This is a genomic window from Streptomyces sp. NPDC037100, assembly GCF_055606225.1.
Genome location: NZ_JBVJSX010000001.1, coordinates 84914 through 128335 on the forward strand (window position 1 = coordinate 84914; position 43422 = coordinate 128335).

General features: G+C 69.0%; 34 protein-coding genes and 2 pseudogenes. 22 read left to right on the forward strand and 14 right to left on the reverse strand.

From position 1 onward, the window contains the following. Positions 1-8: 8 nt before the first annotated feature. Positions 9-1277, reverse strand: a complete 1269-nt coding sequence (locus tag ACZ7EG_RS00375) for an extracellular solute-binding protein (RefSeq protein ID WP_471070170.1) — start codon at positions 1275-1277, stop codon at positions 9-11. Between the two features lie 392 nt (positions 1278-1669). On the opposite strand from ACZ7EG_RS00375, the gene ACZ7EG_RS00380 reads away from it, so the two are divergent. Both ACZ7EG_RS00380 and ACZ7EG_RS00385 read left to right on the forward strand, forming a co-directional pair. Next, positions 1670-2704, forward strand: coding sequence for a LacI family DNA-binding transcriptional regulator (locus ACZ7EG_RS00380; RefSeq protein WP_471070172.1), 1035 nt, complete (start codon positions 1670-1672; stop codon positions 2702-2704). A gap of 93 nt (positions 2705-2797) precedes the next feature. Continuing rightward, on the forward strand, positions 2798-3658 hold the full coding sequence (locus ACZ7EG_RS00385; protein WP_471070174.1) for a phosphatase PAP2 family protein: 861 nt from the start codon (positions 2798-2800) through the stop codon (positions 3656-3658). 27 nt (positions 3659-3685) lie between these two features. Here the strand turns inward: ACZ7EG_RS00385 and ACZ7EG_RS00390 are convergent, their stop codons facing one another. After that, positions 3686-6691: a bifunctional [glutamine synthetase] adenylyltransferase/[glutamine synthetase]-adenylyl-L-tyrosine phosphorylase gene (locus tag ACZ7EG_RS00390; protein WP_471070176.1), complete on the reverse strand. Its 3006-nt coding sequence runs from the start codon at positions 6689-6691 to the stop codon at positions 3686-3688. Positions 6692-7277: 586 nt separating this feature from the next. Here ACZ7EG_RS00390 and ACZ7EG_RS00395 point away from each other — a divergent pair. The 4 genes from ACZ7EG_RS00395 to ACZ7EG_RS00410 all read left to right on the forward strand — a co-directional run bounded on the left by ACZ7EG_RS00395 (position 7278) and on the right by ACZ7EG_RS00410 (position 10985). After that, positions 7278-7724: a VOC family protein gene (locus ACZ7EG_RS00395; RefSeq protein WP_471070178.1), complete on the forward strand. Its 447-nt coding sequence runs from the start codon at positions 7278-7280 to the stop codon at positions 7722-7724. Between the two features lie 105 nt (positions 7725-7829). Further along, complete coding sequence (locus ACZ7EG_RS00400) at positions 7830-8453, forward strand: glyoxalase (RefSeq protein WP_471070181.1); 624 nt, start codon at positions 7830-7832, stop codon at positions 8451-8453. A 602-nt stretch (positions 8454-9055) separates the two neighbouring features. Further along, positions 9056-10738 carry a hypothetical protein gene (locus ACZ7EG_RS00405; RefSeq protein WP_471070183.1) on the forward strand — a complete coding sequence of 561 codons (1683 nt, stop codon included), beginning with the start codon at positions 9056-9058 and terminating at the stop codon, positions 10736-10738. A gap of 49 nt (positions 10739-10787) precedes the next feature. Next, a complete protein-coding gene (locus tag ACZ7EG_RS00410) occupies positions 10788-10985 on the forward strand; it encodes a DUF397 domain-containing protein (protein ID WP_471072388.1) in 198 nt (65 codons plus the stop codon). 134 nt (positions 10986-11119) lie between these two features. Here the strand turns inward: ACZ7EG_RS00410 and ACZ7EG_RS00415 are convergent. Continuing rightward, positions 11120-11206: pseudogene (locus ACZ7EG_RS00415) on the reverse strand (glutamine synthetase); the annotation flags it as partial. 179 nt (positions 11207-11385) lie between these two features. Between ACZ7EG_RS00415 and ACZ7EG_RS00420 the strand changes: the two are divergent. From ACZ7EG_RS00420 to ACZ7EG_RS00430, 3 genes are all read left to right on the forward strand, one after another. Then, positions 11386-12498 carry a tyrosine-type recombinase/integrase gene (locus tag ACZ7EG_RS00420; protein WP_471070185.1) on the forward strand — a complete coding sequence of 371 codons (1113 nt, stop codon included), beginning with the start codon at positions 11386-11388 and terminating at the stop codon, positions 12496-12498. Next, positions 12495-12818, forward strand: coding sequence for a helix-turn-helix domain-containing protein (locus ACZ7EG_RS00425; protein WP_031116469.1), 324 nt, complete (start codon positions 12495-12497; stop codon positions 12816-12818). The genes ACZ7EG_RS00420 and ACZ7EG_RS00425 overlap by 4 nt, the downstream gene beginning before the upstream one ends. Positions 12819-13999: 1181 nt before the next feature. Then, the gene (locus ACZ7EG_RS00430; protein WP_471070188.1) at positions 14000-15070 is read left to right on the forward strand and encodes a hypothetical protein; all 1071 of its coding nucleotides are present in this window, start codon (positions 14000-14002) and stop codon (positions 15068-15070) included. A gap of 55 nt (positions 15071-15125) precedes the next feature. Here the strand turns inward: ACZ7EG_RS00430 and ACZ7EG_RS00435 are convergent, their stop codons facing one another. Then, on the reverse strand, positions 15126-15743 hold the full coding sequence (locus tag ACZ7EG_RS00435; protein ID WP_471072391.1) for a DUF6000 family protein: 618 nt from the start codon (positions 15741-15743) through the stop codon (positions 15126-15128). Positions 15744-15973: 230 nt separating this feature from the next. Between ACZ7EG_RS00435 and ACZ7EG_RS00440 the strand changes: the two genes are divergently transcribed. After that, positions 15974-16543: a DUF3885 domain-containing protein gene (locus ACZ7EG_RS00440; RefSeq protein WP_471070190.1), complete on the forward strand. Its 570-nt coding sequence runs from the start codon at positions 15974-15976 to the stop codon at positions 16541-16543. Here the strand turns inward: ACZ7EG_RS00440 and ACZ7EG_RS00445 are convergent. Together ACZ7EG_RS00445 and ACZ7EG_RS00450 are read right to left on the reverse strand one after the other, a co-directional pair. Beyond that, the gene (locus tag ACZ7EG_RS00445; protein ID WP_471070192.1) at positions 16525-17109 is read right to left on the reverse strand and encodes a YrhB domain-containing protein; all 585 of its coding nucleotides are present in this window, start codon (positions 17107-17109) and stop codon (positions 16525-16527) included. The two genes, ACZ7EG_RS00440 and ACZ7EG_RS00445, sit on opposite strands and share 19 nt — an antisense overlap. A 427-nt stretch (positions 17110-17536) precedes the next feature. Next, on the reverse strand, positions 17537-18997 hold the full coding sequence (locus ACZ7EG_RS00450; protein ID WP_471070194.1) for a PIN-like domain-containing protein: 1461 nt from the start codon (positions 18995-18997) through the stop codon (positions 17537-17539). 289 nt (positions 18998-19286) lie between these two features. Between ACZ7EG_RS00450 and ACZ7EG_RS00455 the strand changes: the two are divergent. After that, positions 19287-19436: pseudogene (locus tag ACZ7EG_RS00455) on the forward strand (tyrosine-type recombinase/integrase); the annotation flags it as partial. A 206-nt stretch (positions 19437-19642) separates the two neighbouring features. Next, complete coding sequence (locus ACZ7EG_RS00460; protein ID WP_471070196.1) at positions 19643-20146, forward strand: hypothetical protein; 504 nt, start codon at positions 19643-19645, stop codon at positions 20144-20146. A gap of 322 nt (positions 20147-20468) precedes the next feature. Here the strand turns inward: ACZ7EG_RS00460 and ACZ7EG_RS00465 are convergent, their stop codons facing one another. Together ACZ7EG_RS00465 and glnA are read right to left on the reverse strand one after the other, a co-directional pair. Beyond that, on the reverse strand, positions 20469-21425 hold the full coding sequence (locus tag ACZ7EG_RS00465; RefSeq protein WP_471070198.1) for a PIN domain-containing protein: 957 nt from the start codon (positions 21423-21425) through the stop codon (positions 20469-20471). 428 nt (positions 21426-21853) lie between these two features. After that, positions 21854-23215 carry a type I glutamate--ammonia ligase gene (glnA, locus tag ACZ7EG_RS00470; RefSeq protein ID WP_471070200.1) on the reverse strand — a complete coding sequence of 454 codons (1362 nt, stop codon included), beginning with the start codon at positions 23213-23215 and terminating at the stop codon, positions 21854-21856. A 294-nt stretch (positions 23216-23509) separates the two neighbouring features. On the opposite strand from glnA, the gene ACZ7EG_RS00475 reads away from it, so the two are divergent. Further along, the gene (locus ACZ7EG_RS00475; RefSeq protein WP_471070202.1) at positions 23510-24697 is read left to right on the forward strand and encodes a globin domain-containing protein; all 1188 of its coding nucleotides are present in this window, start codon (positions 23510-23512) and stop codon (positions 24695-24697) included. Here ACZ7EG_RS00475 and ACZ7EG_RS00480 read toward each other — a convergent pair. Beyond that, on the reverse strand, positions 24694-25143 hold the full coding sequence (locus tag ACZ7EG_RS00480; RefSeq protein WP_471070205.1) for an RrF2 family transcriptional regulator: 450 nt from the start codon (positions 25141-25143) through the stop codon (positions 24694-24696). The genes ACZ7EG_RS00475 and ACZ7EG_RS00480 overlap by 4 nt on opposite strands. A 237-nt stretch (positions 25144-25380) precedes the next feature. Here ACZ7EG_RS00480 and ACZ7EG_RS00485 point away from each other — a divergent pair, with 237 nt between their 5' ends. From ACZ7EG_RS00485 to ACZ7EG_RS00510, 6 genes are all read left to right on the forward strand, one after another. Next, the gene (locus tag ACZ7EG_RS00485) at positions 25381-26046 is read left to right on the forward strand and encodes a DUF3105 domain-containing protein (protein ID WP_471070207.1); all 666 of its coding nucleotides are present in this window, start codon (positions 25381-25383) and stop codon (positions 26044-26046) included. After that, positions 26043-26663, forward strand: coding sequence for a DUF305 domain-containing protein (locus ACZ7EG_RS00490; RefSeq protein ID WP_471070209.1), 621 nt, complete (start codon positions 26043-26045; stop codon positions 26661-26663). The genes ACZ7EG_RS00485 and ACZ7EG_RS00490 overlap by 4 nt, the downstream gene beginning before the upstream one ends. Before the next feature lie 169 nt (positions 26664-26832). After that, positions 26833-28773, forward strand: coding sequence for a S53 family peptidase (locus tag ACZ7EG_RS00495; RefSeq protein ID WP_471070211.1), 1941 nt, complete (start codon positions 26833-26835; stop codon positions 28771-28773). An 89-nt stretch (positions 28774-28862) separates the two neighbouring features. Further along, entirely contained in the window at positions 28863-30617 is a 1755-nt protein-coding gene (locus ACZ7EG_RS00500; protein WP_471070213.1) for an NAD+ synthase, read from the forward strand. A gap of 130 nt (positions 30618-30747) precedes the next feature. After that, entirely contained in the window at positions 30748-31143 is a 396-nt protein-coding gene (locus ACZ7EG_RS00505) for a VOC family protein (RefSeq protein WP_471070215.1), read from the forward strand. Positions 31144-31243: 100 nt separating this feature from the next. Continuing rightward, positions 31244-31819, forward strand: coding sequence for an O-methyltransferase (locus ACZ7EG_RS00510; RefSeq protein WP_471070217.1), 576 nt, complete (start codon positions 31244-31246; stop codon positions 31817-31819). Positions 31820-31876: 57 nt separating this feature from the next. On the opposite strand, the gene ACZ7EG_RS00515 is transcribed toward ACZ7EG_RS00510, so the two are convergent. The 4 genes from ACZ7EG_RS00515 to ACZ7EG_RS00530 all read right to left on the reverse strand — a co-directional run bounded on the left by ACZ7EG_RS00515 (position 31877) and on the right by ACZ7EG_RS00530 (position 36781). Continuing rightward, entirely contained in the window at positions 31877-33094 is a 1218-nt protein-coding gene (locus ACZ7EG_RS00515) for an MFS transporter (RefSeq protein WP_471070220.1), read from the reverse strand. Between the two features lie 136 nt (positions 33095-33230). Next, positions 33231-34283, reverse strand: a complete 1053-nt coding sequence (locus ACZ7EG_RS00520) for an endonuclease/exonuclease/phosphatase family protein (protein WP_471070222.1) — start codon at positions 34281-34283, stop codon at positions 33231-33233. Positions 34284-34461: 178 nt separating this feature from the next. Next, entirely contained in the window at positions 34462-35112 is a 651-nt protein-coding gene (locus tag ACZ7EG_RS00525) for a TetR/AcrR family transcriptional regulator (RefSeq protein ID WP_471070224.1), read from the reverse strand. A 67-nt stretch (positions 35113-35179) separates the two neighbouring features. Continuing rightward, a complete protein-coding gene (locus ACZ7EG_RS00530) occupies positions 35180-36781 on the reverse strand; it encodes an MFS transporter (RefSeq protein WP_471070226.1) in 1602 nt (533 codons plus the stop codon). 204 nt (positions 36782-36985) lie between these two features. On the opposite strand from ACZ7EG_RS00530, the gene panB reads away from it, so the two are divergent. From panB to ACZ7EG_RS00545, 3 genes are all read left to right on the forward strand, one after another. Then, the gene (gene panB, locus ACZ7EG_RS00535) at positions 36986-37861 is read left to right on the forward strand and encodes a 3-methyl-2-oxobutanoate hydroxymethyltransferase (protein ID WP_471070228.1); all 876 of its coding nucleotides are present in this window, start codon (positions 36986-36988) and stop codon (positions 37859-37861) included. A 181-nt stretch (positions 37862-38042) separates the two neighbouring features. Then, the gene (locus tag ACZ7EG_RS00540; protein WP_471070230.1) at positions 38043-39062 is read left to right on the forward strand and encodes an ATP-binding cassette domain-containing protein; all 1020 of its coding nucleotides are present in this window, start codon (positions 38043-38045) and stop codon (positions 39060-39062) included. After that, a complete protein-coding gene (locus tag ACZ7EG_RS00545; protein WP_471070232.1) occupies positions 39059-39874 on the forward strand; it encodes an ABC transporter permease in 816 nt (271 codons plus the stop codon). The genes ACZ7EG_RS00540 and ACZ7EG_RS00545 overlap by 4 nt, the downstream gene beginning before the upstream one ends. Before the next feature lie 19 nt (positions 39875-39893). Here ACZ7EG_RS00545 and ACZ7EG_RS00550 read toward each other — a convergent pair whose 3' ends face one another. Then, the gene (locus tag ACZ7EG_RS00550; protein WP_471070234.1) at positions 39894-43172 is read right to left on the reverse strand and encodes a BTAD domain-containing putative transcriptional regulator; all 3279 of its coding nucleotides are present in this window, start codon (positions 43170-43172) and stop codon (positions 39894-39896) included. Between the last annotated feature and the right edge of the window lie 250 nt (positions 43173-43422).

Below are 43422 nucleotides of genomic sequence, written 5' to 3' on the forward strand. Positions count from 1 at the left end.
CCCGGCGGTCACTTGGAGAAGTCCGGCACCAGCTTGGCGATGGCGGTCTCGGCGTTGCCGAGGCCCTTGTCCAAGGACTCCTTGCCGCTCGCGATCTTGAGCAGCTCGTCGTCGAGCGGGGTCCACAGGGAGCTGTACTCCGGCAGCGCCGGGCGCGGCTGGGCGGCGGACAGCACGCCCTGGTAGCCGGCGATACCGGGGTCGGCCTTGACCTTGTCGGTGTAGGCGTCCTCGCGCGTGGGGAGCGTGGAGTTCTTCAGCGCGATGGTCTCCTGGGCCTTGGCCGAGGTCATGAACTTCACGAACTTCAGCGAGGCCTCCTGGTGGGCCTTGTCCGAGCCCGCGTACACGGAGAGGTTGTGGCCGCCGGTCGGGGCGCCCGCCTTGCCGGTGGAGCCGGCCGGGACGGTGGCGATGCCGAGGTTGCCCTTGTCCTTGAAGGCCGAGCCCTTGTAGAAGTTCGTGATCTCCCACGGGCCCTGGACGATCGAGGCGACCTTGCCGTTGACGAACGCGTCCTGGATGTGGGCGTAGGCGTCGGCGGTCGTGTCGGCCTTGTGCAGGCCCTTGCCCTTGAAGAGGCTCTGCCAGGTGCCGTAGGCCTTCTTGGCCTCGGGCGAGGTGATGGTGATCTTCTTGGCGTCGACGTCGACGGTGTCGGCGCCCTCGCCGTAGAGGAAGGACTGGGCGTAGTACGCCTGGGTGGAGCCCCAGTAGCCGTCGACGCCGGTCTTGTCCTTGATGGTGGCGGCGCCCTTCTTCAGGTCGCCCCAGGTCTTGGGGGCCTCGACGCCGGCCTTCTCGAACAGAGCCTTGTTGTAGACGAGGGCGAGGGTGTCGGTGACGAAGGGGACGCCGTAGGTCTTGCCCTCGTACCTGGCCTGCTCGATCAGGCTGGGCTGGAACTTGTCCTGCTCGGCGAGGGCCTCGGTGCCGTCCAGCGGCGCGAAGAAGCCCTTCTTGGCGAAGGCCGGGGTCCAGCCGACCTCGGAACGCAGCACATCGGGAGCGCCCTTGGAACCGGCGGCGGTGTCGAACTTGACCTCCGCCTGGTCGAAGGGGACGTTGACGTACTTGACCTTGACGTCCTTGTTGGCGGCCTCGAACTCCTTGACGAGGGCCTTGTACGTCGGTGCCTCGTTGGTGGCGTTGGAGGTGTCCCACCAGGTGATGGTGACCGGGCCGTCGGCCTCGTCGCCGCTGTCGCTTCCGCCGCAGGCCGTCGCCGCCAGGGCGAGGGACGCCACCAGCGCGGTGGCCGCTATGCCACGCCGCATGAGTTCTCCTTGAGGGTGAAGCCCGTTTCGTGCTGCCGACTGCGCCGTTGGCGGCCGGGCGTCGGTGAGATTAGCCGCGCTGCAACGACTTGCGAAAGACCTTGCAGCAAAAAGGTGCAAGGGATGCGGATGGTTACCCCGCCGTGACCTCCCCTCGATCGCCTCGAATCCTTGGTTTCCGCCTGCCCGGTGGGCGGTAGCGCGGTTGTGCAAGACTCTGCAAGCACTTGCTATCCGTGTCCGCCGGGGGAATCATCCGTTGCGGATCGCACGCCGACCAGGAATTCCGAGGGACCGCGATGACCAAGCCACCCGCAGCGGGCCGTGCGACGGCGCGCACCAGGCGTCCCGTCGGTGTGCAAGGGGAGCACCGGCCGCTACAGTCCAGTGCTGTGACCACACGGCTTGCCGACATCGCGTTGCAGGCGGGGGTGAGCGAAGCGACCGTCAGCCGCGTCCTCAACGGGAAGCCGGGCGTCGCCGCCACCACCCGCCAGTCCGTGCTGGCCGCTCTCGACGTGCTGGGCTACGAACGCCCGGTGCGCCTGCGCCAGCGCAGCGAGGGGCTGGTCGGGCTGATCACCCCGGAGCTGGAGAACCCGATCTTCCCGGCCCTGGCGCAGGTCATCGGCCAGGCGCTGACGCGGCAGGGCTACACCCCGGTGCTGGCCACCCAGACCCCGGGCGGCTCGACCGAGGACGAGCTGACCGAGATGCTCGTCGACCGCGGGGTCGCCGGGATCATCTACGTCTCCGGACTGCACGCCGACACCACCGCCGACATGCAGCGCTACGACCGGCTGCGCGCCCAGGGCGTGCCCTACGTGCTGGTCGACGGTTTCTCGCCGAAGGTGCAGGCGCCGTTCATCTCCCCCGACGACCGTGCGGCGATGAGCCTCGCGGTCACGCACCTGGTGTCCCTGGGGCACACCCGGATCGGCCTGGCCCTCGGGCCCAAGCGGTTCGTGCCGGTGCAGCGCAAGATCGAGGGGTTCGTGCGCACGATGCAGGACCGGTTGGGTCTGCGCGCCGAGACCGTCGAGTCGGAGCTGGTGCAGCACTCCCTGTACACCCTCGAGGGTGGTCAGGCGGCGGCCACGGCGTTGATCGACCGGAACTGCACGGCCGTGGTGTGCGCCAGCGACATGATGGCGCTGGGTGCGATCCGGGCGGCCCGGCAGCTCGGCCTGGACGTACCGAAGGACGTCTCCGTGGTGGGCTTCGACGACTCCCCGCTGATCGCCTTCACCGACCCGCCCCTCACCACGATCCGCAAGCCGGTCCCGGCGATGGGGCAGGCGGCCGTGCGCACACTGCTGGAGGAGATCGGCGGGACGCCCGCGCCGCACAGCGAGTTCGTGTTCATGCCGGAACTGGTGGTGCGCGGTTCGACCGCTTCGGCCCCCGGGGAACGCGCTCGCCCCTGAGGCCCAAGGCCTGATTCCGCCGTAGGACATGCGGCTCGGGCGGGGTCGCGGGATGATCGGTGGGGAAGTCCTTTTCTGGCAGACTCTGCGCCTATGGGTGAAACGACCGTAACGAAACCGGAGGGCCTGGAAGCGGCCCTCCCGGACCCCGTTGCGGCCGATCCGGGGCGCGGCCCGCTGCGCCGGCTGCGCACCCCGCGCCGGCCTCGGTTCTGGTTCGAGATCCTGCTGATCGCGGTGAGTTACTGGACGTACTCGCTCGTCCGCAACGCCGTGCCCGAGCAGAAAGCGGAGGCGCTGCACAACGCCGACTGGATCTGGCGGGTCGAGCACCATCTGGGCATCGCCGTCGAGGAGTGGGTCAACCACACGGTGAACTCGGTGCATTGGCTCATCGTCGGGATGAACTACTACTACGCGACGCTGCACTTCATCGTCACGCTGGGTGTGCTGGTGTGGCTGTACCGTCGCCATCCCGGGCGGTACGCGGCGACCCGTCTGGTGCTGTTCGCGACCACGGCCGTCGCCCTGGTCGGCTACTACCTGTATCCGCTGGCGCCCCCGCGGCTGATGTACGGCGGCGACTTCATCGACACGGTCATGGTCCACCAGACCTGGGGTTCGATGGCGTCGGGCGATCTGAAGCACATGTCCAACCAGTACGCCGCGATGCCGTCGATGCACATCGGCTGGTCCGTGTGGTGCGGGCTGACGATCTTCGCCCTGGCGTCGGTTCCCTGGGTGCGGGTGCTGGGCCTGCTGTACCCGGCGCTGACGCTGGTGGTCATCGTCGCGACGGCCAACCACTTCTGGCTGGACGCGGTCGGCGGCCTGCTGTGCCTGGCCTTCGGGTTCACGGTCGCGCGGCTCTGGTACGGGAGGCGGCCGTACGCGCTGCCGAGGGTGGCGCCGACGCGCAAAGCGGACAGGCCCCGGCCCGCGGCCGAGATCTGATCCCCCTGGCAGATCCTGGGGGCCTGCCTAGCGCTCGGCAACGCCGTAGAACAGGTCCTCCACCACACCGCGCGCCCGGCGGGCCGTGCGGCGGTACGCGTCCAGCATGTCGCCCGCGTGGCCCGGGCCGTAGCCCAGGTACCTGCCCACGGCGGACAGTTCCCGGGGTTCGGTCGGGAACGTGTCACCGGCCCGGCCGCGGACCAGCATCACCGCGTTGCGGACGCGGGTCGCGAGGACCCAGGCCTCGTCGAGGGTCGCCGCGTCCTCGTCCGTGATGAGCCCGGCGGTGCGGGCGGCGGCCAGGGCCTCCCGGGTGCGGGTGGTGCGCAGGCCCGGCTCCGTCGAGCCGTGCCGCAATTGCATGAGCTGCACGGTCCACTCCACGTCGGACAGGCCGCCCGGCCCGAGCTTGGCGTGCAGCTTGGGGTCGGCGCCGCGCGGCAGCCGCTCCGACTCCATGCGGGCCTTCAGGCGCCGGATCTCGCGCACGGCCTCGTCGGGGAGCCCGTCCGCCGGGTAGCGCAGCGGGTCGATCAGGTCGATGAAGCGGCGGCCCAGGTCCTCGTCGCCGGCGACGGGCTCGGCCCGCAGCAGCGCGTGCGACTCCCAGGTCAGGGCCCACCGCCGGTAGTACGCCTCGTACGAGGTGAGGGTGCGGACCAGCGGGCCGGACTTGCCCTCCGGGCGCAGGTCGGCGTCGATGAGCAGGGGCGGGTCGGCGCTGGGGATCTGCAGCAGGCGGCGCATCTCGGAGACGACCTTGTTGGCCGCCTGGGAGGCCTCCCGCTCGTCGACGCCGTCGCGTGGTTCGTGCACGAACAACACGTCCGCATCGGAGCCGTAGCCCAGCTCGTGGCCGCCGAACCGGCCCATGCCGATGATCGCGAACCGGGTGGGCAGGTCGTCGCCCCAGCCGTCCCGTACGACCGCGCGCAGCGTGCCGGCGAGGGTCGCCGCCGTAAGGTCCGACACCGCAGCCCCGACGCGGTCCACCAGGGCGCCCTGGTCGGCCTCGGCGGGCTGCTCCTCGGTGCCGTAGGAGCCGACGATGTCGGCGGCGGCCGTGCGGAACAGTTCGCGGCGGCGCACCCCGCGGGCCGCCGTGACGGCCTGGGCGGCCCCGTCGGCCCGGCGCACGGCGGCGAGTATCTCCTGCTCCAGATGCGCGCGCGAGCGGGGTTCCAGGCCGCCGCCGTCCCCGTCACCGAGCAGGGCGACCGCCTCCGGGGCGCGCATCAGCAGGTCGGGCGCGAGCCGGCCGGCGGACAGCACACGGGCGAGGTTCTGCGCGGCGGCGCCCTCGTCCCGCAGCAGCCGCAGGTACCAGGGGGTCTTGCCGAGCGCGTCCGAGACCTTGCGGAAGCCCAGCAGGCCCGCGTCCGGGTCGGCCGAGTCGGCGAACCAGCCCAGCAGCACGGGGAGCAGGGTGCGCTGGATGGCGGCCTTGCGGGTGACGCCGGAGGCCAGCGCCTCCAGGTGGCGCAGGGCGGAGGCGGGGTCGGCGTAGCCGAGGGCGACCATGCGTTCCCGGGCCGCCTCGGTGCTCAGCCGGGCCTCGCCGGTCGCGAGCTGGGCGACCGCGTCGAGCAGCGGCCGGTAGAAGAGCTTCTCGTGCAGACGGCGTACGACACCCGCGTGCCGCCGCCACTCGCGGTGCAGGTCGGCGACCGGGTCCGTGCGCAGGCCCAGGGAGCGGCCGATGCGGCGCAGCTCGGCCTCGTCCTCCGGGACGAGGTGGGTGCGGCGCAGCCGGAACAGCTGGATGCGGTGCTCCATGGAGCGCAGGAAGCGGTAGGCCTCGTCGAGCTGGGCCGCGTCGGACCGGCCGACGTAGCCGCCGGCCGCGAGGGCGCCCAGCGCGTCCAGGGTCGTGCCGCTGCGCAGGGAGGTGTCGGCCCGGCCGTGCACCAGCTGGAGCAGCTGCACGGCGAACTCGACGTCCCTGAGGCCGCCCGGCCCCAGCTTCAGCTGGCGGTCGACCTCGCCGACGGGGATGTTCTCCACGACCCGGCGGCGCATCTTCTGCACGTCGGGCACGAAGTTCTCGCGCTCGGCGGCCTTCCACACCAGGGGCTGGACGGCGGCGACGTACTCCGCGCCGAGGTCGAGGTCCCCGGCCACGGGGCGGGCCTTGAGCAGCGCCTGGAACTCCCAGGTCTTGGCCCAGCGCTGGTAGTAGGCGAGGTGGCTGGACACGGTCCGCACGAGGGGGCCGTTGCGGCCCTCGGGCCGGAGGTTGGCGTCGACCGGCCAGATGGAGCCCTCGACGGTGGTCTCGGAGCAGATCCGCATCATGTGCGAGGCGAGCCGGGTCGCGGCGCGTACGGCCTTCGTCTCGTCGGCTCCCTCGGTGGCCTCCCCGACGAAGATGACGTCCACGTCCGAGACGTAGTTGAGCTCGTGGCCGCCGCACTTGCCCATGGCGATCACCGCGAGCCGGCACAGGGCGGCGTCCTCGGGCGCTGCCGCCTCGGCGATCCCGAGGGCGGCACGCAGCGTGGCGGTGGCGAGGTCGGCCAGCTCGGCGGCGGATTCGGCGACGCCGGTGGTGCCGCAGACGTCCCGGGCGGCGATGGACAGCAGGCAGCGCCGGTAGGCGACGCGCAGGGAGACCGGATCGGTGGCCTCGGCGAGGCCGGCCTCGAACTCCTCCACCCCGGGGTGCAGGTCGTACGCCTCGTACATGACGAGGGCCTGCCAGTCGTCCGGGTGCCGGGCGAGGTGGTCGGCGAGGGCGGTGGAGGCGCCGAGGACACCGAGGAGGCGGTCGCGCAGCGGCTTGGAGGAGATCAGCGTGTCGAGCAGTTCCCGGGCGCCGGGGCCGTGCTGGGCCTCCAGCAGCCGGACGAGTCCGAGCAGCGCGAGATCGGGGTCGGCGGTGCCGCCCAGCGCCTCCAGCAGGACCGGGTCGTCGCGCAGGGGCGCGAGCTCGGGGCTGTCCAGGAGCCGTTCGGCGGCGGACGCGTCGGTGAAGCCGTGCCGCAGCAGCCGTGTGAAGGTACTGCTCCTGCGCCCCGGCACCGCCGTCATCCGGGCCTCCCTCGCACTGTTCCTCGGACATGCATCGGATCAAGGTCGTACGGCTTCGAGCCTAACCGCACGGGCCGGGGGAAGCGCCGGGGAGTTCGGCAGGCGGACGGGGGCCGCGCGGGCTGCCGGGGTGAGGCCCCGCACCTGCGCACGGGCCGGGAAGCGGCCCTCGTGGCCGCGGTCGTGGCAGTCGAGGTGGGCGGCCATGAGGCGGGCGACCATGAGGACGGGCGCGGCGTCGGAGACGAGGTCGCCCGGGACGAGATCGCCCGGAAGTCGCGCTCGTGACCGCGCGCGTGGCCGCCGGGGCGCAGCAGCAGGGGCCCGGCCCAGTGCGGCTACGGGGACCGGCCGTGGTGTCGGAGGCGAGGTATGGCGGTTTCTGGCCGCAGGAGGTACGGGGAGGTACGGCGGTTTCTGGCCGCAGGAGGTCGGGGAGGGCCATTTCCACCACGGTAGGGGTCCGGCCGCCGTCCACTCGGTGGCGCCGCGCGCCGTTATCGGCTTCGGTGAGGGGGAGCCGTTCCGCCGGCTTCAGCCGGATGAGGTGAGCGGCTCTCATGAGGCCGGACGAAGGAGTCACGCCATGGACATCACGCTCGAAGTCATCCCGCTGCCCGTGAGCGACATCGACCGCGCCCGGGACTTCTACCGGGACAGGGTCGGCTTCCACGTGGACATCGACCAGGAGGTCATGCCCGGGATGCGGATCGTCCAGCTGACCCCTCCGGGTTCCGGCTGTTCGATCGCCCTGGGCGAGTCGATCTGGCAGATGACGCCGGGCCCCACCCCGGCTCCGGGCTCCTACCAGGGCCTGCAGCTGTGCGTCGCCGACATCAAGGCCGCCCACGCGGAGCTGGTCGCCCGCGGCCTCGACGTCTCGGAGCCGGTCCAGTACTCCCCGGACGACGGCGCCACGTTCATGCACTTCCAGGACCCGGACGGCAACGGGTGGGCGGTGCAGGAGTACCGGCGCAGGGCCACGGAGCCGCTGCATCAGCTGCTCGCCGACCTCAAGCGGCAACAGGCCTGAAGCAGCAGGCCTGAAGCGGCAGCGGGCTTGAAGCGACAGCAGGCCCGAACAACCCGGTCAGGAATCGAGAAGCAGGTCTCGCGGGGCGCGATTAGCGTCGTTGTCATGACTTCCATCGCATCCGTCACCCTCGAGGTGGCCGACCCCGCCGCCGCCGACCGCTTCTACTCCGCCGCCTTCGGTCTGGGCGAGCGGCTGCGCCTGCGGGCGTCGGAGGCACCGACTTCCGGCTTCCGCGGGTTCACGCTGTCGCTCGTGGTCTCCCAGCCGGCCGATGTGGACGCGCTCGTCGACGCGGCCGTGCGGGCGGGGGCGACGACGCTGAAGCCCGCCGCCAAGTCGCTGTGGGGCTACGGGGGCGTCGTACAGGCCCCGGACGGGACGATCTGGCAGCTCGCGTCGTCGTCGAAGAAGAACACCGGCCCGGCGACCGGGCGGGTCGACGCCTTCGTGCTCCTGCTCGGTGTGGAGGACGTGAAGGCCAGCAAGCAGTTCTACGTCGATCACGGCCTGGCCGTGGGCAAGAGTTTCGGCTCCAAGTACGTCGAGTTCACCGCCGACGGCCCCGTCAAGCTGGCCCTCTACAAGCGCCGCGGCCTCGCCAAGGTCGCCGGCGTCTCCCCCGACGGCACCGGCTCCCACCGCCTCACCATCGCCGGCGACGCCGGGCCGTTCACCGACCCGGACGGTTTCGCGTGGACGACGACGTCGGAGAACGCGTCGGTGTGAGCGGTGCCGGGGGGTGTCCTCCTCCGGCGTCGGCCGGCGGGCCTACAGCGCCGGCAGGTTCTTCCGCCGCTCGAACGCGGTGCCCTCCGAGCGGTACTCCTCCCGCTTCTGCCGCTGTTGCGCAGGAACATGCATCTCCCTGGACCGACGTCGGGCGCTCGGGATCGACGTGGCACTGACCTGTGATCGAACGGTCGGCATGGGTCGCTGTGGGCCACTCTTCGACGGACCCACCGACGTCCCCACCCAGCGGGACTGACAGATCGGCGTTCGTACGCACGAAACGCTGAAATGAACCATGTGGCCCTACACCTCCCGGTTCGGTCCCGACTACTCGGGGAAGGCTCCTCCCGGGGAGTCCCCGGCCATCGGAGGGTGGGGGAACGGTGGGGGGTTCGAGGAGTCGGTACCGGCCGTGGGTGCGGTTGGTCGTCGTGGCGGTCGTCAGCGCGGTGATCGGACTGCTCGCTGCTGTGTGGGGGTCGGAGGCATCGGCAGGAGTGCTGGGGGCTGCGGTCGCGGCCCTGGTGAGTGTCGTTGCGCTAGGCGCTCAATCGGAGTGGCAGCGGCAGGCTGAGGCGGCTCGTCGTCGACCTGAGGCCTTGGAGATTGCCTCACTTGGAGGCCGCTTTCCGCTGGTGCGGGATCTGCGTGACCCGATCGCCGTGGGAGTGCACCCGGCCGAGACCACTGAGCGGGAGGGCAGGCTCGATCGGGTTCCGGCGTATGTCACTCGCGACATGGAGCCGCACCTGCACGCAGCCCTGCGCCGTGGGGGCTTCGTCCTGTTGGTCGGCGAGTCCACCGCGGGTAAGACGCGAGCTGCCTTCGAGGCGATTCGGCTGCTCCATCCTGATCGGCATTTCGTAGCTCCCGCGACGCGCGAGGCCATTGCGGTGCTGTTGGACGATTGGGAAGCGGCAACCGGCTGCGTGGTGTGGCTGGACGACCTGGAACGCTTCCTGGGGCCAGGCGGCCTGACCACGTCCACGCTGCACCGCATGCTGATCTCGGACCAGCAGGTGCTGGTGCTGGCCACCATGCGTAGTCACGAGTACGACCGCTACCGTGATCGTGCGGAGATCGAAGCTTCCGGTCCCTCTCAAGAAATCTGGCGTCAAGGCCGGGCCGTGTTGAGACAAGCTCAAGTGGTCCACGTGGAGAGGCGATGGACGACCACCGAGCGCGAACGCGCTCGTGCGCTGACGACCGACCCCCGACTCGTCCGCGCATTGGCGGGCGATCAACGCTTCGGGGTGGCCGAACTGTTGGCGGCCGGTCCGGAACTGGTCGAAAGCTGGCAGCATGCGTGGGTCCCAGGACACCACCCTCGCGGAGCGGCACTGGTTGCAGCGGCTGTCGATGCCCGCCGCGCCGGCTACCACGGCCCTGTGCCCGTCGAAGTTCTCCAGCAGCTTCACGAGGGCTACCTTGTTCGTCGCGGTGGGACGGAATTACGTCCCGAGGCGTTCTCAGAGGCGCTGACCTGGGCTCTGACCCCTACAGTCCCAGCAGGGGCGAACAGCCTGCTACTCGGCGACGCCGAACACGGTCTCCTGGCTTTCGACTATTTGATCGACCTCCCTGCGCAGGACGCCATACCAGAACCGGTCTGGGTTGCAGTGATGGACGTTGCGTCACCACATGAGGCCTACACGATCGCCTGCAACGCATACCGGTCCGGCAATTTCACGCTCGCCCTCCCGGCACTGCGACGTGCGGCAGCAGCAGGTATCGGCCAAGCCGAGGCGATTTTATGGGAATCGGACGCGCCCATGCGGTCCGCGGAGGAAGGTTTGGCGGTTGCCGAGCAACGAACGCGGACCCTTCGACAAGAGTTCGGTGCCGATCATGAGGAGACTCTGATGGCAGAGAGCATGGTCGCGTCCTTCACTTTCCACTGTGGCCGCCACTCCGAAGCTCGCATTCTTTACGAACCACTGATAGGCAGGGCAGCCTCAGCACTGGGCAGTGATCATCGCGTCGTCCTGGGTCTGGAATTTGGACTCGCCAGCAGCATATTTGCGTCTGGAGCACACGATGAGGGCCTACCGCTTCTCGAAACCGCCATACAAAAGAGCATCACCACATTGGGGCCAGGGGACCTAGCCGTGTTGGACAGACGCAGGTGGGTGATTCAGCTTTTGATGGAGGCCGGACGAGACGGCGACGCAGTGGAGCGGCTCACCGCACTCGAAGCCGACTGCGCCCACCTGTCGGCCACGCATCCGATCACCGTCAGCCTCAGGCGCATGGCAAGCCGGCTGCACCACCATCGGACGTGATGAAACGACCACAAGGTGAATTCGTCGAACCATCGGCCAGGGAGAAATGATGCGCGATCAATTCACATGGAGGAAGAGTTCCTATTCAGGCGCCACTTCAAATTGCGTTGAGGTGGCCTGGGATTGTTCAGTCGTATGGATTCGAGACAGCAAGAACACAACGAAGCCACCCGTACAAATATCAGCACAGGGCTGGAAGCACTTCCGCCAGGCCGTCTGCACTGGTAGTGCATTCCGTCCGCGGTGACGCTGTACGAGGGCACTGATCCGACACCGGATGGTCCAGGGACTGCCCCACACCAGTGAGACGCCATGGGGCCGACGGTCCGCGACCGTCGGCCCCATCCGCTTCACCAGCGGGAAACGTGCTCTGACCTGCCCTTACAGCGCCGGCAGGTTCTTCCGCAGCTCGAACGCCGTGACCTCCGAGCGGTACTCCTCCCACTCCTGCCGCTTGTTGCGCAGGAAGTGGTGCCAGGCTGCCGTATTGCATTGAATGCAACACATGTCGCGCTGGGCCAACTCTCTGAGCTGCAGGTGGTGCTCAGGCTAACGCCGGGTTGGTGGCTGGTTGGGATGCGCTGACCTGGCACCCGTTACCGACTCAACGATGATGCGTTAGATGCATCGTGAGTGCTGTCGTTGATATGCCAGGAGCTGCGCATCTGGTCCTTGCCGACGGAGTCGTGCACCTGGACCCCGAACCCGCCGTCCTGGAAGCCATGCTGGAGGGCTGGGCACTGCAGCAGCGCACGCGCTTCTTGAACTGGGAGTCGACGATCCGCCCCCGGATCGCGCTGATCCGTCGGCTGGCCCGCTTCACCAATGAGTACCCGTGGCAATGGGACCCCGCCGAGGTGGAGGCCTTCTTCGACGACCTTCGTACCCGGCGCCCTGGCAGGCCGCTGGCGGTGTCCACCGCACGGAACTACCAGAACGACCTACGGCTGTTCTTCGACTACATCACCGACACTCGCTACGGCTGGCCGTCCACATGCAACGAGCGATTCGGCCGGGCTCCGGTCCAGCTCCTGCACGAGTGGAACACGGTCACCCACACCAGCGAGTACGAGGGAGCCACCGAACGTCGTCCGCTCACCTACGACGAAGTCCAGACCCTTTTCGACGCCGCCGACGGCCGTGTCGAGGAGATCCGCACACGACGACGCAAGGGCTCGCTCGCGGCCCTTCGCGACGCCATGGTCTTGAAGACGGTCTACGCCTTCGGCCTGCGGCGCCAGGAAGCGTGCGGCCTGGACCTGTGCGACCTGCGCCGGAACCCCAAGGTCGCCGACTACGGCCGTTTCGGAGCGATCTTCGTCCGTCACGGCAAGGCCTCCAAGGGCGGACCTCCCAAGCGCCGCAGCGTTCTGACCGTCCCCGAAATGGACTGGATCGTCGACGTTCTCGACCAGTACGTCAGCGAGGTCCGCCCCGCTTTCGTGCCGGGCAAGCACCCGGCGTTCTGGATCACCGAGCGGCGCGACCGGATGTCCCTGCGGCGGTTGAACGAGGCCTTCGAGACGGCGCGCCGGTCCGCCGACCTGCCGGCGGAGCTGGACCTGCACTCGCTGCGGCACAGCTACGTGACCCATCTGATCGAGTTCGGTTATCCAGAGAAGTTCGTCCAGGACCAGGTCGGCCACGCCTACGCCAGCACCACGGCCATCTACAGCCACGTCTCGGACGAGTACCGAAACCGGCTGCTGCGACGCTCACTGCAAGCCCGGCACGGCGATCTATGGGGGCAGGAAACGTGATCAGGAAGATGGGCATCGACTGGCAGCTACGGATCCGGATGGCGGAGAAGGGCATGTTCCAGACCACGGAACTGGTCCCGCTGCTGGCCGAACGCGGCGTGCATCTGTCGCGTGAGCAGGTCTTTCGTCTCGTGACCCAGACACCGCAACGGCTGTCCATGGACACGCTCGCCGCGTTGTGCGACATCCTCGCGTGTGAGCCCAACGATCTGATCCAGGTGGAGGTCGCCAACGCTGAGGTGCGCAAGACCGCCGGCGAGCAGACGGCGTCCCGGCCGCAAGCGCGTCGCACTACGATCCGGCGCCCAGGCCCGGAATGACCGCTCCTCTCCGCCTCGACGAGGCCCACCGACAGGTCATCGCCCACCTGACCGCCCGGCTCACGGGGGTGACCGGCGAACAGGCAGCGCAGGCACTGGAGCGCGGGAAGATCACAGCACGTTCCTGCGTCGGTCTTGCCCGCCATTTCCAGGACCACCAAGACGCCCTGACGAATCCGGGCCCGACACCTCCGCAGAATCTGGTGCGGCTCGCGTATGCCCTGACGGACGCCGGACACGGCCCGGTCATCCTGCCGACGTGCGTCGGCTGCGGAAAGACCTCGCGCCAACTCACACATCGCCTCCCGGCCGGACACTGCTGTTCGGCCTGTGCTCGTCGGGTGCGGCCGCCGAAGACCTGCTCAGGCTGCGGCCGACAGATGAAGATCAACGCCAGGGGCCCCAACGGTCCGCTCTGCGGTACCTGCTACGGCAAGCACGTTGCCACCGCATGCGGGCAGTGCGGGCGCGTACGTCGCGCGACCTTCCGCATGCCCGACGGCAGTGTCCGCTGTCAGGGGTGCCACCCACGCCCGCTCCGCACCTGCGTCGGGTGCGGAGCTCAAGCTCCAGTCCAAGCGATCTCGGCGGACGGCCCGGTCTGCCGGCGCTGCTACCGACAACCCCAGCGCCGCTGCGGCAGCTGCGGAGAAGTACGCACGGTCGACCGGCGCGGTGGCGACGGCAGGCCCGATCTGTGCTCCCGCTGCTATCACGCTCCGCCGGTCGCCTGCTCCTCCTGCCGCCGGCTCCGGACCTGCGCGCGCAGGGTGGCGGGCAAGCCGTTTTGCCAGAGCTGCTGTCCCCGCCCTACGGGTCCATGCGCGCGCTGTCTCCACGACCGACCTGTCCATGCCTACTGGCCGATGGGCCCGGTCTGCAAACACTGCTACGCGGCAGTGCGCGCACGCCCCAGCGCCTGCGCTCAGTGCGAAGAGCGACGTCCACTCATCGGTCCCACCGAAGCAGGAGCCGGCATCTGCGGGCCCTGCGCCGGAGTCGATCTCACCTACTCGTGCCAGCGCTGCGGCACGAGCGACAGGATCTTCCGCGAGCAGTTGTGCACCCGTTGCTTCGCCACGAAACAACTGGCCGAAGCTCTCCGTGGACAAGACACTACGGTCCCCGCACAGCAGCAGAACTTCCACTCGGCTCTCGCCGCCGCAGGACATCCCCGCAGAGTGGCGCATTGGCTGACCCGCGCCGGAGTGCCCGCCCTCCTGTCCCAGCTAGCCATTTCCGATGAGGAGATCACCCACCAACAGCTCGACGATCTCCCCAACACGCCGACCACTCGCTACATCCGCGACGTCCTCGTCGTCGCCGCGGTGCTGCCGCCGCGGGACGAACGATTGGAGGCCCTGCCCCGCTGGGCGAACGCCCTCTTGGCCCAGGCACCGCTCCCCCAGCGCCAGCTCGTCACCCCCTTCACTCATTGGTATCTGCTCCACCGCATCCGCCGGGTCCACCGGCACCGCCCGCTACGCGCCAGCACACAGCACCAGATGCGATCGCGACTGCGCCGGGCCCTGGAACTGCTCGACTGGCTCGACGAGCACGGCACCGCCCTCGGGGAACTCACACAGCCAGAACTCGAGATGTGGCTAGACGAAGGGGCTGTAGAACGTCGTGAGGTGCGTGCCTTCGTCACCTGGGCGCGAGGTCGGGGCCTTGTCGGCGAGCTCGTAGTTCCCCGGGCACGCATTGCCGCACCAAGCGTCTTCATGACGGACGAGGAGCAGGCCGAGCAGCTGCACCGATGTCTCGGCGACGATTCTCTGCCTCTCGATGTTCGTACGGCTGGTGCCCTGACGCTCCTCTTCGGGCTGCAGCACACCAAACTGCTCGAACTCACCGTGCGCGACGTCATAGACGACAACGAGAGGGTGGCGCTCAACCTCGCAGGCCATCGTCTTCCGCTGCCGCCGGAGGTCGCCCGGTTGGTCCGTGCGCAACGCGACCAGTGCCAGGCACGCTGGCAGCTCGATCAGACAGCCAGCACAACACCGTGGCTGTTCCCCGGCCAGGAGCCCGCCCGCCCTCTCGGAGCCACCTACCTCAATTTGAAGCTCCGCCGACACGGCATCGCGCCCCGCGCTGGCCGTAACAACGCTCGTCTCGCGCTCGCCACCGACCTGCCGGCATCTGTCCTCGCCGACTTCACTGGTACCAGCATCAGCAACGCGACCCGTTGGACCGGATACGCCAGACGCGACTGGCTCGACTACACCGCGTCCCGCGCAACGATCTGACCGCTCCCCCGAGCGGCGGCCACGGTCCAGAGAGACCACCACGAGATGGGGGCGGTCATAGCGCCTCGGCGCATTCGTCGACGAATGCGCAAAGCCGACGAATGAGGCTCAAGAAGAAGGGGGTGGGGTCCGAGTCGCCCTGCATGTGAGGTGCGTCCTGGAGCCACTGCTGCCACAGGCCACCCGGTTCCCGGAAGCGGTCGGCTTGACCACCTCCAAGGTTCAGGTCGATGAACTGGAGAGCGCCCATGACGACGGCTTGGTCGTACGCGAGGTCAGGGCGGCGGAGGTAGCGATCAAGGTAGGCGGCGAGCAGATCAGCGTCGCGCGCCGTTCCGAAACTGGCCAGGGTCACGCTATAGGCCAGCCCAACACAGCAGACCTCGCTGGCCAGCAGGAGTTCCCCGAGGCGCTCACGGAACTCGATCCGGCGGGAGACAGCTACGAGCCACGCTGCGGTTCTCCGTTCTCGCCAGCCGCCCTCAAGGAGAGTGGCGATCTCATCTGCGGTGATGAATCCCGCGTCCTCGCAGAGACCTCGCATGAATCGGTCGCACTCAGGACTTTGCATGCGCAGCATGCTGTCGCCGAGCTTCAGGTAGCGCTGCTCGGGCGTGACATAGCGGCGAACCAGGGCCAGCAGCTCGGCATCTTCATGGGGATGGCGTATCACACGGCCGATCTTGCCGTGCTGGTGCAAAACGAGGCCATACCATTTTGCGCTGCTCGTTCGCCGCCTCACCGGGACCAGCGCGACGGACTGGACGACCTTCATCAAGCGCGACTGGACCGGCTACGTCAGCAGCCGGCGAAGTGATAGCTGAGAAGTCGGTTTCTCTCGTGGGTGAGCCCCGGCATCATGGTCGTCGGTAAGTTTGTACGCGAGAGGGACGAGTGCGGCGGGTGCCTGGAGACGAGCAGGCTGATTTGACGGAGCTGTGGCAGCAGCGTTGGCTCAGTTGCCCTCCGGTTGGGTACAAGCTCCGTGACCCGTATCGGGATGTCTGGGTACGTTTTCACAGCCTGCCGGAGTCGAAGCGGTATCCCGAGGACGAGAGTGAGTACACCGTCGTCCTGGAGCGTTACAACACCGTCCTTGATGAGTTGTTCGCTGGTTCGGACGTGTACGTCGTCACTCCGCTCTGGACGACCGAAGCTGAGGTTCCGTCAGTGAAACCCGGAACGGGGTATTGGCAGAGCTTGCTGGTGGAGGACGATTCCGATCCTGAGTTCCGCACGTACTGCCACCTCTTCGCCGCCCACCGGCCCTGGCAGCGCGGCTGCGTCGACGACTTGCTTCGAAATACCGCCGACGACAAGGTGGCGGGAATCCTCATCACCGACACCCGCATGCAGCGCATCCACCACCCCTACGACGGTGGAGCCGACGTCTTCCTCACCACATCCGACGAGCGGGACCAGATGCGCGATCGGCATGCCGACTGGCTTTCCAGTCATCCCTCGGGTCTCTGACCGGCTCGGATCGCCGCCCCGCTCAGAACGGTCTCCACCGCAAGTACCGGGCTGAGAGGCTCCACGAGTTCCCTGGTGGCGACGGCCACGAGGCGGGCGGGTGCATCACCCTTCAGCAACCCGCTCACGTACTCGATGGCCTCCGCGGGCGAGAGTACAGGCAGCCTCTGGCGCAATGTCCGCACAGCATGCATGCGTCCGCGCGTAGGCGCGATTTCGCGGAGCACATCGTGTAGATCGTCCACCGCGGTGCGCACCGGGAGCCCACGTATCCGGGCTCGGTAGTCGTCCTCCCATGCCCCGGTCACCGCGGAGACGACGCCGACCTGATGGAGTCCCCCGTCGACACGGTCGACCAGGTACGGCCCGTTGCCTGCGAGCATGAACTCCGGATTCCGAGTGCGCACGAACTCCTCGGACGTCCAGGAGACGATCCACACCAGTTCGTGCTCCTCGACGTCCAGCACAGCCATGCGCAGTGCCTCCGCACCCGCAGCCCGCCACCTTTGATAGTCGCGTTCCAGTTGTTCCTCAACGGCCCGAACGGCGGCTTCTCGCTCGATCACGCCTGCAGCATTCCGCACGGGCCCGGGCCCGGCCAGTGATTTCCCGCGGCCTGTAGGGCCACGTAGGGACCGCTGCCTGAGCTCCTTGCCCAGGAATACGGCAGCCACGGAACAAGTGCTCTGCGCCAGTGGGGGCGGGAGCGACCTCGGGCGAGTGGCGTCGGTGCAGCGCCGGCTCTCTGCAGAGGGGCCGTTAGTGGTCGTCGTTGGTCGCCCAGGGCCGCCCTTCGACGGCCCACAGACGGCCCGGCTCTGAAGCGGGAAAGCCGTTGAGTCCGATCCGAGCGCGACCCAGTGGCGCTACTACCCGGTCGGGTCGACCGCCCCGGGCCGAGCAGAGGTACCCGCGTCCGCCGCCGTTGAAGTCAGGTGTACATGTAGGGCTGCTGTAGCGGAGTATGAGGCGGCAAGAAAGCCAACTCACACATTACAGCAAACTAAAGCGAAGCTCAATGTCGAAATTCCCCCTAGCGTCGAAATCCCCCATGACGGCGTAAACGAATTCAACTCCGGAATGCGGGCTAGAGGCATAATAGACGACAATGGGTGTCAGATTAGTGAGCGGGACATCGTTGAAATTGAGCATATCGCGTGAAGCGTTGATGGCTGAGCCAATCCGCTTCAAGCGCTGGGAAGACAGCATCCGTGTAGATTCGCGCCCCGGAGAGGTCCTAATGGGAATGAGTATAAGACCATCGAAGATCGGGCATTTCATGCCATCTACATTCAGGGCGTCACCGCCAATGTCCGCGACTCGTTCCGTCAGCTCTTCCATGGCCAACTCAGACATCGTAAAGCCATACGGCGACCTAGCCTTTAGGCCACTCACTTGATGGACGGTCATTGCACGGGCATGGGCCGCTTCTATCGCTCCGAGGATCGCATTTCGGAGAAGCGCTGGAAGTGCATCGAAGTCGACACTTCTTTCGCGACTTGCTAGGTCACTGACGGAACGTTCGTCCACCTTGAGCTTGAAGGCGCTAGAGGCCTCTGCCAGGAGCTGACTCGGGGTCATCATAAATAGCTCAACCCCTGCTTCTCTGCGCATCTCACTTCGCAGTTCCATCCTTGGGCGGGCAAGACTTTGTCCTGCCCGTGGCGTCCACCAGTCCTCTTTCACGTCCCCTGTGATGAGCAAGACGTCTTTCCTGATCTTCGCCGCTTCATCCATGACCTGCTTCCAGATTATGTAATCTCCGGCAGCCTGGCCTTCTGGCTTCGAGGCATAGTCAGCGTAACCCGGCGGTATTTCCTTATCTGCGCGACGCTTCGCCTCCGCCACAGCCTCTGCGTATTCTTCGGGAGGTAGGGCGGAACCAATCCTGCCGAGCAGCAATGGGTCCAGTTGCACTAGAATTGGGTCAGTATGCGTAGAGTCCGTCCCCTCTACGGCGTCACTTTCCGCTTGCCTCTCAATGTATCTCTTCATTTCCTCAAGGGATCCCTCAATATGATCCCTGTAGCCTTCGATTCTCTGGTTGGCCGCATCGTCGGTGTCTAGGTGCACATCTTTTAGCCAACGGTCCGCGGCGTCACTCAATGATCGTAATGCTTTGTCAAGTGCAGCACAGGCGGTCCGGGCTTTCGCTCGATGGTGACCCTTAACGGAAGGTAGGTCGCGGTTCCGCCAGAACTCGGACAGTACTTCATGGGGAATCCACAATCGCTCTTGCAGGCGGTAGAGCACCGCAAAGGTATCCCTGCGGGTTCTCTCGTTGGATCGGTACAAATTGATCAATACATTCGTGTCAAGAACTATCATGCCCGAGTCGAACAGGTTCTTGTAATCGACGCTTGTGGGTGTTTGATATGCTTCCTCGCAATCGAAAATTCCAAGCCGTTCAGCGCTTTCCTGCGCCCCTGCGTCAGGAAGCTGTGATGCGTCCATCTGATCCCCCTTTGTTGCTCTCCCCTTGCCTTCCGAAGCTCAGTCTTTCACTGAATCAGGCTGAGGGTGGGCTGATTGGTGAAGGATGTGCAGCAAGAGCGGGGGCTGCGCGCGTCTTCGTAGGTGCGGCTACCACGCTGCCTCCGGTGGCCAGAATCGCGCCGACATCAGCGGGACTTGTATCCGGCTCGCTCACCACCCTCCCCAGCCAGAGGCATCATCTTGTGCCCGCGGATGGCGTCCCGCCCTCGCCCGCATGCATGCAGCGCGCCGCCGGGCGCGGCCACCCGTCAAGACGTTGAGTGCCTACCTCGGCCACAACGACCCCGGATTCACGCTCCGGGTCTACACGCACCTAATGCCGAGAAGCGACGCACGAGCCCGCAAGGCAGTGGACGGCCTGTACGACAATCTCGTTTCGATGCCACCCGCATCCTGAGATGTGCCTCTGGCGTGGGGCCTCCGCCCGTCAAACGGACGCAGGCTCACAAGGCGCCTCAATACGAATACGGAGTGGAATGGCCTCCAGCAATCACATGATCGCTCACCAAGCCTGGGATGATTCAGATCGAAGGTGAGTTCCCTGTCGCCCCATCCGCGCGTCAAGTCGAACAATGACTACCCTCAACGCTTACGATTGAGGACGTGCATGATGTGGACTTCGGGACACTACCGGCATGGGTAGGTTCGGTCTTGACGGGCGGCTCACTTCTGCTCGGATTTTATATCCTACTCCGAGATAGGAGAAAGGAAGAGCGCGAGCAAGCCCGAAAAGTAATTTGCTGGCGTGGCGGCAGCAGCGGCAGCGGATTCGTGACAGTCGCAATAAATACAGCGGAGCGACCGGTATCCAGTGTCCTCGTGCTCGTCGAGATGCGCGCCCACGGCAGCGTGCTGGAATCCTTCACGATAACTGGAATACTTCGCCCCGGGGAAGAAGTGAAGGTAGAGACGCCTGGGCGGATGAGTGGCGGAAAATGCATCCCAAATTTTGTCATTTTTGAGGATGCTGACGGAGTCGGTTGGGCGAAAGACCTGACTACGGGCACCCTCTATCGAAGACGCCTCTGGCGCAGGGCGCAGGGTGCTACTCGATTTGCCCGGTGGAAAATTCACCGCATGCGGGCAAAACAGGTAAGGAACCATTGATCGGCGACGCAGTTCGGAACAACGCACCTCCTTCACCATAAGAGCTGCGCTCTCAATAGCCAGTCGCTGAATGCGTCGTGCCGTGCGGCGCCACTGTCACGGTGACTACCGGGGCACCCTCGACGATCGGGCACGGGTGGGGCACGACGATGGCCTCCCCTAAGTTTCCGGGTCATGGCCCTCGATACGATCGAGTTGGTGCGGCTGGGCTGCGTATTGCGACGCCGGTCAGGGCAAGCGGCCACCACAGCCCAACGACAGCGGGACAACCTTGTCGGCAACAGCTAATACCGGTACCACTCAGGGGAGTTCAATTCATCCCCTAGCACCCACTCAAGAAGCGCCATCTTCCCGTTGAGGAAACCCCATTCATGTCATCCTCAGGCAGTAGCGAGCTGGCTTCATACTTGCCTTCGATCCGGGCCCTGCCTTGTTCGATCGATTTGCGCAGACCCTCATCGTATCTCGGGTTTATTTGACCGTCTGGCGTGTCACTCCATCTGCTATGTGTATACCAGATGCGATCATAGAGATCCTTGTGCAACTCTAGAAGTTCCGCGAGCGGACGAGGCGACTCATCGAGAAATGCTACCTCTTCTGCCAGTTCCTCGTATTCCTCTCCAAGTCTTTCTGCAAGTACGGCAACCAGTCCATCCACATCATACGCGTAAGCGGCACACCGATCATCTGCAAATATCTCATCAAAGTCGGGGTGGGGCTTCCGACGGTCGCCATTCACTACGGAGAAGTCCTGGTAGTTGGATGTGGCGAATACGTAGCAGTCCGAAGAATCCGCGGCTTCCGCAAGCGTGGTGCGAAAGAGCTCCATGAGGAGAGCATCAGCGATGCTGTTCTTGTTCAGGTGAAACGGAGCCTTCTTGTCGAGTGCGCGCTCGATCACGGCTCCATGCTCCTTGGTGCCAGGTTCAAGCCTTCTCCCATGGCCGAGTAGCTCGGAAATCTCGGAGAAATTCTGCAATGCTTGGGCGCTAACAAATGGCACCTGGTGAGCCATCTCCGCAATCCATGCCTGCGCCTCGCTATCGCCGTACTCCTTGAGGTCTTGTTTCAACAGCCTAAAACGTTCGCGGACGCTATCTGTGGCGGCCGCCTCCGCGCGCGGGCGATTACGCTCGAACTCTTTCAAGATGATGGACGGAACAAGAAGGTCGAGCTTTTCCTGAAAGAAAAGAACGCGAATGGGTACGATAATTTGCTGACCGTCGCGACGCCTGGCTATGTCCAGCCATACGGACGTATCAATTAGAAGCCTAAGCACACCGAGATAGTAGGCCTGTGAGCACGGTCTGATACTGCATTCTGTCGAGTTGATGTTGCATGCTGACGTCGCAGGGGAGACGCCCCGCCCCTTCAAGGCTTGTCTGTGCGCCCGCTGGAGGCACGTTCTGACCGCACGCCCTGTGCTCGCCTGCGCGGCGGTGCCGCGCAGGGCGGAGACGTGAGCACGGGCGCCACCGACCGCCCGCGACGTAGCCCGGAGGAACGGAGCGAGGACGGCGTGCTTGAGCAAGGAAGCGAAGGAGTCACGGCTCCTGACTTGCAGCGAGCAGCACTTGTGCAGATGGCGCGTGTGATGCGCGCTGACGGCCACAGGCGGCCCAGGGGCTGGGACGACATGTGGGGCCGACAGTCCAAGACTGTCGGCCCCACATGTCGTCCCAGCGGGAAACCCGCCCCGGCCTGCCCTTACAGCGCCGGCAGGTTCTTCCGCAGCTCGAACGCCGTGACCTCCGAGCGGTACTCCTCCCACTCCTGCCGCTTGTTGCGCAGGAAGAAGTCGAAGACGTGCTCGCCGAGGGTCTCGGCGACCAGGTCGCTGCGTTCCATCAGGGTCAGGGCCTCGCCGAGGTTCTGCGGGAGCGGCTCGATGCCCATGGCGCGGCGCTCCGCGTCGGAGAGGGCCCAGACGTCGTCCTCGGCGCCCGGCGGGAGCTCGTAGCCCTCCTCGATGCCCTTGAGGCCGGCGGCCAGCAGCAGCGCGTAGGCGAGGTAGGGGTTGGCGCCGGAGTCGAGGGAGCGGACCTCGACCCGGGCCGAGCCCGTCTTGCCGGGCTTGTACATGGGGACGCGGACCAGCGCCGAGCGGTTGTTGTGGCCCCAGCAGATGTACGAGGGGGCCTCGCCGCCCGCGCCCGCCGTGCGCTCCGCGCCGCCCCAGATGCGCTTGTAGGAGTTGACCCACTGGTTGGTGACCGCGGAGATCTCCGCGGCGTGCCGCAGCAGGCCCGCGATGAAGGAGCGGCCCACCTTGGAGAGCTGGTACTCGGAGCCGGACTCGTAGAACGCGTTGCGGTCGCCCTCGAAGAGGGACAGGTGCGTGTGCATGCCGCTGCCGGGGTGCTCGGAGAACGGCTTCGGCATGAACGTGGCGTGCACGCCCTGCTCCAGCGCCACCTGCTTCATGACGAGGCGGAACGTCATGACGTTGTCGGCCGTGGAGAGCGCGTCGGCGTACCGGAGGTCGATCTCCTGCTGGCCCGGCGCGCCCTCGTGGTGGGAGAACTCGACCGAGATGCCCATCGACTCCAGCATGGTGATGGCCTGGCGGCGGAAGTCCATGCCGACGTTGGTCGGGGTGTGGTCGAAGTAGCCGGAGTTGTCGGCGGGCACCGGACGGCTGCCGTCCAGCGGCCGGTCCTTCAGCAGGAAGAACTCGATCTCCGGGTGGGTGTAGAAGGTGAAGCCCAGGTCGGAGGTGCGGGCGAGGGCACGCTTGAGCACGTAGCGCGGGTCGGCGAAGGACGGGGAGCCGTCCGGCATGAGGATGTCGCAGAACATCCGGGCCGTGCCCGGGGCCTCCGCGCGCCACGGCAGGATCTGGAAGGTCGACGGGTCCGGCTTGGCGATCATGTCGGACTCGTAGACCCGGGCGAAGCCCTCGATCGCGGAGCCGTCGAAGCCGATGCCCTCGTCGAAGGCCTGCTCCAGCTCGGCCGGGGCCACGGCGACGGACTTGAGGAAGCCCAGCACGTCCGTGAACCACAGGCGTACGAACCGGATGTCACGCTCCTCCAACGTCCGGAGCACGAACTCCTGCTGCTTGTCCATCTTCCGCTTCCCCATCCTTGCTGGTCAGGCCGCCTTCTCTTCCGTACACGGGAGGCGGTCGGGCACCTGAGCATCCCACCACACCACCATTTCGTACGCGTTGCGGGCCATGATCGCCCGGCTGATCCGGGATCGAACGCCTCACGTACGGCAGGTGAACTGCTCTTGCGCCCATAGTGCCTGCTCGCACCGGCATCCGTAACGGCCGGTTCCCCTCGTCGCTCCACCCGTCTAATTTGCATCTCAGATGCAACTTTAAATAGCGTGCGCGCAGCCGAGCCTTGAGGAGGCCTGATGCTGTCCGAACAGTCCGCCGCCACCGTCCGTGCCACGCTCCCCGCCGTCGGGGCCGCCCTCGGCACGATCACCGAGCGCTTCTACGCCGGGCTGTTCGCGGCCCACCCTGAGCTGCTGCGGGACTTGTTCAACCGGGGCAACCAGGCCTCCGGCACCCAGCGCCAGGCGCTCGCCGGTTCCGTCGCCGCGTTCGCGACGCACCTGCTGGACCGTCCGGAGCAGCGGCCTGACGCCATGCTGCAGCGCATCGCCCACAAGCACGCCTCGCTCGGCGTAACGCCGGAGCAGTACGGCATCGTCCACGAGCACCTGTTCGCCGCCATCGCCGACGTGCTCGGCGACGCCGTCACGCCCGAGGTCGCCGCAGCCTGGGACGAGGTGTACTGGCTGATGGCGAACGCCCTGATCGCCGTGGAGCAGCGGCTGCGCGAGGAGCGCGGCGGGCACACCTGGCGGTCCTGGGAGGTCGTCGAACGGGTCGCCGAGACCGACGACGTCGCCACGTTCCGGCTGCGGCCGGCCGACGGCGGTCCGGTGCGGGACTTCCTCGCGGGCCAGTACGTCTCCGTCCGCGTCGCCCTCGCGGACGGTGCCCGGCAGATACGGCAGTACAGCCTGTCCGGGGCACCCGGCCCGGACCTGCGGCAGATCAGCGTGAAGCGCGTGCGCGCGGCCGGCGCCCCCGACGGCGAGGTATCGAACCACCTGCACGCGCGCGTGCGGGTGGGCGACGTCCTGGAGCTGTCCGAGCCGTACGGCGACCTGGTCCTGGACGGCGGCCCCGACACGCCGCTGCTGCTGGCCTCGGCCGGCATCGGCGTGACCCCGATGGCGGCGATGCTGGCTCACCTCGCCGACTCGGGGCACCGCGCCCCGGTCACCGTGGTGCACGCCGACCGCTCCCCCGCGACCCACGCCCTGCGCACCGACCACGAGGCCTGCGCCGCCAAGCTGCACGACGTGACCGTCCATCTCTGGTACGAGCAGGACGCCCCCTCAGGCACGCACTCCGGGCTGGTCGACCTCACCGGCGTCACGCTCGCCCCGGGCACGCGCGCGTACCTGTGCGGTCCGCTCCCGTTCATGCGGGCGGTGCGGTCCCAGCTGCTCGCCAAGGGCGTCGCACCCGCCGACATCCACTACGAGGTGTTCGGCCCGGACCTGTGGCTGGCGGGACAGGCCTAGGAGGTACGGGGACCGGTGCCCCGCGAGATCCCCAGCAGCAGCGCCCCGGTCGGCTCCGCCACGATGTCCTCCACCGTGACCGGGTCCAGTGAGGTGAAGAACGCCTCCTGGGCCCGGCGCAGAGCGCCGCGCAGACGGCAGGCGGCGTTGAGGGGGCAGGGCGTGGGGCCCTCGCAGTCGACCACGTCACCACTGCCCTCGAAGGCGCGGACCACGGCGCCCACCGAGGCCGTACGGCCCTGCTCGGTGAGGGTGAGACCGCCGCCCCGGCCGCGGCGGGCCTCCAGCAGGCCCATGTGCTGGAGCTCGGCGACGACCTTCGCCAGATGGGTGTACGGCACGTCCATGCCGTCCGCGACGTCCCGGGTCGTCGGACTCGACCCGCCCGCGACGGCGAGCCGCATCAGGACCCGCAGGGCGAGGTCGGTGGAGCGCAGCAGCCGCATGCGGGCAGCCTAGGTAATGCGAATCCGTGGTTCAAATTATCCGGGCGCCGGATCATCGGGCCGGGTCCCGGCGCCGGATCATCGGGCCGGAGACCGGCGCCGGGACCGGTGAAGCTGTCGGGCGGCTGTCGGTGCCGTATCGATTCGGCCCATTCCCGCGACTGCTCTACGGGGCGCCCCGCCTCCCCCACTACGATCACTGCACCCGACCGTCACTTTTCCCACGAAGGACACCTCATGGGCTCCGCCAACAAGAGCAGCACGGACCGCAGGGCGCGAATAGAGGAGATGCGGCGCGCCGAGCAGTCCCGTGAGCGCCGCAACCGGCTCCTCACCATCGCGGCCAGTGTGGTGGTCGTGGCCGGGCTCGTGGTCGGCGGTGTCGTGCTCGTCCGGTCCCAGGACGACAAGGGCAGTGACGTGGCGGCGAGCGACTCCTCGGGCAAGGGCAAGTTCGTGACGGGCAAGGACGGCGTGAAGACCTGGGAGGGGAAGCTGTCCCGCAACCACGTCACCAAGGCCGTGAAGTACGCCTCCGAACCGCCGGTCGGCGGCGATCACAACCCGGTCTGGATGAACTGCAACGGCGACGTGTACACCGAGCCGCTGAAGAACACCAACGCCGTGCACTCGCTGGAGCACGGCGCGGTGTGGGTGACGTACAGCGCCGACGCGAAGAAGGCCGACGTCGACGCGCTCGCGGCGAAGGTGAAGAAGACGCCGTACACGCTGATGAGCCCGATGGACGACCAGAAGGACCCGATCATGCTCTCGGCGTGGGGCCACCAGCGCACGGTGACGGGCGCGAAGGACCCGAACGTGGACGCGTTCTTCGAGAAGTTCGTCCAGGGCGAGCAGACCCCCGAGCCGGGGGCCGCCTGCACGAACGGGCTGTCCAAGTGAGGCATGTCGGCCTGATCGCCGGGGCCGCGACGGCGGCGCTCGTCGCCGCCGGTGCGATCACCTACGCCGTCGCCGGGGACGACGGCGGCGGCAGGACGCCGTCCGCCGAGTCCGCGGACGCCGGGTTCGCGCGGGACATGGCGGTGCACCACCAGCAGGCCGTGGAGATGTCGTACATCGTGCGCGACCGCACGAAGGACGAGGATGTCCGGCGGCTCGCGTACGACATCGCGCAGACGCAGGCCAACCAGCGCGGCATGATGCTCGGCTGGCTGGACCTGTGGGGCCTGCCCAAGGTGTCCTCCGAACCGCCGATGACCTGGATGGACATGGGCGGCATGGCCTCCGGCAAGGACGGCGCGCTGATGCCGGGCATGGCGACCAACTCCGAGATGAAGAAGCTCGGCGAGCTCGGCGGGAAGCAGGCGGAGGTCTTCTACCTCCAGCTGATGACGGACCATCACAAGGGCGGCGTCCACATGGCCGAGGGGTGTGTGGACAGGTGCGCGGTCGGCGTGGAGAAGCGGCTCGCCCAGGGCATGGTGGACGCGCAGCAGTCGGAGATCTCCTTGATGGCGGACATGCTCAAGGAGCGGGGCGCGGCGCCGCGGCCGTAGGGACACTGGGCGCGTAAGCCTCGAATCCGCCCTGCCGGGTTGCTTCTTGGGCTCTTCTTGGCCTGCCTGGGGCCGTTCTTGGGCTGCGGCATTCCCTGGCATGAACGGTTCATCGCGAGAGTGGCGACCGTCGAGTGATCCACTCGCGACGAACCGCACAGGGGGTTCCATGAGATCCAACCGCGCCACGGTGCGCGCCGGGGTGAGCATGGCAGCGACACTGCCGATGCTCGTCGGTGCGCTGGCGCTCGGCATACCCGCGGCACACGCCGCCGACCACCCCGTCCGCGACCTGCTGGCCGGGACCCGGCCCGCGTGGGCAACCGCCAGGGCGGACAAGGGCGCCACCTCCGACGCCGCCCGCGTCTCGGCCCGGGTCTACCTCACGGGCAGGGACGCCGCGGGCCTCGCCGCCTACGCCAAGGCCGTCTCCGACCCCGGCTCGGCCTCCTACGGCAAGTACCTGACGGCCAAGCAGGCGCAGGCCCGCTTCGGTGCGACCCCGGCCCAGGTGGCGGCCGTGAAGTCCTGGCTCACGGCCGCGGGTCTGAAGGTCACCGGCGTGACGCAGCACCACGTCTCCGTCAGCGGTGACGTGGCCGCCGCCGAGAAGGCGTTCGGCACCCAGCTGCACAACTTCGCCAAGGGCTCCAGGACCTACCGCGCCCCGGCGAGCACCGTCTCCGTGCCGCACAGCGTGGCCGACGCCGTCCTGACCGTGACCGGGCTGGACGACGCGCCGCACATGGCCACGCACGACGATCAACTGCCGCCGCCGGACACCGTGTTCCGCAACGCCGGGCCGTTCTCCTCGTACTACGGCTCCACCACCGCGAGCACGCTCCCGGACGCCTACGGCAAGAAGATCCCGTACGCCGTCAAGGGCTACACGGGAAAGCAGCTGCGGGCCGCCTACGGCGCGGGCACGCGCACCGGCAAGGGTGTCCGGGTCGCCATCACGGACGCGTACGCCTCCCCGACGATCGCCTACGACGCCGGCACCTACGCCAAGCGCAACGGCGACGCGGCGTGGAAGACGGGCCAGCTCCACCAGGTCCTGCCCGAGAAGTACACGAACACCAAGGACTGCTCGGCCTCCGGCTGGTACGGCGAGGAGACCCTGGACGTCGAGGCGGTGCACGCGGTCGCACCGGCCGCGGACGTCACGTACGTCGGCGCCGCCTCCTGCACGGACGACGATCTGCTCGACGCGCTCGGCAAGGTCGTCGACAAGCACCTGGCCGACATCGTCTCCAACTCGTGGGGCGAGGTCGAGGCCGCGCAGACCCCCGACCTCGCGGCCGCCTACGACCAGGTCTTCCAGCTGGGCGCGGTCGAGGGCATCGGCTTCTACTTCTCCTCCGGTGACGACGGCGACGAGGTCGCGAGCTCGGGGACGAAGCAGGTCGACTCCCCCGCCAACTCGGCGTGGGTCACCGCCGTCGGCGGCACCTCGCTGGCGGTCGGCAAGGACGACTCGTACCTGTGGGAGACCGGCTGGGGCACCGAGAAGGCGAGCCTGTCGGCCGACGGCAAGAGCTGGACGGACTTCCCCGGCGCCTTCACCTCCGGCGCGGGCGGCGGCACCAGCAGGACCGTCGCCGAGCCCTCCTACCAGCAGGGCGTGGTGCCGGACGCGCTGGCGAAGGCCAACGGCGCGGCCGGCAACCGGGTCGTCCCGGACATCGCGGCGATCGCCGACCCGAACACCGGCTTCCTGGTGGGGCAGACGCAGACTCTCCCCGACGGGAAGAGGCAGGCCTACAGCGAGTACCGCATCGGTGGCACCTCGCTCGCCGCGCCGACCATCGCGGCCGTGCAGGCCCTGGCCCAGGAGGCCCGCGGCAAGGCGATCGGCTTCGCCGACCCGGTGATCTACGCGAAGTACGGCTCGAAGGTCTACCACGACGTCACCGACGACCCGACGGGCTCCGGCCTCGCCGTGGCCCGGGTCGACTTCGTGAACGGCTATGACGCCACCGGCGGCCTGTCCACGTCCGTGCGCAGCCTCGGCAAGGACAGCTCGCTCGCGGCCGTGAAGGGCTACGACGACGTCACCGGCGTGGGCTCGCCCGCGAACGGCTACGTCGAGTCGTACCGGCGCCGCTGACCGTCGCCGGCCTCCGCAAGGGGACATGGGGTGGTGTGGGGTGACCCACACCACCCCATTGTGTCGCACTGACGATTACACTGGGCGGCGTGCCTCAACTACGTCTCGCCCTGAACCAGATCGACGCCGGCGTCGGCGACCTCGCCGGCAACACCGAGTCGATCGTCCGCTGGACCCGGCACTCCGCCGAACAGGGAGCGCATCTCGTCGCGTTCCCGGAGATGGTGCTGACCGGGTATCCCGTCGAGGACCTGGCGCTCAGGTCGTCCTTCGTCGAGGCCTCCCGCGCGGCGTTGCGCGCTCTCGCCGCGCGCCTGGCCGAGGAGGGCTTCGGAGAGCTGCCGGTGATCGTCGGCTATCTCGACCGCAGCGCGACCGCCCAGCCGAAGTACGGCCAGCCGGCCGGCGCGCCGCAGAACGCCGGTGCGGTGCTCCACCGCGGTGAGGTGGTCCTGAACTTCGCCAAGCACCACCTGCCGAACTACGGCGTCTTCGACGAGTTCCGCTACTTCGTGCCCGGCGACAGCATGCCGGTGCTGCGGGTGCACGGTGTGGACGTCGCCCTGGCGATCTGCGAGGACCTCTGGCAGGACGGCGGCCGCGTCCCCGCCGCCCGTTCGGCGCAGGCGGGCCTGCTGGTGTCCATCAACGCCTCCCCCTATGAGCGCAACAAGGACGACACGCGTCTGGAGCTGGTCCGCAAGCGGGCCCAGGAGGCCGGCTGCACCACGGCGTACCTGGCCATGATCGGCGGCCAGGACGAGCTGGTGTTCGACGGCGACTCGATCGTGGTCGACCGGGACGGCGAGGTCGTGGCGCGTGCTCCGCAGTTCGCCGAGGGCTGCGTGGTGCTGGACCTTGACCTGCCGGCGGCGTCGCCGGACGCTCCCACGGGCGTGGTCGACGACGGTCTGCGCATCGACCGCGTGGTGCTCTCGGAGGAGCCGCTGCCCGCGTACGAGCCCGAGCTCACGGGCGGTTACGCGGACCGGCTGGACGACGACGAGGAGGTCTACTCGGCGCTGGTCGTGGGCCTGCGCGCGTACGTCGCGAAGAACGGCTTCACGTCGGTCCTGATCGGCCTGTCCGGCGGCATCGACTCGGCGCTGGTCGCGGCGATCGCGTGCGACGCGGTGGGCGCGCAGAACGTGTACGGCGTGTCGATGCCGTCGAAGTACTCCTCGGACCACTCCAAGGGCGACGCCGCCGAACTGGCCCGCCGCACGGGCCTGAACTACCGCACGGTCGCGATCGAGCCGATGTTCGACGCGTACATGGGTTCGCTGGGCCTGACGGGCCTGGCGGAGGAGAACCTCCAGTCGCGCCTGCGCGGCACGCTGCTGATGGCGATCTCCAACCAGGAGGGCCACATCGTCCTGGCGCCCGGCAACAAGTCGGAACTGGCGGTCGGCTACTCGACGCTGTACGGCGACTCCGTCGGGGCGTACGGCCCGATCAAGGACGTGTACAAGACGTCGGTCTTCCGCCTCGCCGAGTGGCGCAACCGGGCCGCTAGGGAACGGGGCCAGACCCCGCCGATCCCCGAGAACTCCATCAGCAAGCCCCCGAGCGCGGAACTGCGCCCGGGCCAGGTGGACACGGACTCACTGCCCGACTACCCGGTGCTGGACGCGATTCTGGAGCTGTACGTCGACCGGGACCGGGGCGCGGACGAGATCGTGGCGGCCGGGTACGACGCGGAGCTGGTCGCGAAGACGCTGCGGATGGTCGACACGGCCGAGTACAAGCGGCGCCAGTACCCGCCGGGCACGAAGATCTCCCCGAAGGGCTTCGGCAAGGACCGCCGGCTGCCGATCACGAACGGGTGGCGGGAGTCGCTCTGACGGGCCAGGGTCGACAGGGACGGCCACCGGCCCGGCGTCTCGGGTCCGGCGGTCTCCCACGCCTCACGGTGTGGGAGACCGCCGCGCCCGCCGGGACCCGACTTCCACCACCTGCACCCGGGAGCCCACCATGAGGATCCATCTGACCAGCGTCTTCGTCGACGACCAGGCCAAAGCCCTCCGCTTCTACACCGAGGTCCTCGGCTTCGTGAAGAAGTACGACGTCCCGGTGGGCGAGACGGACCGGTGGCTGACCGTCGTCTCCCCCGAGAACCCAGGTGGTACGGAGCTGCTCCTGGAGCCCGCCGGTCACCCGGCCGTCAAGCCCTACCGCGACGCGCTCGCCGCCGACGGCATCCCGGTGGCCCAGTTCGCCGTCGACGACGTCCGGGCCGAGTACGAGCGCCTGAGCGGCCTCGGCGTCCGCTTCACCCAGGAGCCCGTGGACATGGGCCCCGTCACCACGGCCGTCCTCGACGACACCTGCGGCAACCTGATCCAGATCGCGACCCAGCCGCAGCAGTAGTCCCGGGGCGCGCCCGGCGGTGTCCGCCGAGCTCGATCGATCCGCCGACGTACTGACAGGTGGTCACGTAGCGTCGGACCCACCGTGGAGGGGGTTGATCATGAGTGAGCGCGGCGTTCCGGCGCGTGTTCTGGCCGCCGAACGCATCGCCGTCGAGGCGGGGTTCACCAAGAGCTGCGTCCGGGAGGTCGGCAGGCTGCTGAGGACGGCCGCCGCCGCCAAGCCCGGCGGGGTCGTCGCCGAGAGCGGCACCGGGTCGGGGGTGGGGACCGCCTGGCTGCACAGCGGTCTCGGGGACGGTGCGCGGCTCGTCACCGTGGAACGGGACGAGGAGCTGGCCCGTCGCGCGGCCGGCGTCTTCGCCGACGACTCTCGCGTCAGCGTGCTGACCGGGGACTGGCGGCTGCTCGAACGGCACGCCCCGTTCGACGTGTTCTTCTGCGACGGCGGCGGCAAGCGGGACGATCCGCGCAGGGTCGTCGAGCTGCTCGCTCCCGGGGGGATCCTCGTCCTGGACGACTTCACGCCCTCGGCCCAATGGCCACCCCGGTTCGAGGGCGAGGTGGACGAGCTGCGCCTGTTCTACCTCACCCATCCGGACCTGGACGCGGCCGAAGTCCTCACCACGCCCACCAGTTCGGCGGTCGTCGCCGCGCGGCGGCAGGGGTCCCGTTAGACGGAGAACGGCGGCCCGTGGGTCCGGGACCCACGGGCCGCCGCGCGGCAGAAGCCGTCAGTGGTGCACCGCTTCCGTCTCCTGGGGGACGTGGCTCGCCACGATCCGCTCGCGCCGGGTGGCCGGAGCCCGGCGGCGGTCCACCGCGTAGGCCAGCGACGCCACGGCCAGTCCGAGAATTGCCAGGGCCACACCGGCCAGGGCCGGGGAGGTGACGCCGAAGCCCGCGGCCAGGGCGAGGCCGCCGATCCATGCGCCTCCGGCGTTGGCCAGGTTGAAGGCGGCCTGGTTCGCCGAGGAGGCCAGGGACGGGGCCGAGGAGGCCTTCTCCATCACCATGAGCTGGAGCGGGGAGCCGGTGGCGAAGGCCGCCATGCCGAGCAGGGTCACGGCGACGGCGGCCGTGGCTTGCGTGCGCATCAGCAGCGGGAACAGCGCCAGGACCGCCACCAGGGAGGCCAGGCAGCCGAACAGCGTGCCGCGCAGGGAGTGGTCGGCCAGGCGGCCGCCCAGCAGGTTGCCGGCGGTCGCCCCCACGCCGAACAGCGCCAGCAGCAGGGTGACGCTGGCGTCGGTGTAGCCGGCGGCGTCCGTGAGCATCGGCGTGATGTAGCTGTAGGCCGAGAAGAGGGCGCCGAAGCCCGCGACGGTCGTACCGAGCGACAGCCAGACCGGCAGGGAGCTCAGAGCGGCGAGTTCGCCGCGCAGGCCCTTGGCGGAGGCGTGCTCGTGGTCGTGCGGGATGAGGAGCGCGAGCGCGGCGATGGCCGCCAGGCCGATGGCGCTGACGCCGAGGAAGGTCGCCCTCCAGCCGAGGTTCTGCCCCATGAGGGTGGCGACCGGCACGCCAAGGACGTTCGCGACCGTCAGGCCGAGGAACATCAGCGAGACCGACCGCGCCTTGCGTTCGGGGGCGACCATGTTCGTGGCGACGACGGCGCCCACGCCGAAGAAGGCGCCGTGCGGCAGGCCGCTCAGGAAGCGGGCGGCCAGCAGCCAGCCGTTGTCGGGCGCGAGGGCCGACAGGGCGTTGCCCACGACGAACAGTCCCATCAGGCCGGTCAGGACCGTGCGCCGGGACATCTTGGCCGTGACCGCGGCCAGCAGCGGGGCGCCGATGACGACGCCCAGCGCGTACGCCGACACCAGATGGCCGGCGCTGGGTATCGAGATGTTCAGGTCGTCCGCGACGTCGGGCAGCAGCCCCATCATCACGAACTCGGTCGTACCGATGCCGAAGGCGCCCACGGCAAGGGCGAGTAGGGCCAGGGGCATGAGTGAGCCTTTCGAGACTTGCTTGGAGATCCGTACGCGTATGTTCAAGTACGGAACAAAGTCTCGCAGGCGCACTATTCCAAGCCCTGCCGCCTCCGGCGCGGATTTCCGGCGGCAGGGCTGTGACCAGGGAGTTTCAGGAACCGCTTGTGGTGACACTCACACGGGCCGCGAGCGGCAGATGGTCGCTGCCCGTCTGCGGGAGGGTCCACGAACTCTCCGGCTTCAGACCCCGGACCATGATCTGGTCGATGCGCGCCATCGGGAACGACGCGGGCCAGCTGAAGCCGAAGCCGTTGCCGGCCGCACCCTGCGTGGAACGCATCTGCGAGGTGACGGCGTTGAGCGCGCGGTCGTTCATCGTGCCGTTCAGGTCGCCGAGCAGGACCACGTTCTTCAGCGGTTCGTGGGCGATGGCCTCGCCGAGGTAGTCGGCGCTCCGGTCGCGCTGGCGGGCCGTGAAGCCGGCCTCCATCTTCACGCGCACCGACGGCAGATGGGCGACGTAGACCGCGACCTGTCCGGCCGGGGCGGTCACGGTGGCCCGCATCGCGCGGGTCCAGCCCATGTCGAGGTCGACGTCCTGCACCCCGGTCAGCGGGTACTTGCTCCACACCCCGACCGTGCCCTGCACGGAGTGGTAGCGGTACGTCGACGCCAGCGCCTTCTCGTAGGTGGGGACCGCGGCCGGCGTCAGCTCCTCCAGGGCCAGCACGTCCGCGCCGGAGGCGGCCACGTCACGGGCGGTGCCGGCCGGGTCCGTGTTCTCGGCGTTGACGTTGTGCGTGACCACCGTGAGGTCGCCGCCGGTGGCGGTCTTGTCGCTGAGCTGACCGCCGAAGAGGTTCAGCCAGACCACGGACGGCAGCACCACCGCGATCAGCGCGGTCGCGGACCTGCGGACCAGGGCGAGGACGAGCAGCACCGGGACGAGGAGGCCGAGCCAGGGCAGGAACGTCTCGGTGAGGCTGCCCAGGTTGCCGATCATGTTCGGGATGCGTGAGTGCAGCACCATGACCAGGGCCAGCAGCACCGAGCCCGCGGCGACGAACAGTCCACGCCGCCAGATCCGCGGATCGCCCCGCCAGGAACCCGCCAGCCGGTCGAACAGGCGCCGAAGCCGGGTTCCCCGGTGCTCGGGCCCCGAGCCGCCGTTGTCCGTCTCCGTCATGTACGCCTGCTGCGCCATACCGTCGCCTCACTGCCTGCCGTGCACACCATCGCCCCCGTGTCCTTACGACCCTAGGGGATGATCCGTTCCGTTCCCGCCGTCCCTCGACGGCCGTACGGGGGCGATGACGTTCGAGTCCCCACGAGGAGTTCCGATCAGGCCCGCCGAAAGCGCCCTCTGTGACGAAACGCGCACACTAGGAGCCCTGCGAGGCCGAACTGACAGAGGGTGAGCTGCCGGGCCGCAGCCCTTCGAGCAGGGTGTCGACGACCTGCTCGGCGAGGTCGTCGGGCAGGTCGGCGTCGGTGCGCAGCACGGCGCGCACCAGCATGGGGCCGACGAACAGGTCGTTCAGCAGTTCCAGGTCGAGGTCCGTGCGCAGTTCGCCGTTCTCCTGGCCGCGTCTGAGGACCTCCAGGCCGAGCCGGCGGCGCGGGGCGACGACGGTGGCGTGGTACGCCGCCCACAGTTTCGGGCTGCTCTTCATCTGGGCCTGGACGCTGTGCAGGATCGCCGAGGAGCGGTTGGCCAGGCCGCGCCGGCGCACCTGCTCCAGCAGGACCACGAGGTCGTCGCGCATGGAGGTGCCCGGGAGCGGCGGGTCCGGGGGCTCGCCGGTGCGCACGACGTCGACGAAGAGTTCCTCCTTGCCGCTCCAGCGGCGGTAGATGGTGGCCTTGCCGACGCCCGCGGTGCGGGCGATGCGCTCGATGGACAGCTCCGCGAGGGGGACGCCCTCCTCCAGGAGCTTCATCACGCCCTCGATGATGGCGCGCTCGACGGCCTCGCTTCTGGGACGTCCCCTCGCGGGACCGTCGTGCGGGGGGTGCCGTTCGGCGAGGCTCACGTCGCTGCTTCCTTTCCTGACCCGGCGGCCGTTCCGTGCCGCGCGGGAGGTGAATTCTCCCGCAGGCCTACGATCTGGTGTGCGACAACTCCTGCTCGTCCTCGGTCCCCTGGGCCGCCGGCGGCTTGCCCGGCAGGAACAGGGCCACGACGACCGCGCCGAGCACGGCGACGCCCGCGCCCCACAGGGCGGTGATGTGCATCGCGTGCAGGAACGCGTCGTAGGCCGGGGCGACCAGGGACTCGCCCCGCGGGCCCAGCTTGTCCGCGATGCCGAGCGTGGCCTCGATGGACTCCCCCGCGGTGTGCCGCAGCGCCGGAGGGAGGGCGCCGAGCTCGTCCTCGATGCCCGTGCGGTACGCCGTGGACAGCACCGAGCCGAGGACGGCGATGCCGAGGGCGCCGCCGACCTGCCGGAAGGTGTTGCTCAGCGCGGAGGCGGAGCCGGCCTTCTCGCGGGGCAGGGCCTGCATGATGACGACGCTGACCGGCGTCATGATGTGCGCCATGCCGGCGCCCATCAGGAAGAAGATCACTTCCAGGATCCAGATGGGGGTGTCGGCGTCCAGGGCGGCGAAGGCGGCCAGCGTGGCGGCGATGACGAGCAGGCCGGCCGTGGTCGTGGCCTTGTTGCCGATGCGGTCGACCACCAGCCGGGCGCGCGGCGCGAAGATCATCTGGGCGGCGGCCAGCGGAAGCATGAGCAGACCGGTCTGCAGCGGCGAGTAGCCGCGCACGCTCTGGGTGTAGAAGACGGAGAAGAAGGTCACGCCCATCAGAGCGAAGAAGACCAGCGCGATGGCGGCGATGGCGGCCGAGAAGGCCTTGTTCTTGAAGTACGTGACGTCCATCGACGGATGGTCGCTGCGCTTCTCGAACACGACGAACGCGACGAGTACGGCGAGACCGGCCCCGATCGTGGACAGCACGGTGGCGTCGGTGAAGTCGGCGAGCTGGCCGCCCTTGATGATGCCGTAGACGAGCAGGACCAGGCCGACGACGGACAGCACCACACCGACGGGGTCGACGCGGCCGGGGTTCGGGTCGCGCGAGTCGGGCACCAGCCAGAGCATCAGCGCGAGTGCGAGCAGCACGATCGGCACGTTGATGAGGAAGACCGAGCCCCACCAGAAGTGGTCGAGCAGCACGCCGCCGGTGATCGGGCCGATGGCGATGGCGAGTCCGACGCCGCCCGCCCAGATGCCGATGGCCTTCGGCTGCTCCTCGCGGTCGAAGACGTTCATGAGGACGGCGAGGGTGGCGGGCATCACGAACGCCGCGCCCAGGCCCATCACCGCACGGAAGGTGATCAGCTCGCCCGGCGATCCGGAGAACGCGGCGAACGCGGAGCCGATGCCGAACACGGCGAGGCCGCCGAGCAGCACCTTCTTGCGGCCCATCCGGTCGCCGAGCAGCCCGGCGGTGAACAGCAGGCCCGCGAAGACGAGGGTGTAGGCGTTGATCGCCCACTCCAGCTCGCTCTGCGTGGCGCCCAGGCCGGTGGGGGCCGGGGTGGAGATCGTCTTGATGGCGACGTTCAGGATCGAGTTGTCGAGCACGACGATCAGCAGGCTCAGCATCAGCACGCCGAGGATCGCCCAGCGGCGCCGGTGCACCGCTTCCGGTACGCGCGGGCCGGTCGGGGCGGCCGGATCGGCAGGAGTAGTCATGGAGGGGAGCCTAGAACTATTTCGATACGAGACCGTCTCGTATTGGAATTCTCTTACCGGGATCTTACGTGGCTTCCGCCGTCCCGGCTCCGGGGGCGGAACTCACAGGGGCTCCCCTAGCCCTCGGTGGCACGAGGTGCCACCATGGACGTGGTCCGGGGACGCCGTCAGGGCGCCTCGAGATGACGTGTTAGGAGCCGTGCAATGACGCAGCTTCCGGCTGCCCAGACTGCTCAGAAGAAGCCCTCCGACGGCGGCAAGACGCTGTACGGGGGCAAGGGCACCCGCCGTATCACCGTGCGCGACATCGCCGCCGCCAAGGAGCGCGGCGAGAAGTGGCCGATGCTCACCGCGTACGACGCGATGACCGCGTCCGTGTTCGACGAGGCCGGGATCCCGGTGATGCTCGTCGGCGACTCGGCGGGCAACTGCCACCTCGGGTACGAGACGACCGTGCCCGTCACCCTCGACGAGATGACGATGCTGTCGGCGGCGGTCGTACGGGGCACCTCCCGTGCGCTGATCGTCGGCGACCTGCCCTTCGGCTCCTACCAGGAGGGTCCGGTGCAGGCGCTGCGCTCGGCGACCCGGCTGGTGAAGGAGGCGGGCGTGCAGGCCGTGAAGCTGGAGGGGGGCGAGCGGTCGCACGAACAGATCCGGCTGCTCGTCGAGTCCGGCATCCCGGTCATGGCCCACATCGGGCTGACCCCGCAGTCGGTCAACGCGATGGGTTACCGCGTGCAGGGGCGGGGCGAGGAGGCGGCCCAGCAGCTGCTGCGGGACGCGAAGGCCGTGCAGGACGCGGGGGCGTTCGCGGTGGTGCTGGAGCTGGTTCCCGCGGAGCTGGCCGCCGAGGTGACGCGGGTGCTGCACATCCCGACCGTCGGCATCGGGGCGGGCCCCGAGACCGACGCGCAGGTGCTGGTGTGGACCGACATGCTGGGTCTGACCGGCGGGCGGGTGCCGAAGTTCGTGAAGCAGTACGCCAATCTGCGTGAGGTCATGGGCGATGCGGTGAAGGCGTTCGCGGACGAGGTCGTCGGCGGAACGTTCCCGCAGGAGGAGAACTCCGTCCACTAGAGAGTCACAGCGAGCCACAGCGGTACCACGGACAGCCCGTCGATCTTCCCCCAGTCGACGGGCTGTCCCCCTTCTGCCGACCACTGGCTCCGCCCACTCCACCGACACCACCGACACCACCGACAAAGCCTGTCGGCGGCTTGTCGGTGATTTGTCGGTGGGCCCTGAGAGCGTCTGTCTCATGACGCGAATCGACACACAGACCAGCGGCGCCGCTGTCACCGTGCGGGGGCTGGTGAAGCACTACGGGGAGACCAAGGCTCTGGACGGGGTCGACCTGGAGGTGCGAGAGGGCACCGTGATGGGGGTGCTCGGGCCGAACGGGGCCGGGAAGACCACCCTCGTGCGGATCCTGTCCACGCTCCTGGCGCCCGACTCGGGGCAGGCCACCGTGGCCGGGTACGACGTCGTACGGCAGCCGCGGCATCTGCGGCGGGTGATAGGACTCACGGGCCAGTACGCGTCCGTGGACGAGAAGCTCTCGGGCTGGGAGAACCTGTACATGATCGGGCGGCTGCTCGATCTGCCCCGCAAGGAGGCCCGCGCCCGCGCCGACGGGCTGCTGGAGCGCTTCTCGCTGACCGAGGCGGCCAAGCGGCCGGCGGCGACGTACTCCGGGGGGATGCGGCGACGGCTGGACCTGGCCGCCTCCATGATCGGCCGGCCGGCCGTGCTCTTCCTCGACGAGCCGACCACCGGCCTCGACCCCCGCACCCGCAACGAGGTGTGGGACGAGGTGAAGCGCATGGTCGGCGACGGGGTCACCGTGCTGCTCACCACCCAGTACATGGAGGAGGCCGAGCAGCTCGCCACCGAGCTGACGGTCGTCGACCGCGGCCAGGTCATCGCGGGAGGCGCGATCGAGGCGCTGAAGGCGAAGGTCGGCGGCCGGGCGCTGCGGATCCGCCCGGCCGATCCCACCCATCTGCGGCCCCTCGCCGGCGCGCTGGACGAGCTGGGGATCACCGGGCTCGCCACCACGACCGTCGACACCGACCGGGGTGACGTCCTCGTGCCGATCCTCAGCGACGAGCAGCTGACGGCCGTGGTCGGCGCGGTCACCGCGCGCGGCCTCACGCTCTCCTCCATCACCACCGAACTGCCCAGCCTGGACGAGGTGTTCCTGTCCCTCACCGGCCACCGGGCCAGTGCCCCCCAGGACGCCATGCCCGCCGAAGACCTTCAGGAGGCCGCCGTATGAGCGCCGTCACCGTCAACGACGCCGCCGCGGACGCCCGTATCCCGCTGCGCGGCCATCTGCGCCACACCGGGGCCCTGATCCGCCGCAACCTGCTGTGGATCCGCAAGGACCCGGAGTCGATGGCCGACGCGCTGCTGATGCCGGTCATCTTCACCCTGCTGTTCGTGTTCGTGTTCGGCGGCTCGATCGGACAGGCGCTGGGCGGCGGGCAGGACCGGTACGTGCAGTACCTGATCCCCGGCATGATCGCGATGATGAGCATGACGCTGTCCCAGGGCGTCGGCACCGGCTTCAGCCAGGATTTCAACTCCGGTGTCATGGACCGGTTCCGGTCCCTGCCCATCGGGCGCGGCTCGGTGCTGTTCGCGAAGATCTCGGTGGAGCTGCTGCGGATGCTGTTCGCGACCACCGTGCTGATGATCGTCTCCGTGGCGGTCGGGTTCGACATCACCAACTGGCCCGGGCTGTTCGCGGCCGTGGCCCTGTCCACCGCGTTCGCCTCGTCGATCATGTGGGTGTTCCTCACCCTGGGCGTGATGCTGAAGAACGCGCAGTCCGTACAGGCGATGGGCTTCCTGGTGCTGTTCCCGCTGCAGTTCGGCTCATCGATCTTCGCGCCGACGACGTCGATGCCGGGCTGGCTGCAGGCCTTCACCGACTACAACCCGCTGTCCACGCTCGCGGACGCCGCGCGCGGTCTCATGGTGGGCGGGCCGGTCGCCCACGACCTGTGGGTGACGCTCGGCTGGTCGGTGGCCATCACGGCCGTGATGGCGCCGGTCGCGATCCACAAGTTCCGCACGAAGAACTGACCGTCGGCTCGGATCCGCGTCAGAGCAGGGCGGTGGCCTCGTCGAGGGAGAGGCCACCGCCCGCCGCGTACGCGGCCTCGTAGGCGTGGTCGCCGAGCAGCGCCCGGGCCTGCCGCTCCGTCCGCTCGCGGCTCTCGCGCTCCTGCCGCTGGGCGATGTGACCGGGCGGCAGCAGGGCGTCGAAGGCGCCCAGGCAGCGGGCCGCGTCCTCGGCGCGCCCTCCACCGTCGAGGCCGGTCAGCGCCCAGGCACCGACGAGCAGGTACCCCGAGCGCATGTAGGGCGCGATGGCCGCGGACAGCGGATCGGCGGCCCGGTCCAGTGCCTTGCGGATCAGGTGCAGGCACTCCTCGTACCGGCCCTCGGCGGCGTCCAGCCATGCCTCCGCGCCGAGGATGAACGCGTCGAAGACGATGAAGTGGGCGATCCGGAAATCGCGGCGCAGCCGCTTCAGCTGCTCGCGTGCCTCCGCGGTGCGGCCCGTCAGGCCGAGCCAGCCGGCGAGGAACAGGCGGGCGGCGGGCATGGCCTCGCTGTGCGAGTCCTCACGCTGGGCGATCACCTCGCGCAGCAGCCGCTCACCGCGTTCGCCGTCGCCCGCCTCCAGCAGCGCGCTGCCCAGCCGGGCGCTGAGCACCGCCGCCTGGGCGCGGGCGCCGAGGTGTTCGGCGTGGGCGACGGCCGCCTCGTAGTCGGCGGCGGCCAGGGCGTACTGGCCCTTGCGCTCGTGGGCCTCGGCGCGGGCGGAGAGGGCCTCGGCGGTGCCCCAGGCGTCACCGAGGCGCCGGTAGATGTCCAGCGACTCGTCGGCGTCCTGGGCGGCGTCACCGGCCCAGTCGATGCGGTTGGCGAGGAAGTTGGCCCGCATCTGCAGGCCGGAGGCGAGCTCCCACTCGAAGCCCGGGGTCTGCCGGCAGGTGCGGATGGACGCGTCGATGACGACGCGCAGCCGGTCCATGTCGCCGGTCAGCATCACGGCGAAGAACCAGAGCAGTCCGGGGAGCCGGCAGTTCTGCGGCAGACCGGGCTCGTACGTCCCGGCGATGGCGCGCAGCTTCCGCTGGGACTCCGGGCTCTGCCAGGCGTCCAGCTCGGTGTCCATACAGGCCAGATGGGCGAGGTGGATGCCGCGCCGGGCCTCCCACAGGACCTCGCCGGTCATCGGGGGCGGGGCGTCGGTGCAGCGCTGCCACACCGCGGTGGCGGGGCGGACCGGCTCGGTGAAGGGGTCGGGGCCGAGCGTCATGACCTCGCGGCACCAGTTGCGCGCCTCGATGCGCAGATCGCGCATCTGCCAGTACCAGACGAGGGACAGCGCCAGGCACAGCGCCTCCTGCTCGTCGCGCAGGGCCACGGCGTGGCGCAGGGCGATGCGCAGGTTCTCGTACTCGCGCTCCAGCCGGTGGATGGCGGCGAGCTGGCCGGGGCCGCGCAGTAACGGGTCCGTGACGCGGGCCAGTTCACGGAAGTACGTCAGATGGGCCCGCTCGGCTTCGGTGCGCTGCCCGGATTCGTCCAGCCGCTCGGCGGCGTACTCGGCGACCGTCTCCAGGAGCCGGTAGCGCATCTCCCCGTCGGCGGACCCGCCGGGCGGGGCGGCCACGACCAGGGAGCGGTCGACGAGGGAGCCGAGCGCCTCCAGGGCGGCCGGTCCGCACACCGCCTCGGCGGCGGGCAGGTCGCAGCCGCCGGCGAACACCGACAGCCGCCGCAGGACGTCCCGTTCCTCCTCGTCGAGCAGGTCCCAGGACCAGTCGACGACGGCTCGCAGGGTCTGCTGGCGGGGCAGGACGGTGCGGCTGCCGGAAGTGAGGAGACGGAAACGGTCGTCCAGCCGGTCGGCGATCTGGCGGGGGGTGAGCATCCGCAGCCGGGCGGCGGCGAGTTCGATGGCCAGCGGCAGGCCGTCGAGGCGACGGCAGATCTCGGCGCACGCCCCGGGGTCGTCCTCGACGCGGAAGCCGGGCCGGGCCGCCGCGCCCCGGTCGGCGAGCAGCCGCAGCGCGACCGGCTCGGGCAGCGGCTCCACCGGGCGCAGCAACTCCCCCGGCACGCCGAGCGGTTCACGGCTGGTGGCCAGGACGGTGAGGTCCGGACAGCGCGCCAGCAGCTCCTCGGCGAGCCGGGCGGCGGCGTCGGCGACGTGCTCGCAGTTGTCGAGGATCAGCAGCATGCGAGGCCGGGAGCAGTGCTCGGCGAGCCGCTCGACGGGGTCGTCGAGCCGGTCGGCGACCGCGGCGCGGATGCCCTCGGCGCCGGCGCCGTACAGCACGGTCTCACGGGCGCCGAGGGCGGTGAGCACGGCCTCGGGGACGGCGTCGGGGTCGTCGACCGGGGCGAGTTCGGCCAGCCACACACCGCCGGGCATGGCCTCACGTACGGACTCGGCGGCCTCCTGCGACAGGCGGGTCTTCCCGGCGCCGCCGGGCCCCAGCAGGGTGACCAGCCGGGCCGCCGCGAGATCCCCGCGGAGGGTCTCGATGTCGGTCTCCCGGCCGATGAAGGAGGTGAGGCGGGCCCGGAGATTCCCGGCGGACCTGCCCGGCCCCTCGGCCGCCGGCGGGTGGGCGGGGGTGTCTCCGAGACGGAGCAACTCAGCGTGCAGGGAACGCAGTTCCGGCCCCGGGTCGGCGCCGAGACGGTCGGCGAGGAGGCGCCGCACGTCCTCGTAGGCGTCCAGTGCCTCCGCCGCACGGCCGGCGTCCCGCAGGGCGCGCAGACGCAGGGCCTGGAGGGGCTCGTCCAGGGGGTGGCCGTCGCACAGAGCGGTCAGTTCCGGCAGGGACTGCTCGGCCTGGCCGAGGGCGAGGGCGGCGCTGTGGCGTGCGCGCAGCACGTCCAGGCGGCGGGTGTCCCGGCGGGCCGCCTCGGCGGTGCGGTCGGGCAGGTCGGCGAGGGCCGGGCCGCGCCACAGGGCGAGGGCGTCGTCGAGGACCACGGCGGCCTTGGCGGGGTCGCCGTCGGACAGCGCCCGCAGCCCCTCGCCGGCCAGCCGCTCGAACCGGTGCAGGTCGACGTCGTCGGGCGGGGCGGTGAGCCGGTACCCGCCCTCGACGGAGGCGATCGCGTCCGCGCCGAGGGTCCTGCGCAGCCGCCCGACCAGCGCCTGCAGCGCCCCCGGCGCGTCGGCGGGCGGCTGCCCGCCCCACACCTCGTCGACGAGCAGCCCGGCGGGCACGGTCCGGCCGGCCCGCAACGCGAGCACGGTCAGCAGCGCACGCAACCGCGCCCCGCCGACCGGAAGGGCCGTCCCGTCGTCGCGGAGCGCCTGCGTGGTGCCGAGGATGCGGTAATGCACGGGCTCATTGTCTCCGGTGGTGCGAGGGCGGGTCACGGCGATCGGCGGCACGGCGGGCGTTCGGGGGGCGGCGAGGCGTTCGGGGGCGGCGGGGCGTTCGGGGGGGCGGCGGGCGTTCGGGGGGCGGTGCGGGGGCGTCACGCTCGGCGGCACCGGGGGTCGCGACCAGGACCACGCACCGGAGCGGGACGGCGACTCCCGAGCCGGAAGCCGACCGGACCACCGGCCCACGTCACACACGTCACGACGG

What these genes read in the sequence shown, in the direction of transcription:
- ACZ7EG_RS00545 (WP_471070232.1), top strand. Translation starts at nt 39,059, where the DNA reads ATGAGCGCCGTCACCGTCAACGACGCCGCCGCGGACGCCCGTATCCCG.
- ACZ7EG_RS00530 (WP_471070226.1), bottom strand. Translation starts at nt 36,781, where the DNA reads ATGACTACTCCTGCCGATCCGGCCGCCCCGACCGGCCCGCGCGTACCG.
- ACZ7EG_RS00395 (WP_471070178.1), top strand. Translation starts at nt 7,278, where the DNA reads ATGGACATCACGCTCGAAGTCATCCCGCTGCCCGTGAGCGACATCGAC.
- ACZ7EG_RS00480 (WP_471070205.1), bottom strand. Translation starts at nt 25,143, where the DNA reads ATGCGGCTGCTGCGCTCCACCGACCTCGCCCTGCGGGTCCTGATGCGG.
- panB (WP_471070228.1), top strand. Translation starts at nt 36,986, where the DNA reads ATGACGCAGCTTCCGGCTGCCCAGACTGCTCAGAAGAAGCCCTCCGAC.
- ACZ7EG_RS00540 (WP_471070230.1), top strand. Translation starts at nt 38,043, where the DNA reads ATGACGCGAATCGACACACAGACCAGCGGCGCCGCTGTCACCGTGCGG.
- ACZ7EG_RS00420 (WP_471070185.1), top strand. Translation starts at nt 11,386, where the DNA reads ATGCCAGGAGCTGCGCATCTGGTCCTTGCCGACGGAGTCGTGCACCTG.
- ACZ7EG_RS00400 (WP_471070181.1), top strand. Translation starts at nt 7,830, where the DNA reads ATGACTTCCATCGCATCCGTCACCCTCGAGGTGGCCGACCCCGCCGCC.
- ACZ7EG_RS00505 (WP_471070215.1), top strand. Translation starts at nt 30,748, where the DNA reads ATGAGGATCCATCTGACCAGCGTCTTCGTCGACGACCAGGCCAAAGCC.
- ACZ7EG_RS00495 (WP_471070211.1), top strand. Translation starts at nt 26,833, where the DNA reads ATGAGATCCAACCGCGCCACGGTGCGCGCCGGGGTGAGCATGGCAGCG.
- ACZ7EG_RS00515 (WP_471070220.1), bottom strand. Translation starts at nt 33,094, where the DNA reads ATGCCCCTGGCCCTACTCGCCCTTGCCGTGGGCGCCTTCGGCATCGGT.
- ACZ7EG_RS00390 (WP_471070176.1), bottom strand. Translation starts at nt 6,691, where the DNA reads ATGACGGCGGTGCCGGGGCGCAGGAGCAGTACCTTCACACGGCTGCTG.
- ACZ7EG_RS00510 (WP_471070217.1), top strand. Translation starts at nt 31,244, where the DNA reads ATGAGTGAGCGCGGCGTTCCGGCGCGTGTTCTGGCCGCCGAACGCATC.
- ACZ7EG_RS00475 (WP_471070202.1), top strand. Translation starts at nt 23,510, where the DNA reads ATGCTGTCCGAACAGTCCGCCGCCACCGTCCGTGCCACGCTCCCCGCC.
- ACZ7EG_RS00485 (WP_471070207.1), top strand. Translation starts at nt 25,381, where the DNA reads ATGGGCTCCGCCAACAAGAGCAGCACGGACCGCAGGGCGCGAATAGAG.
- glnA (WP_471070200.1), bottom strand. Translation starts at nt 23,215, where the DNA reads ATGGACAAGCAGCAGGAGTTCGTGCTCCGGACGTTGGAGGAGCGTGAC.
- ACZ7EG_RS00375 (WP_471070170.1), bottom strand. Translation starts at nt 1,277, where the DNA reads ATGCGGCGTGGCATAGCGGCCACCGCGCTGGTGGCGTCCCTCGCCCTG.
- ACZ7EG_RS00450 (WP_471070194.1), bottom strand. Translation starts at nt 18,997, where the DNA reads ATGGACGCATCACAGCTTCCTGACGCAGGGGCGCAGGAAAGCGCTGAA.
- ACZ7EG_RS00520 (WP_471070222.1), bottom strand. Translation starts at nt 34,283, where the DNA reads ATGGCGCAGCAGGCGTACATGACGGAGACGGACAACGGCGGCTCGGGG.
- ACZ7EG_RS00410 (WP_471072388.1), top strand. Translation starts at nt 10,788, where the DNA reads ATGCGCGATCAATTCACATGGAGGAAGAGTTCCTATTCAGGCGCCACT.
- ACZ7EG_RS00385 (WP_471070174.1), top strand. Translation starts at nt 2,798, where the DNA reads ATGGGTGAAACGACCGTAACGAAACCGGAGGGCCTGGAAGCGGCCCTC.